Genomic DNA, 53717 nt, shown 5'->3' with positions numbered 1-53717 from the left:
GGGACCGGGACGGCATCGGCCCGGCCTACGAGGCCCTGCGCCGGCCCCGGGTCGGCCATATCCAGGCCATGACCGATCGCCTGTCGCGCACGGCGACGATGCCGGACTGGGCGCGAAACCTGCTGCTGCCGCTGATCGGTCCGCGCAGCTACCGCGCCACCTACGCAAAGCTTCGCGTGCCGGTCTCGGCCTGAGCGAACGCCGCAGGGCGACGCGCGCTCCGACGCGGAGCGGTCTCGATCGAAATGTCGGGGACGTTCGGGAGGCCTGGTAGCGGCCTCGTCAGTTCAGAGGGAAACACCAACTCCGTTGAGTTGGTGCGGCCAAGAGGACTCGAACCTCCACCCCTTGCAGGACTAGCACCTCAAGCTAGCGCGTCTACCAATTCCGCCATGGCCGCATCGTCAACACACCGTTCGCGTCGGTCACCGGGCCCGGAGATGCTGTCTCACTCGGCTGCGGCGGCCGATCTCTCGGGGCGCGGCGCAGCCAATAACAGACGGATTTCCGTCCGACAAGCGTCGCGAGGGCGGGATCAGAGGAAATCGACGCCGCCTTCGAGGACCGGCACCGCGCCCTCGCCGATGGTCACGCCCGCGAGGCGCACCACCTCGGCCTTACGGATCAGCTCCGTGATCTCCACGGAGATGCGGTTGCCGGTCACCACGATCTGGCCGCGGGCGATCGGGTGGTCGTTGGCGAGAATCTCGACCATATCGGACTCGGTGGATTCGAGTTCGATCACGGCACCGCGGCCCATGCGGAGCAGCATGTGCAGCGGCATGTGACTGCGTCCGAGCACCACCTTAAGATCGACCTTCAGGTCTTCGAAAACCGCCACGCGACCTGCCCCTCGTTCCGGGGCAACGCGCGACGCGGCGCCCGCCCTTCCGTCCACCTTCCACGCGCGATGGTGAAGTCTTGGTAAACGAAACCATAACCGCGGCCCGGCTGGCGCTCCCGTCGGGGGACTTTCGCGCCGGGGCCGGCTCGGCGCCGGTCGCGTGGCGGATCAGCGACGCGCCCGTTCCCTACGCGGAGGCCGTGGCCGCCATGGAGGCGCGGGCCGAGGCCATCGCGGCGGGCCGGGCGCCGGAACTCGTCTGGCTCCTGGAGCATCCGCCGCTCTACACGGCCGGAACCTCGGCGCGGGCGGCCGACCTCGTCGAGCCGGAGCGCTTTCCCGTGCATCCGACGGGGCGCGGCGGGCAGTACACCTATCACGGGCCGGGACAGCGCGTGGCCTACGTGATGCTCGACCTCGACCGGCGGCGCCGGGACCTGCGCGCCTACGTGGCCGCTCTGGAAGCCTGGATCATCGCGACCCTGGAAGCCTTCAACGTCCGCGGCGAGCGGCGGGAGGACCGGGTCGGGGTCTGGGTCCGGCGGCCGGAGCGGGGCGCCGGCGTCGAGGACAAGATCGCCGCCATCGGCATCCGCGTCCGGCGCTGGGTCAGCTTCCACGGCATCAGCCTCAACGTGGAGCCCGACCTGACGCACTTCTCCGGCATCGTGCCCTGCGGCATCGCCGGCCATGGCGTCACGAGCCTCGTCGACCTCGGCCACCTCGTCTCGATGGCCGAGGTCGACATGCAACTGCGCTCCGCCTTCGAGGAGATCTTCGGCGCGACGGTGTCGGTCGACTGACCCGCCCGGCCGCGCCGCTCCGACCTCGTCGCCGCTGGCCCTTTTCCCGGGTGCGTCAGGCGCTGACGAGCATCGCGAGCAGGCGCTCGGCCGCAGGGCCGGAGGACGCCGGATTCTGCCCGGTGATCAGCAGGCCGTCCGCGACCACGTACGGCGCCCAGTCGCCCGCCTTGGAGAAGGTGCCGCCGTTCCGCTTGAGCTCGTCCTCGACCAGGAAGGGAACGACCGCGGTCAGGCCGACCGCCTCTTCCTCGGTGTTGGTGAAGCCGGTGACGGCCTTGCCCGCGACGAGCGGCGCGCCGTCGGGCGTCTTCGCGTGGCGCAGCACGCCGGGGGCGTGGCAGACGAGGGTCACGGGCTTGCCGGCCTGGAGCGTGCTCTCGATCAGCCGCACCGAGGTCGGATCCTCGGCCAAGTCCCAGAGCGGACCATGGCCGCCGGGATAGAACACGGCATCGAAGCCATCATGGGTCACGCCATCGAGCCGGACCGTGTCCGACAGGACGGCGTTGGCTTGGCCGTCGGCCTCGAAGCGGCGGGTCAGGTCCGTCTGGAAGCCGGGTTCATTGCTCTTGGGGTCGAGGGGCGGCCGGCCGCCCTTGGGCGAGGCCAGCACGAGTTCGGCGCCCGCATCCTTGAACACGTAATAGGGCGCGGCGAGTTCCTCGAGCCAGAAACCGGTCTTCCGGCCGGTGTCTCCGAGGGTGTCGTGCGAGGTCAGGACCATCAGGATCTTCATGAGTCTTCTCCGTCCGTGAAACGTTCGGGTGTCGTGAAGGGTCGTGTCGATCGGCGGCCGCAGGACCTGCCCGATCGGTCGCGTGTCGGTTCGTCCGCGCGTCAGTGCCGGACGGACCACACGGGGGCATCGGTGCGCTCCGCGATCGTCTCGCGCATCGGCCGGGCTTCGGATCGCTGCGACGAGGCGGCGGACCGGCGGCTCGTGTCCGGCCCGGCCATGCGGACGGCGCCGATCACCTCCAGGGTGATGCGCTCCTCGGCCGAGGCGGCAGCCCCCCCGAACAGGGCGGCTCCGAGTTCGGCGAGCAGAAGGTAGGGCGCGACGGCGTGGGTGGGTTGGATACGCATTAGATTCTCTTGATTGGTAGCAATTGAGTAGACCGGTCGTCTTAGAAGCCGGCGGGCCGAAATCCCCGTATACGTCCCGGCCCAAGCGATCAGGCCGGATGCGGATCGAGGATCCGCCGGGTCGTGGCCAACGCGGCCTCGAACGGCGCGTCGGAGCGCTCGATCTTCGCCATGAGGCTCGCGCCGAGCCAGAGGTGATAGAGCGTCTCGGCGACGTCCCGGGCGCGGCCCTCGACCCGCAGAGACCCGTCCGCCACCCCAGCCTCAATGGCTCGGGTCACCCGCTCGAGAATTCCCGCCGTCCCGGCCTTGAGGGCCAGGCGCATCGGCTCGGACAGGTCCGAGACCTCGGCGGCCAGCTTCACGGCCAGGCACTTGCGCTGATGATCGATACTGCCCTGGGTCGCCTGCCACTTGCGCCAGTAGGTCATCAGGCGCTCGGCATGGCTGAGGCCTGGCTCCGCCAGGGTGGCGTCGATATCGGCGAGATAATCCGCGAAGTAATCCGCCAGCAACGCTTCGCCGAAGGCCTCCTTGGAGCCGAAATAGTGGTAGAACGACCCCTTCGGGACCCGTGCGGCGGCCAGGATCTCGTTGAGACCGACGCCCGAAAACCCCTTCGCACCCACGATGCGGTGGGCCGTATCGAGGATGCCCTGCCGGACATCGATGTTGCCGCTCGCCTGTGCCATGACGCTGATCTAGCTCACATTAGACCGGTCGTCTAGTAGCAGGACGACATTTTTGCGCGGACGGCCTCTGCAGGCGAGACGGCCCGGCGGACGGACGCCCGTCGGATCGGCCACGATGGAACCGACGCTTCGTCCGCTAGATCACCGGGACGCCCCGACCCTTGGCATGCTCGCCCGGCTCGACATGGATGACCACCACCGAACCTTCGATCGCGGTTTCGATCGCCTGTTCGAGCCGATCGCAGATCGCGTGCGAATCCTGCACCGTCATCGTGCCCGGCACCACGAGGTGGAAATCGATGAAGGTGGCCTGCCCCGCATGGCGGGTGCGGACGTCGTGGGCCTCCAGGGCGCCGGTGCTGTGGGTCGAGATGAGGTCGCGGATCTGCGCCACCATCTCGCTCGGCGCCGCCTTGTCCATCAGGCCGCTCACCGAATCGCGGACCATGCCCCAGCCGGACCACAGGATGTTGAGGGCGACCAGCCCGGCGATGAGCGGATCGAGGATCGCGTAGCCGGTGACCGCCACCAGGGCGACGCCGACGAGGACGCCGCCGGAGGTGACGACATCGGCCATCACGTGGCGCGCATCGGCCACCAGGGCGGGGGAGCGCCAGGCCCGGCCCCGGCGCAGCAGGATTACGGCCCAGGCGCCGTTGACCGCCGTGGCCACGAGGTTGACGAGGAGGCCGGTCACGGGCGCGTCGAGGGCCCTGGGATCGAGGAGGCCGTGGAAGGATTCGCGCAGGATCAGGATCGCCGCCACGATGATGAGCGCGCCCTCGATCACGGCGGAGAAGTACTCGGCCTTGTGGTGACCGTAGGGGTGGTCGGCATCGGCCGGGCGGGCGGCGACCCGCAGGGCGACGAGGGCGAACACCGCCGCCACCACGTTGATGATGCTCTCCAGGGCGTCGGAGTACAGCGCGAGGCTGCCGGTGACCCAGTAGGCGGCGAACTTGAGCCCCATCACCAGGGTGCCGAGGCCGGCGCTCAGGAGGGCGGCTTTCTGAGTGCGGTCCATCACGACGTCCGGTCTCGACCCGGACGGGGCGGTGCCGCCCGGTGGCGGGGCCATAGCGCCCGTGCCCACGCCAAGGCCACGGCAAAGGTTGAACCCGTCGCTGAACGATTGAGCCGGGGCTATGCCGTCTCCGGCCCATCCGCCGGATCGGAGGCATCCGCCGCCGGGGATCGGCGCCCCGCCTCGCGGGCGGCGAAGCGCGCGCCCTCCGCCCGGGCGCGCTCGGCCTTGCGCCGGAGGCTCCGTGCGCTCCAGTTCCAGCGCGCAGCGCCGGCCAGGGCCTCGAGGCGCTGCGCCTCGCGCTCCCAGTACGACACCAGCTGTCCGTCCAGGGTGACGCGGCCCGGCCGCACCGGCCGGGTGATCCCGTCGCTCATGCCTCGCTCTCCTGCCTCGAACGCTCGCTGTACCGGTCGGACTATCGCAACCTGAGGTCGCCGCGGCTAGTGGTTACGCACGATCGCCCGGCCGGAAGTCCGAACCGCCCGCTGGCCCGCGGGTTCCGAACCATTGATCCGCGCGGGCAAACCATGCAGTTGGCGCGGCATGCGCGTCGATCTCTTCGATTTCGAACTGCCTGAGGCCAGCATCGCCCTGCGGCCCCCGGTGCCCCGCGATGCCGGGCGCCTCCTCGTGGTCCGGCCCGGAAAGGGCCTGGAGGACCGGCGGGTGCGCGACCTCGCGCAGCTCCTGCGCCGGGGCGACGCCCTGGTTTTCAACGACACCCGGGTGATCCCGGCCCGCCTCGCCGGCCTGCGCCACCGCGCGGGCGCGCCGGGCCTGCGCATGGAGGCGATGCTGCACCTGCGGGAGGCGGCCGATACCTGGCGCGCCTTCGCCCGGCCGGGCAAGCGCCTCGCGCCCGGCGACCGGGTGCGCTTCGGCCGTCACGGCACCAGCGAACCCTGCGCGCTCGGCGGCCTCGACGCCACCATCGCGGCGAAGGGGGAGGGGGGCGAGATCACCCTGCGCTTCGATCTGACCGGGCCGGCGCTCGACGAGGCCATCGCCGCCATCGGAGACCTGCCGCTGCCGCCCTACATCGCCGGCAAGCGACCCACCGACGCGCAGGACGCCACCGATTATCAGACCGTCTATGCCCGCGAGCCCGGCGCGGTGGCGGCGCCCACCGCCGGCCTGCACTTCTCCGAGGCGATGCTGGCCGAGCTCGATGCCGCCGGCATCGCCCGCCACACCGTGACCCTGCACGTGGGCGCCGGCACCTTCCTGCCGGTGAAGGCCGACGACACCGCGGACCACCGCATGCATGCCGAGATCGGCCGCCTCGACGCGGAGACCGCCGAGGCCCTCAATGCCGTGCGGGCGCGGGGCGGGCGCGTCGTCGCCGTCGGCACCACGGCCCTGCGTCTCTTGGAGAGCGCGGCCGATGCCGATGGGCGGCTCCGCCCCTTCGCCGGGCAGACCGAGATCTTCATCACCCCGGGCACCCGCATCCGCGCGGTCGACGCCCTGATGACCAACTTCCACCTGCCGCGCTCGACCCTGTTCATGCTGGTCTCGGCCTTCTCGGGCCTGGAGACCATGCGGACGGCCTACGCGCACGCCGTCGCGGCGGGCTACCGCTTCTACTCCTACGGCGATTCCAGCCTGCTGTTCCCGGCGCGGGGTTGAGGCCCACGCCACCTCCGGGTTTGCCTCGAAACGGCCGCAGGCCCTAAGACGGCGCCCATGTCCGAGCACACCGTCATGTCCGAGCCCGCTCCGCCGCCCGCCGAATTCGGCTTTCGCGTCGACGCCACCGACGGGGCGGCGCGCACCGGGGCGATCACGATGCCCCGCGGCACCATCCGGACGCCGGCCTTCATGCCGGTGGGCACCGCGGCCACCGTCAAGGCGATGTATCCGGGGCAGGTCCGCGAACTCGGGGCCGACGTGGTCCTGGGCAACACCTACCACCTGATGCTGCGGCCCGGCCCCGAGCGCATGGCCCGCCTCGGCGGCCTGCACCACTTCATGAACTGGCCGCACCCGATCCTCACGGATTCCGGCGGGTTCCAGGTCATGTCGCTCTCCGCGTTGCGCAAGCTCGACGAGCAGGGCGTCACCTTCCGCTCCCACGTGGACGGCTCGACCCATCACATGAGCCCGGAGCGCTCCATCGAGATCCAGGGGCTGCTCGCCTCCGACATCCAGATGCAGCTCGACGAGTGCGTCCGCCTGCCGGCCGACCACGCCACCATCGAGAAGGCGATGCACCTGTCCCTGCGCTGGGCCGAGCGCTGCCGGGTGGCCTTCGGCACCCAGCCCGGCAAGGCGATGTTCGGCATCGTCCAGGGCGGCGACGTGCCGGCCCTGCGGGTGGAGAGCGCCCGCGCCCTCGTCGATCTCGACCTCAAGGGCTACGCCATCGGCGGCCTGGCAGTGGGCGAGCCCCAGGAGGTGATGCTGGCGATGATCGAGACGGTGGAGCCGCACCTGCCGGCGGACAAGCCGCGCTACCTCATGGGCGTCGGCACGCCGGACGACCTGATGCGCTCGGTGGCCCGCGGCATCGACATGTTCGACTGCGTGATGCCGACCCGCGCCGGCCGCCACGGCCTCGCCTACACCCGGCACGGCCGGATCAACCTGCGCAATGCCCGCCACGCCGAGGACACGCGCCCCCTCGACGAGGCCTCCGCCTGCCCGGCGGCCCGCGACTATTCCCGGGCCTACCTGCACCATCTCGTGCGCAGCGACGAGATCCTGGGCATGATGCTGCTGACCCGGAACAACCTGTCCTACTACCAGGACCTCATGGCGGCCCTGCGCGCCGCCATCGCGCAGGGCCGCCTCGCCGATTTCTGCGACGAGACCCGCGCGGCCTGGGTCCGGGCCGAGGCCGCGCGTGCCGCGCCCTGAGGCGCCGTCCCCCGGGGACGACCGGGAAGCCGGTTGACCCCATACCGCCGACCCCCTATTGCGAGCCACGCCGTACGACGCAGGCCGGCCCTCAGAGCCGTGAGGCCCCGTCGCACGCGAGCGCGTAGCTCAGTTGGTAGAGCAACGGACTTTTAATCTGTAGGTCCTGGGTTCGAGTCCCAGCGCGCTCACCACTTGCCTTCGGCAGTCCCGACGATCCGGCACCACACGGCTCCGCGACACGACGCAGGTCTCGCCGGAAACCCCGGGCCTCGCCCGTCCGCACCCGCAGCCGGGAAGCGGTCGCGCGGCGCCGCTCAGTCGCCGAATTCCAGGGCGGCTCGCTCCGCGGGGCGGACCGGCATCGCGGCTGGGCCGCTCGGGGTCGATCCGCCGGCCGCCGGGGCCGCGGACGGGGGCCGGTGGTTCACCGCGATCTCGGCGAGGAGCAGGAGGACGACGGCGGCGAAGATCCAGGCGAGTCCGAACAGGACGAGGTCCGCCCAGCGCTGAAGGGCCCGGATCGCCACGCAACCGACCACGAAGGCACCGGCGAGGGCGACGGGAGTCAGGTTCGCGGTCATGGGCGCTCGGCGGTTCCGGAAGGTCCAGGACGGCAACCGCCCGGGGCGCGGCCCGTTTCATCGCGCGGCATCACACGTCCGGTAGCGGACAGACTCCCTTGCGGCCGACGCGGAGCGGGTCGGGGCTTCGGTCGGATGCCATCGATCTGGCGGGTCGCGCCGGATGCGGTCCGGATCGCGCGACCATGCAGGTTGGCCGACCTGGACGCGGTCGGGAGGGGCTCGAGGATCCCGAGATCAGTGGCCGCGCTCGCGCCGAAGCTTAGCCGAGATGATCCGAAGATGGCTGCGCTTGGAGGCCGAACGACATCTTCGGGGGATGAATGTTGCGTCGGCGATGACCTTCAGGTGATCGTGATGCGCTGTTGGATGACGCCGTCCTCGTCTCTCACCTGCATGGTCCAGCTTGCGCCCGCGCCGATCAGATTGCCCTCTCGACGCATCTCATTGACCACGACCTTCGCCTGCTCGACAGCTTGATCAAGACTATCAGCTTCAACACCCTCGTTGTCATGCAGTAAAGTCTTTTCATCTGTCAGATCGAAGAAGAAACGCGGCGACAATGTAGTCTCCTATGACATCTTCCCTGAAATCCGATCGAACACCGGAGACTAAGTAATTACAAGCCCACAAAGACGCAAAATCCCTCTTGATTGCAGCGTCAAAATGCACTTACTTGAAGCGTTCGGAAGCAGAAAGTCCTTTCTGGACTATCGTCCTAACTCTACCCTTCGTGAAACAGTCCGCTGGCTGATGAGCAATCGGGGGTCATGGCCATGATGTACAAGCAGGACCGCAGCAGTTTATCGACCGTACGCGGCGGCGATGGACACATGGCAGCGGTCCGCGCCCACATGCGAAGCATCCTGGCAAAGATTATTATCCGCGAGGCGATGCCGGTAGCTACCCAAAGGGACAGCGAAACACGTCCTTAGCAGTATATTTCCTTGGCTCGCCACTCAGGGTGGCGACGCGGGGACAGTCTGCGCATGGCCAGACGGCTCTCGCGTGGGCGCGCCAGGAGCCAGATTCGGCCGGCAGACCCGTTTCGATGGTGCCCGCGGCCTGACGCGGCGAACGGCGTTCCGCGTGCTCTCCGCCATCGAACCCGCGCTTCGGCGAAAGTCCCATCCGGGGCAGGACGCCGCGAAATGAGCCCGCGCCCATACGCAGATCGCTTCCTCTTCACCCGACCTCGAAGCTGCGAAGGCCATGCGGGACCGGCTCGGTGTGGCTGTCCGCCTCGATGTTTCGCCGGTGGCGGTCGACGGTCCGCCGGAACTGGAGAACGAAGACCCGTCCGGCCGTGGCCGAACGGGTCTTCGCATACGGCCGATGCCGTTCGCCTCAGCGGCTGCTGCCGCCCGCGCTGCTGTTGGGCACGGCCTGTTCCGGCTTGCTGGCATTGCCGCCGGCGGCCGAATCCGTGGTCGCCGTCTCGGCGCCGGTGGCGCCCCGCGAAACGGACACGCTCGGATCGTTGCCCGTGGTGTTCGGCTGGCCTTGGACCACGGCTCCGCCCGGCTGCCCGGGCGCGGCCCCGGGGGCCGTCGCGGGCTGCGCCCATGCGGAGAGGCTGATGAGCGAGGCGCCGAGGGCGAGGGCGGTGGTTCTGATCATGGCGGTTCCCAGTTGAAAGGCTGTCGGGGCAACAGCCTGATCCGCCTGGTCGTTCCCACGAAAAATCCCGCCAGGATCGCTCCCAGCGGGCAAAGGTGTTCCTCGGTGTTCCTGGGTGGAACGCCTTACCCTGACAGGTGGTATTCCAGAGCGGAAGGGTTCGTCCGGGCCTTCAGCGACAACGGTGCCGGATCGAAACACGCATCGGGGCTGACGTTCCGACCGATCCTTCCCCGGCGGCCGGCGGAGGTCCGGTCTCGGCGCCGACCGGGCGGAGGGCGCAGCGCGGCCAGGGCGCGATGACTGCACAAGAAATCGGCATGGTCGAAGCAGCGATGCTCGATCCGAAATCTGGATCTTGGAACGGTCTTCGCATAATCTGTCGGCAATACGAAGCTCCTGAGACATCAATTGATAGAAATAACTGAAGTTATATCTGTATGGAGCGCCAGATGTCGAAGATCGATGTCGTGAGTTCGGAGTATCAGGACTGGCAGGAGGCGATGGATGGACTCGCCGAGCTGGAAAACAGCCTGGAACTGTCCGACAGGGAAAAGACCATACAACTCCTCGCCCTCATCGCCCGCAGCCTCATCGATCTCAACTACAGCACCCTTTCGATGAAGGAGATGTTGGCGAAGATCTCGCTGAGGAACACGGTCCAGGACCGCGAGCACCTGCCCGACGTGTAGCGGAGCCGCGTCCGGGGCGCGGTGACGCCTGCGCCCACGCGCGAGCGAACCATGCGCGGACCAACGATGTCGGGGGTATTCCGTGGCGCGCCCTACGGGAATCGAACCCGTGTTTTCGCCGTGAAAGGGCGACGTCCTGGACCGCTAGACGAAGGGCGCCGCTGCGGTGAGCGGTTCTATATGCGGCTTCGGGCGCGGGGGCAACGGGGGAAACGCCGCGGGTTTGCCGCTTGACGAACGAGCCCCCGGCCGGTTTGTCGGGCGTGAGATGCGGCCCGCACCCTGGATCGGCGGCCCGAGAGCGGACCTGACTGCATGACGACGCGACGCGACGGCCCGCCAGGGCCGAGGACGAACAAGCCCGGCTTCTCCCGCGGTCCCTTCCGGCGCGGCCCGCCGCAGAACCAGCGCGGCGCCTCGAGCGTCGCGGCGGCCTCGGGCGATCATGTCGTGCTCTACGGCTGGCATCCGGTGGCGCAGGCGCTCGCCAACGAGGGCCGCAAGCTGCACCGCCTGCTCGCCACCGAGAACGCCATGATCCGGCTCACCGAGGAGATCGGGACGCTGCGGATCGATCCCGAACTGGTGCGGCCGAGCGCCATCAACGCGCTGCTGGGGCCGGATGCCGTGCACCAGGGCCTCTACCTCGAAGCCGACCCGCTGCCGGGGCCGGACCTCGACGACCTGGGCGACGACGTGCTGCTCCTCGCCCTGGATCAGATCACCGACCCGCACAATGTCGGCGCGATCGTGCGCACCGCCGCCGCCTTCGGGGTGGCGGGCATCATCACCACGGCGCGGCACTCGCCCAACGCCACCGGCGTGCTCGCCAAGTCCGCCTCCGGCGGCCTGGAGCACGTGCCGCTCATCGTGGTGCGCAACCTGTCCGACGCCCTGGTCGATCTGGGCAAGCGCGGCTTCACCCGGATCGGCCTCGATTCCGACGCCGAGACCGCACTGGACAGCATCGGCCCGAAGCGGCCGGCGGTGATCGTGCTCGGCGCCGAGGGCAAGGGCCTGCGCCAGCGCACCCGCGAGAATTGCGACGTGCTGGCCCGCATCCCGTTCAGCGGCGAGATCCGCAGCATCAACGTCTCGAACGCCGCCGCGATCACCCTCTACGCCCTCAGCCCCCGCGGCTGAGGCGGGCGCCGCCGGGCATCAGCGCCAGAACGGCTTGACGTCGACGAGCTCGGCATGGGCCTCGGCGGCCGCCTTCAGCAGCTTCCGGCCATCGGCCTCGTTGTCGCCGGCGGCGAGGCCGGCCGCGAAGGCGGTCTCGCCCGGCATCTCCTGCGGGTCGGGCACCGCCACGAGGCCGGCCAGGACCGTGTGGGCGGTCGCCTGGTCGTTGAGGGCGCCGAGGTGGTCCTGAAGGTCCGACAGGGCCGACACGAACGCCTTGTGGCGCTTGCGCAGCTTCTTCTCGGCGTAGAGGCTGGCGAAGAACTCGGCGCCGTAGCGCAGCTTCTTCGCCTCGATCCGGACGCGGTGGCGCGCCTCGACCTCCAGGCGGTCGAGGTGGCGGCCGCGCTTGCGGATGCGGCGCAGGGCCTTGTCGAGCACCTGAGCGGCGAAGGCGCTCGCCGGCCCGTCGCGGTCGGGCGTGGCCGGCCCGGTCCGCCAGGCGCCGGTCTCGAGCCAGGCGGCGATGTCGAGGATCAGGGCACGCCATTCCTGCGATTCGAGGGTGGCGAGCACGCCGTCATGGGCGCGCTCCCGCTCCGCTTCGAGGCGCTGGCGCAGGTCGTCGAGGCCGGCCTCGTCGGGGCGCCTGGCCATCTCGGCCGGCAGGGTCTCGGCCAGGAACACGTCGAGGTTCCGGGCATGGCCGAAAGGCTCGGTGATGCGCTTGATCTCGTCGCGCAGGGTCGCGGCCGCCGGGTCCTGGGCCAGCACCGGCTTGAACAGGGTGAAGGCCGAGCGCAGCCGGCGCAGGGCGACCCGCAGCTGGTGAAGCGCCTCGACGTCGCGATTGTGCAGGAAGACGTCCTCGTTCAGGCGCAGGTGGGCGAGGCACGCGAAGGCGATGGCGCGGAAGGCCTCTCCGGCGCTGGCCTCCGGCGCGAGGCGCACGGGCCGCGCCTTGCTCGGGCGGCGCAGGGTGCCGTCGAGGAGGCCGAAGCCGCGCGCCGACTTGCTGAGCGCGCCGAGGCGCAGGGGCACGGTTTCGGCCAGGGCCTGGGCTAGGGTGAACAGGTCCTCGGGCCGGCCCTCCTTGAGCTCGAGCTCGAGCTCCCACAGGGGCGCGTCGCCGTTGCGGGTCTCGATCCGGCCCTCGTCGAAGGCCACCTCGATCTGCGAGGCGCCGTAGCGCACCTGGCGGCTGCGTCGTTGCACCAGGGTCGCGAAGGCGGGGGCGAGGTCGGGCTCCTCGGCCGCCGCCAGCACGCCCGGCACCGGGGTCTCGGCCAGCGTCGCGAGGTCGGGCGCGTCGCCGGCGATGGGGCCTTCCCATTCGGCCCGGTCGAAGAGCCCCGGCGCGGTGGCGGCGGCCTTCACGGTCTGGAGCGCGCTGTCGCCGTCGCGGCGGACCCGCAGGGTCAGCCCCGCCGCGCGCAGGTCGCCGGCCGCGGTGTCGTAGTAGGTCGAGCTGAGGAAGTGGGACGTCTCGGGGGCTTGCGCCTGCAGGAAGGGGTGGCGGCCGAGCTCGGCGAGGTCGCCGCCCTCGCATGCCAGCTTCAACTCGATCTCACGCGGCGCGACCATGATGTGTCCCAAGTTTCGGCCCCGGTCCGTCATCCGCGACGGACCACCCGGCCCCCTTCACGATCGGGACAAGCCCCGCCCGGCGCAACCGTTCCGCGAGGAATCAGGCATCGCCGCCGATGTTTATGGAGCAGGGCGGCCCGGCGGCGCGACTGAAATCGTCACGATTTCGGTTCGCCCCCCGCGTCGAGTGGTGTAGCGGGAGGGAGCCGGCCCCGGGGCCGGCCGATCGGGAACATGTCGGGCGTCGTGATGAATCGGGAGCGGCTGAGGGCCGACCGCCTGCTGGTGGAGCGGGGTCTCTTCGAGAGCCGCGCCCGCGCCCAGGCCGCCATCGCGGCGGGGCTCGTCCGGGCCGACGACCAGCCGGTGGCGCGCGCCTCCGACCTCGTCGCCCGCGATGCGCGCCTCGAGGCCACCGCGCCGCACCCCTTCGTCTCGCGCGGCGGGCTGAAGCTCGCCGCCGCTCTCGACGCCTTCGGTTTCGATCCGTGCGGCCGCGTCTGCCTCGACGTCGGCGCCTCGACCGGCGGCTTCACCGATGCGCTGCTGGGCCGGGGCGCCGCCCATGTCTACGCCGTCGATGTCGGGCGCGACCAGCTCCACGCCTCGCTCCGGGACGATCCCCGGGTGACCAGCCTGGAGGGCACGGATGCCCGCACCCTCGATTCCATGGCGATCCCGCGGGCGCCGGAGCTCTGTGCCGTCGACGTCAGCTTCATCTCCCTCCGCCTGATCCTTCCGGCGATCCTGCCGCTGCTGGCGCCCGGCGCGGCCCTCGCCGCGCTGATCAAGCCGCAATTCGAGGCCGGGCGCGCCCGGGTCGGGCGCGGCGGGATCGTGCGCGATCCGGCGATCCACGACGCCGTCTGCGCCGAGATCCGCGCCGCCTGCGAGGCCGCGGGCCTTCGGATCCTCGGGCTGATCCCGTCACCCGTCGCCGGCGGCGACGGCAACCGCGAGTTCTTGATCGGAGCTCGCCTGGACCCATCGTCATGACCCAATCCCAGCCGCAGACCGAGACCCTGGAGATCCGCCGCCTCGGTGCGCGCGGCGACGGGTTGGCCGAGGACGGCACCGCCGTGGCCCTGGCGCTGCCGGGGGAGAGCGTCACGATTCAGCGAGCGGGCTCGCGCGGAACGCTCGTCGCGGTGGAGCGGGCCTCGCCGGACCGGATCGCGGCGTTCTGCCCGTATTTCGGTGCCTGCGGCGGCTGCGCGGTCCAGCACCTCGCGCCCGAGCCCTACGCCGCATGGAAGCGCGACCACCTCGTCCAGGCCCTCTCCCATGCCGGGCTCGGCGTGGTGCCGGAGCCGTTGGTCGATGCCCGCGGGGAGGGGCGGCGGCGGCTCACGCTGCACGTGCGCGCGGTGGAGGGAAGGGCGCAGGCCGGCCTGATGGCGGCGCGCAGCCACGACCTCGTCGCCATCGACCATTGTCCGATCACGGTGCCGGCCCTGCACCGGGCGCCCCAGGCCGCGGTCGCCCTGAGCGCCCCCCTGGGGCACGGGCGCAAGCCCCTCGACGTCGCCGTCACCGCCACGGAGGCGGGCCTCGACGTGGATGTCCGCGGGCACGGCCCCGCGGCCGAAGGCGTGCGCGCCGCCCTGGTGCGTCTGGCCGGGGAGCTCGACCTCGCGCGCCTGTCGCTGCACGGAGAGGTGCTGGTGGAGCGACGGGCGCCGGCGGTGACGACCTCGGGCCTGCGGCTGGTGCCGCCGGCCGGCGGCTTCCTGCAGGCCACCGAGGCCGGCGAGGCCGTGCTCACGGAGGTAGTGGTCGCCGCCCTCGACAAGAAGACGAAGCGGGTCGTCGACCTGTTCTCCGGCAGCGGCCCGTTCAGCCTCGCCATGGCGCGCAGCCGCGACGTCCATGCGGTCGAGGGCGAGGCGGCCGCCCTGCAGAGCCTCGACCGGGCGGTGCGCGCGGTTCCGGGCCTGCGCCGGGTCACCACCGAGCGTCGCGACCTGTTCCGCCGCCCGTTGCTGCCCCTCGAGCTCGACGCCTACGATGCCGTGGTGTTCGATCCGCCGCGGGCCGGCGCCGGCGCACAGGCGGCCCGGATCGCCGAATCGAAGGTGCCGCTGGTGATCGGGGTCGCCTGCGACGTCGGCACCTTCTCGCGGGACGCCGCCACCCTCGTGGCGGGCGGCTACACGCTGGAACGGGTGATTCCGGTCGACCAATTCGCCTATTCGGGCCATCTCGAGATGGTCGGCGTGTTCCGTCGCCCGAGGCCGCCGCGCAAGCGCCTGTAAGGCCCGGCGCTCGACAACCCCCCGCACGCCCTTAGGTGAGGGGCATGCGTGCATTCCTTCCTGCCCTGACCGCGACCCTCGGCCTTCTCGCCCTCGCCGGACCCGCCTCGGCGGATGTCTGCGGCGAACTCATCGACCGGGTGACCTCGGAGACCGGCGCCGATCTGGTGAAGCGGAGTGCGGATTTCGCGGAGTTCCGCGGCGCCGACGGGATCGGCATGACGCTGGCCTGCGGCGAACTCTCGGCCACCGGCGCCCAGTTCCGGGGGGCGCCGTTGCCCGCCGGCTACTTCGACCTGCTGGGACGCGCCGGCCACGCCGTCACGGGAATCGCCGCGGACGTGCTGGCGCAGGCCGGCCGGACGGCGCTCACCGCCGCCGCGACGACGCGGCACAGCAACGTCGACGCCGGGAAGGTCCTCGTGACCTGCTCGCTCTCGGGATCCCGCGAGGCGCCCGTCACCGCCTGCGCGGTGATCGAACGCGACGAGCGCCGCTAGGCCGCCCTCGCGGCCGCATGGCCGAGACGCCCTCGCGGCCGCATGGCCGAGACGCCCTCGCGGCTGCATGGCCGAGACGCCCTCGCGACCGCATGGCCGAAATGCGCTCAAGAGCGCATGGCGATGACCATGTAGCCGGAATACAGGAGGGCTGCCGCCATCAAGAGGTAGACGTTCGGTTCCATGGCCTCCTGTTAGGCTGCCCGACCACCGAGGGTCGAGCGGACGCGCTGCCGCTGCGGCATCCGGTTCGCTTCAGACCATGTTAACCCTGTCGGGTCGTACGATGGGATCTGACCGATCCCGTCGCGGGCGCCCGACCGAGGAGCCGATGCCCCGTCTCATTCCCGCATTCCTGTGCCGCGCCTGCGCGATCGCCGGTAGCCTCATCGCCCTCGCACCTGCTATCGGAGTCCCGGCGGCAGGCGTCGCCGCGGCGCAGGAACCGCTGTTCATCCGCATCCGTCCCGGTGGCGAGCCGGCCCTCGGACTCGGCGGGGGCGGCGCGTTCGACGAGGCCGCCGCCCAGGCCGCGCGCGCCCGGAGCGAGGCGGTCTGGCAGCGGGCGGAAGCGCGGTCCCGCATCGCCATCGCCTCGGTCTGCACCGGCTGCCTCACGGCCCTCCCGCCGGCGGTGCCACCGGTGCCCGCGCCGGCCCCTTCCGTCCGCACCGATGCGGGCGGCCCCACGCCCATCGCGGCCGATCCCGCGGCCGCTCCCCTTCCGCCCCTCGCACAGGCAGACGCTCCATGACGCAGTCCCATCCGACCAGCGGCGCCGTTCCCGATCCGGACTGCCCGGTCTCCCTCGAACTCCTCGGCCAGGTCTACCGGGCGGACGAGGACGACCTGCCGGAGATCCTCGACGCCATGTCGACGACGACGCGGGCGCGGCTCGCCGTGTACCTCTACGGCAAGAGCCACATGCACCAGCTCGGCCTGCGGGTGGCGCGGGCCTGCGAGCGCGAGGACCTCGTGCGCGTCGCCGACGAGATCGGCTCGGTCGTCTACGGCCAGTCCCGCCTGAAGCCGGCGCGCCCGGCGACGCCGAGCCCGGCCGCCGCGCCGCCGAAGAAGATCAGCCTCGGCGGATCGGGCACGAAGAAGATCAGCCTCGGCGGATCCGGCGCGAAGAACCGCCTGTTCGACTGAGCCGGCCCGCTCCCGCATCCCTGCCCTCGGGTGCAAAACCCCGTCCCTGATGCCGGGCCGCCACGATGGTCCGGCGAAACCGCTTCGAAGAGTGATGGCTGATGTTCGGTTCCTGGTGGAAGCTCGGCATGGACGCGACCCTGCTCGCCATGGAATCGCAGCAGGTCATCGGCCTACGACTCGCCAAGCTGTCGACCGGCGGCGCCGCCGCGCAGGCCGAGGCCCAGCGCATGATCACCGAGAAGATCATGGCCGCGAACGAGGCGGCCCTGCTGATCGCCACCGGCGGCTCCACCGCCCGCGTCGTGGCCGGCTATCGCCGGAAGGTCCGGGCCAATGCCCGCCGCCTCTCGAAGGGCTGAGCCGGGGCGGTTAACCCCCGCTTAACCATCCGGTTTCATCCTCGCCCGGGACGACGGACCGCAGGGACGAGGAGAGACCATGAACCCCTTCGAGCAGCAGGTGCGCGAGCGCGCCTATTACATCTGGGAAGACGAGGGCCGCGTGATCGGCCAGGCCGAGGCGCACTGGCTGCGTGCGGAGAACGAGATCCTGACCCCGTCGCGGACGGGCGTCGAGGTGCTCCAGGCCGCCACCGCGGACGTCACCCTCTCGGCCAGCCCGGCCGTGGTGCTCGCCGAGACCCTGAAGGCCAAGCCGAGCCGCAGCCGCAGCGCCAGCGCCAAGGTCGAGACCAAGGTGAAGGCGGAGACCGGCACGAAGGCCGCCGAGGCGGGCGCCGCGAAGGCGCCCGTCGCCAAAGTCGCGGTGGCCAAGGCCGCGGCGACCAAGGCCCCCGTTGCCAAGACCGCCGTCGCGAAGGCCGCCGTGACGAAGGCTCCGCGCGCCCCGGCCCGCAGCCGCGCCGCCGAGAGCGTCGCCACCGTTCATTGAGGGAGCGGGCCGGAGCGTTCCGGCCCCGGCCCCGCACGATCTTCGAAGCCCGCTTCGCCGGACCGGCGGGGCGGGCTTTCTGCTGTTTGCGGCGGCGGGTCCCGCCCGGGGAGGCAGGTCCCGTCCGGGGAAGGCCAGGAACGAAGGAAAACCTTGACCGTTGTCAGGCCAGACCCAGACACGCGCCCGTGGTCCCCGGGACCGCGCGCTTTCCCAGCCGAGGCCCCATGAAGACGACGCTCTCCACCCTCCTGGCCCTCAGCCTCGCCGGCCTGCCGATCGGCGCCGTGGCGGCGCCGGTCGGCTATCGCGACGGCCCGGCCTTCATCGACGTCGACACCACCGGCGGGGTGGGCGGGCGTGCCCCGTGGAGCCGCTCCTACGAGTACGATTCGGGCGGCGACAACGATCGCCGACCGGAACTGCCCTATTATCAGCAGGGCCGCGGCCAGCAGACCGGCGGGCCGGCCCGCAACCTGCTGCCCGATGACGGACTGCACATCTTCCCGCGCTGATCCCGCGAACGTTTCGCTCGTCCGGCGCGGAACAGGCCGGTTCGCCATCCGTTCGCCCACGGAGCGCCGGTGTTTCGTCCGGCGCGCGACGGGTTCGGAACGACGCGATGACCAAGACCGTGCGGGCGGTGATCTTCGATATCGACGGCACCCTGCTCGACAGCGTCGACCTCCATGCCCAGGCCTGGGTCGACGCCTTCGCGCATTTCGGGGTCACCGTCAGCCACGACCAGGCCCGGAGCCAGATCGGCAAGGGCGGCGATCAACTCCTGCCCGTCTTCCTCGACGAGGCCCGGATCGCGCGCGAGGGCGAGACCATCGAGGCCTACCGCTCGGACCTATTCAAGCGCGACTACCTGTCGAAGGTGAAGCCCTTCCCGGGCGTCTCCGCCCTGTTCGAGCACCTGAAGGGCCAGGGCCTGACCGTCGCGCTGGCCTCGTCCGGCAAGGCCGCGGAGGTCGAGCACTACCAGTCGCTGATGCAGGTCGAGGACCTCACCGACGTCGTGGTCACCTCCGACGACGTCGCGCGTTCGAAGCCCTTCCCCGACATCTTCCAGGCAGCCCTGGAGAAGCTCGCGCCGCTCACCGCGGCGCAGGCCGTGGTCATCGGCGACACCCCCTACGACGCCGAGGCGGCCGAGAAGGCCGGTCTCCGGACCATCGGCGTCCTCTGCGGCGGCTTCCCGGAAGCCGATCTCGGCGCAGCCGGCTGCATCGCGATCTACCGCGACCCGCAGGATCTCCTCGACGGCTACGTGTCCTCGCCGCTGGCGACGTGAGCCGTCGCCCCGATCTTGATTCGGACTGGGTCGGTGGCGAATCGGCCACGTCCGGAGCGGAATCAGGGTCGATCCACACATTTCCCGTTTTAATCCGGCTTTGTTCCGCCGCGCAGGGCAGGATTGCGTGCCGGCTATGGATAGATGGCAAAAAACCCTGGCGCGGGGTCCGGCGATGGCGTAGCAGGCCGCCCGTGATCGCGCCCGATCACGCCACGGATCCGCGGACCATGCCCCAGCCGGCCCAGACGTACCCGACTTCGCTTCCGGTCAGCGAGCCGACCCCCCTCCGGGCGCTCATCGATGCGGCGGTCCAGGACCGGACCACGCCGATCAGCCGGCTGCTCCGCCTGATGGCCGCCCTCGACGCGGACACCAACGACAACGAGAATCTCCGGCACGTCCTGCGCGCCCGGATCGGCGCCCCCCTCAGCGTCTGAGAGTTGCTCAGGACGCCCGCGGCCGCCGGCGCGGACCGGGCTGCGCGCGCTTCATGCAGGCGAAATAGAGCTGCCGGCCGATCGCGTAGAGGCCGAGCCCCTTCGGATCGGGTGTCGAGAACACCCGGTTCCGCGCCTCGGTCCGGCAGGCGGCATCCTGCGGACTCTGGATCGGCGTCGATTCCCCCTGTGCCAGCGCCGCCGACGCCGTCGCGACCAGGAGCGCCGCGAAGGCCGGCCCGGTCCATCTCATCGCTCGTTCCATCGATCCACACTCGTCATCGACCGTGACCGCGTCAGGGCAGTACCCAGGCGCAGGCGCCTTCGTCCGCCACGCCGAGGCATTCGAAGGGCGCCCCGCCCACCATGGCGCGGTGCTCGGCGGCGCCGATGCGCGCGCGCGCGATCCGGCGGCAGCCCGGATGCCGCGGCAGGGCCGCCTCGGCCGCGGCCCGGTCGCCGCTCGCCATCAGCACCCGCAGCTCCACCAGGGTCCGGCAGGCGACGACGTCGGTGGGCTCGACAGCCTGCGCCCGGACGGCGGAGCCGGCGGCGAGCGCCAGCAGGGCGGCCGCGCGGCCGAGGCGGAGGGTTCGGGTCATCGGCGGGCCTTCTCCGGCTGCGGGGCTTTGTCGGATGGAGCGGCCTTGTCGGAGGCCCGCGCCTTGTCGCCCCCGCGAGGCCGCGGCCCGGCCTCGACGGGCTTCGCCGTGCCGGCGACGACCCAGTGGCAGACGCTCGTGGTCCGCAGGGTCAGGCAATCGTAGGCGTTGCCGTTCAGCGTCAGATGCTCGGCGATCCCCGCCACCGCGTCGCGCGGGATGGTCGCGCAGCCGAGGTGGTCGGCCTTGTCGTCGGCGAGCAGACCCGCGGCGGCGGCCGCATCGTCCTTGCTCTCGCGCAGCAGCAGCCTGAGATTCGCCAGCGAGGGGCATCCGATCGCCGGAGCGACCGCGGGCGCCGCCTCGGCGGGCAGGGGCGCGGCGGCCAAGGGCGCGGCGAGCGCCAGGGCGAGCAGGACGGGACGGAGCGGGGGCATCAGCGCGAATCTCGGCGGGGCGGCTGTCCGGACGGGAAGCCAAGCATAACGCGCCTGCGCCGAAAGCGTCCCCCGACGATCGCGTGTTCAGCCACCGGGGCGCCGCAGCTTGGCGAAGCGCTTGATCGCGCGGTCGCGGCGCAGGCGGGACAGGCGCTCGATCCAGAAGATGCCGTCGAGCTGGTCGATCTCGTGCTGGAGGCAGGCGGCCCGGAATCCCTCCGCCTCCTCCTCGCGCGCGGCGCCGTCGAGGTCACGATACGCCACCCGGACGCGAACGGCGCGATCGACCACGTCCATGACGCCCGGCATCGACACGCTGCCCTCCTGCTGCGGGCCGCGCTCGGGCGAGGCCCAGGCGATCTCCGGGTTGACGTAGGCGGTCACCGGCTCGCCGGGCTCCATCCGCAGCAGCACCAGGCGCTGCGCCCGGCCGATATGCGGCAGGGTGAGGCCGAGGGCGGAGACCGCCAGCATCACCGCCTCGAGCTCGCGGGCCGAGGCGCGCAGGGCCTCGTCGAACCGCGCCACGGGCTCGGCGACCAGGCGCAGGCGGGGATCGGGATAGATCAGCAGGGGCGAGGCGGACAAGGCGGCGGGTTCCGGTGCGGGAGGGGCGTCACGGTTGCGCGAGGCGGCGTCGGGGCCGGCCTCCTGGCCCGTGGCTTGCGGCGTCCGGGCCGAATGACACAGCCGACCCGGAGACGGAATGGCCGAACCCCGCAGCGAGACCCGATCCCCCGCGCCGGCGGGCCGGTTCCCGCGGCTGCGCGATTCCGGCGAGGTCATCCTCGTCGCGCTGAGCACGCTCCTCGGCATGCTCTGGGCGATCGTCCTCGTCACGCATTTCAACGGGACGCTGAGCAGCGTCGGCCAGTGGCTCTGGCTGACGCGCTGAGGCTCAATATTCCCACTCGGCGCCGACGCCGACCGCGGTGCGGCCGTCGCTGCCGGCCTCGCCCTGAATCTTGACCCGCCGGGTCACGTCGTAATCCACCGTCGCCGCGGTGTCGGCGGGCTTGGCGCCCGCCTTCACGCCGACGCTGAGGCGGTCGCTGAGATAGCGCGAGGCCCCGAGGGCCGGCCCGCCGCTGGCGCCGGTCGAAACGTCGAGGCTGTCGAGCCCCAGTCCCTTGCGCGCCTGCTCGAACACGTCGACGCCGCCGGCCCCGCCGGAGAACTGCGCCACGGCCTGGGCGAGCTGCAGGGCCTGGAACGGCGACAGGCCCCCCGACGCCTTCTTGAACAGCAGGCGCGACAGCACCTCGTCCTGGGGCAGGCTCGGGTCGGAGGTGAGGAGGAAGCTCGGCTGGTTGGCCGGGCCCGTCACGGCGATCCGGGCCGTCACCTCGGCCGCCTTGGTCTCGGCGACGAAGTCGAGATCGGGCGTGGCGATCTCGCCGCCGAAAGTGAGGCGCCCGCGGGTGAAGTCGAGGCGCTGGCCGACGACGCTGAGGCGGCCGCGGCGCATCTCGAAATCGCCGGTGGCCACGGGATCGCGCGAGGAGCCCGTGAGGCGCAGCGCGCCGCCGAGCTCGGCGTCGATGCCGCGCCCGCGCACGAAGATGCGGTTCGGGGCGTTCACCGCGATGTCGAGGGTGGCGTCGAAGGGCGGGGCGACCTTGCCGCGCTTGCCGAGGGCCGCGACCTTGGCCCGGCGGTCGGCCCGCGCGGCGAGGCGGGCGCGCACCTCCGGCGGCGTGTTCACCCGGCGGATCTCGGGGAGGGGCTGCACGGTGGCGGGCAGGCGGTCCGGCACCGAGACGTCGACCGAGACGAGGTCTATCCGGCCGGCGATCTTCGGGGTTCGGGCGAGGGGCCCGGTGAGGGCGATGTTGAGGCTCGCCACCGCGGTCATGAGCGGGCTGGAGACGAGCTCCGCCCGCTCGGCCGAGACCCGGAGCGAGCCCGGAAAGCCGGCGGCGGGCTCCAGGGCCACCCGGCCGTCGCCGCGCAGGGTTCCGCCATTGCGGGTCTGGGCCGTGAGGCGTTCCACCACCAGGGTGTCGCCGCGCCCCGTCACCCGGCCCTCGATGTTGGTGAGGCGGATGCCCTGGAGCGGATCGGTGAATGCGCCGCCCGTCAGCGTGGCGGCGCCCTCGGCGCGGGGCGCGGCCAGCGTGCCGGTCACGCCGGCATCGAGGGCGATCCGCCCGGCGACGCGCTGGCCGCCGACGCTGAGCAGGCTGTTGGCGAGCGCCGCGTCGAGGGTGCCGCGCAGCTTCACGGCGAGCGCCTCGCCGGGGGCCACGGGCAGCGAGCCGGTCACCGTCATCTCGGCCCCGCGCCCGGCCGAGACCCGCCCGTCGATGCCGGCGCGCCCGTCGCTCACGGTTCCGCTGGCCCGGGCGTCAATGGCCGGCAGGCCGGCCTTGCGGGTCTCGGGCGTGACGAGGCGGGCGACGGCGAGCGCGTAGCGCCCCTCGGGGCGGTTGGCGGAGCCGCGCAGGTCCGCTTCGCCGTCGAGGGTGCCGGTCAGCGCGAGACCGGGCGAGGCGATCCGGGCCAGCGCCAGGGGCAGGCTGCGGATGCCGAGCTTGAGGTCGAGGGCCTGGCCGACCCGGCCGGACAGGCTGAGCCGGCCGCTGCCCGCGGCCACCACGAGGTTGTCGATCACGGCCGAGCCGCCGTCGAGGGTGACGCTCGCGGGGCCGGCCAGCGCCAGGCGGTCGCCGCCCCGGGCGGCGGAGAACCGGGCCAGGTCGATGCGGGTGCGTTCGCCGGGCACCAGGCGGGCGGCGCCGTCGAGGTCGAAGCCGCGTGCCTTCGCCGTCAAGGTGATGTCGCTCGCGCTCGGCGCCCCCACCGCCACGAGGCGGATGGTGTCGAGGCTCTGTCCCGCGGCGACGATCCGGTCGGCATTCACCCGGCCGTCGACCACCGGCCGGGCCAGCAGGTCGCGCCCGGTGAGGTCGGCCTCGAGGCGCGACAGGCCGATCTCGCCGAAGCGCAGCGAGGCCCCGCTCCCCTTGATGGCGGCATCCTGGCGCCCGCCGGCCCGCGACAGGGTGACGGCGGCGTCGAGGTTGCCCGCCATCGGCGTCAGGGCGAGGGGCGCGAGGTCGTCGAGATTGCCGGCCGCGAGGGTGAGGGCGCCGTCCGTGAGGAGGGTGCGGGCGTCCACCGAGGCGCGGCCGTTCAGGGCGACGGAGCCGAGCCGGAAGGCGAGGCGGTCGAGATTCCAGTCGTCGGGCGTGCGGCGGGCCAGGTGCGCGTCGCCCTGGAGCGCCTTGCCGGCGACGTCGCCGGACAGGCGCAGGGTGCCGTCCAGCGCTCCGGTGAGATCCTTCAGCGCCGCTTCGACCCGCAGGTCCCGCAGCGGCCGGCCGAGGGCGCGCGCCTCCCCCGCCGTCAGGGTGGCGGTGAGGTCGGGCTTCTCCAGGGTGCCGCTGAGCCGCCCGTCGAGGAGCGCGCGCCCGGCGAGCTTGGGGTCGAGGGCGGACAGGTCCTTCAGGTCGACCACGAGCTTGGCGTCGGCGAGGCGCGCGGTGGCGCGGCCGTCCAGGCGTCCGACGATCTCGGCCCCCTCGAAGCGGGCGCCCTCGAAGGCGTAGCCGTCATAGACCTGCGAGAGCCGGCCACTGAAGCGCGGCGCGGCGCCGAGGGTGCGGTCGAGGGCCGGGAGCGAGAGGGCGAGGCCGCTGGTGCGCAGGTCGACATCGGCGCTGACCGCCTTGCGGGCCGGGTCGCCGGTCAGGGCCGCGCGCGCCGTCAGGGTGCCGGCGAGGGGCCGTCCGGCGACGTCCGAGAAGGCCGCGAGGTCGGAGAGTGCCGCATCGACCGTGCCCGTGAGGGTGTTCTGGCCGATGCGCCCGGCATAGGCGGCCTTCGCGGTGGGTCCGTCGAGGGTCAGCTGGGCGACGTCGAGGATGCCGTCGGGCTGCAGGGTGCCGCGGAAGGTGAGCGCGGCCCGCGATCCGATCGCTCGGCGCAGGGCCGGATCGGCGAGGCGCAGGCCGTCGACCTTCGCGTCGGCGGACAGCGCGAAGCGGGCGACGGAGGGGTCGGAGCCGGCCGGCAGCATCGACAGGGTCGCGTCGACCCGCTCCAGGGCGGAACCGCCGGCGCGCAGGCCCGCGGCCTTGAGCACGCCGTTCACGGTGGGCCGCGCGATCGCGCCCTTCAAGCTGCCGTCGAAGACCAGGGTGTCGAGCTCGGCATCCGCCGCCCTGGTGACACCGCCCTCGGTGGGCACGGCGCGGGCGGAGACGAGGAAGTCGGCCACCCGGTCGGCGGTGAGCGTCCCCTTGGCATCCAGGCGGGCGGTGCGGGAGGTCAGCTCCAGGCGGTCGATGCCAAAGGCGCCGCTGTCGGCGAAGCGCAGCCCGCCGTCGAGCTTGGTCGTGCCGGAGAAGATCGCCGCGGCCGGGCCGGGCAGCAGCCCCTCGATCCGCGAGGCGAGGTCGAGGGCGAGCCGCCGCTCGGCGCCGATGCGGGAGATGCGCGCGGTGCCGCGGGCGCCGAGGTCCGGGCCGGCATCGAAGTCGAGGCGGGCATTCCAGGCGTCGAGCGTTCCGCGCCCGTCGAGGTCGAGGTTGATCGGCGGCGTGCCGGGCAGGTTGGCGGCCTTCGAGAGAAGCCCGCCGGCGGGTTCCACCAGGGTGGTCTTCAGTTCCAGGGTCTCGCCCTTGGGCACGAAGAGCAGTCGGGCGCCGAAGCGCCCTTCGGCGTCGAGGCGGCGCACCGCGACATCGAGGTCGAGGCCTTCGGAGGGCGCACCGAGCTTCGCCCGGCCTTCGGCGCCGAGGCGGGCCGGCTGTCCGGCCAGCGCCTCGCCGAGCACGAGTTCGGCGAGTTTGAAGGCCTTCACCTCCACCTTCACCGGGAGATCGGGCAGCAGCGATCCGTCCGGCTCCGGCGTCGCCGAGACCGGGGCGGGGAGGGGGCGGCGCAGAACTTCGAGGCGGCCGACCTCCAGGCTCTCCACCTCCAGCCGGCCCGAGAGCAGGGCGAGGCGGCGCCAGACCAGGCGCGCCCGGTCGAGCTTCAGCCAGACGCCGTTGGCATCGCTGATCGCGACATCGCGGATCGTGGCATCCGAGGACAGGGCGCCGTCGACGGCGCCGATGGCAACCCGCGAACCCGGCGTCGACAGCGCCTTCGACAAGAGCCCGCCCAGCACCGTCTTCTCGCCGTCGTCGGCGCGGGTGAGCGTGGCCGGGGTCGCGGCCAACATGGACAGGCACAGGACGGCGGCGAGGCGCAATCTCCCTCTCCCGGTCGCGGGGTAGGGTGCCTGCGGAGCGGGCGGGAGAGCCGCGATCCGAGTGGTCCGTGCGGTCCGGATGCCCATCAGAAGGACTGCCCCAGGCTGATGTACAGGGCCACCGGGCGCTCGTGATTGCCCTTGATGCGGTCCATCGGGAAGGCGACGTCGACGCGGATCGGGCCGATGCCGGTGTAGTAGCGCAGGCCGAGGCCGACCGCGTAGCGGATGCGCTCGTCGAAATCCGGCAGGCTGCCGGCGAAGGCGGTGCCGGCGTCGATGAACGGCACCACGCCGATGGTGTCCGTGACCTTGATGCGCGCCTCCACCGAGGCCTCGAGCAGGCTGCGGCCGCCGATGGGCAGGTTGAAGGGTCCGCGCGGCCCCAGCGTGCGGTAGGGGAAGCCCCGCACCGAGCCGCCGCCGCCGGCGAAGAACCGGATGTTGGCGGGGATGTCCTCGAGGTTGGCGCCCGAGATCGAGCCGAAGCCGATGCGGCCGGCCAGGATGTAGCGAGCCTCGTCGTCGAAGGCGTAGTAGGTCGAGCCCTGCGCCTTGGCGACGAAGATCGACGGGTCGGAACCGAGGAAGCCCGCATAGGGCGTCGCCGAGGCGGTGAGGCGCACGCCCTCGGTCGGATCGAGCAGGTTGTCGGTGGAATCGTAGCTCACCGAGAGCGGCACGCCGACGAGGCGGTAATCGACCTTGCCGAGGGCGTCCTGCGAGCGGCCCGCCTGCCCGTCGACGCCGATCTGCGCGAAGAAGCTGTCGGAGAAGCGGTGACGCAGGGCGACGGTGCCGCCGGCCGCGTCGCTGACGTAGGATTGCTGCGCCTCCCGGCCCGCGAAGACGTTGGCGATGAAGTCGTTGCGGGTGCCCCAGAGGGCCGGCTTGACGAAGGTGGCCGAGAGCCGGCCGCCGAGGCCGTTCGAATCGATGCCGGCGGCCTTGCGCTGCTTGGCGTAGAGGTCGTTGCCCAGGTAGTAGATGTCGGCATCGACCCGGAAGGTCTCGCCGCCGCCGAACAGGTTGCGGTTGGCGTAATAGGCCCGGATGCCCGGGCCATCGACGGTGGAGTAGCGGGCCGCGACGCCGATCAGGTTCTTCTCGCGCTCGGTGACGTCGACGAAGATCGGCAGGTTGCCGGAGGGGTCGAGCGTCTCGCCCTCGCGCACCCGGATCGAGCCCAGCCCCTCGACCTTGGCGACCGAGCGGCGGATGTCCGACACGGCCTTGGGCGAATACGGGTCGCCCGGCTCGGCGTAGATGAACGAGCGCACCACCGCCGGGTCGATGTCCCTGGTGCCGCGCACCGCGACCGCGCCGAGGCCGGCGATCGGCCCGGGATCGATCGTGAAGGTCACGTCCATGACGTGGGCCGCGTCGTCCACCACGGGGTCGCGGGAGACCGCCTTGGCGAAGGGATGGCCCAGCGCCCGGAAGCGGTCGACGATCTTGGCCTCGCGGGCCAGCACCGTGGCCGAGCGGGCCGGCACGTCGTCGCCGGTGCGGGTGAAGCGCTCGGGCAGGACCTCCGCGGGGAAGGGGTCTCCCCGCGGGTCCCGGGCCGCGACCGAGCGCAGGGTGTAGAGCGGGCCGGGATCGACCACGACCTTGACCGGCACCAGGGCGCGGGACCGCGACCCCTCGGCCGCGCGGGCGGCCGGGACCACGGTGGATTCCCCCGCCAGCACGACGCCGTCGACGCGGATCGTCACGGTGCCCTGGTAGTAGCCGTAGCCCGAGAGCACGTCGGCGAGGCGGCGCTGGTCGGCCTCCGCCCGGCGGACCAAGCCCTCGCCGTCCGGCGGGGCCTCCTGGCGCAGGCGATACAGGGTCGAGGTGTCCTGGAGCGCGCGCAGGACGTCGTCGTCGTCGATGCCGGAGAACTTGACCGTGTAGGGCAGGGCGCCCGCGCTCGGGGCCGGCGGCTCCTCCTCGGAACCGAACAGGCCGAACAGGTCGAAGGCCGAGGCCGGGTCGGTCGCCGGCCCACCCGCGGCCAGGCCGAGCGCGAGCGCCCACGCGGCACCCGCGCGCCTCCAGGCCGACGCTCGCCGAATCCGCCCCCGAATTCGCGTCACGAATGGCCGTTCCCGCGAGCCCGGCGCGGCTGCGCCTCCGGCCCTGGTCGCTGCGTCGCAGGCCCCGCCATCCCATCCCCTCTCGGGCCGCGGCCTCGCCGCCGGTCCCGCATCCCCATCGTGCTTCCGGGTCCTTCGGACCCCCGTCCCTTGCCCGACAGCGTACCGTTCCGGCCCCGGTGCAGCAACCATTGCGGGCTCGGTCACCCCCAGGCGCAGCGCCGGTTGCGCGCTTCGCCGCAGGCGCGGGGTCCTGCGCGCACGCTTTCGTCGGCCGGCTAGGGAACCCAGCTTTGCCTGGCGCCTTGTCCCTGCGTCGCAGGCTTCCTACGTTTGTAACCATCGCTCCATGGCCGGATTTCACCGGGTCGCACACCCGCCATTGCGTCAGGACTGCCCGACAGGCCTGTCCGCGGGTGCCGCTTCGATCTCATCCCATTCGACGACCCTGCGCTTCGGGCGCCCGCGCGACCATTCGCGGGCGCCGGGCAGCCGATGGCAGGCAAATCAACGCTTCAGGAGAACAGCACCATGAGCACGGGCACCGTGAAATGGTTCAACGAGACCAAGGGTTACGGCTTCATCCAGCCGGATGACGGCGGCAAGGACGTGTTCGTCCACATCTCCGCCGTCGAGCGCGCCGGCATGCGCAACCTGATCGAGGGCCAGAAGGTCTCCTACGAGATCGAGAGCGACCGGCGCACGGGCAAGCAGTCGGCCGGCAACCTCCAGGCCGCCTGATCCGGGGATCTGGATCCCGACGGTGCCGGAAGACCGAGGCATCGTTTCAACAACCTGTCGGAAGCCGCTCGCCGAGGAGCGGCTTCTGTTGATTCTCGGCAGGCAGTCAGGCATTTGGCTGTTGCGACGCAAGACAATCCGAAAACCTGATTCCTCCCACGGCCCCATGCCGCGCGTGCTCCACGCCGGATGCGGGCGACACACCACACGAGAAAGGTCAGATGGGCGCCTTCGACTACAGGAATTTCGACGACCGCCGTAAGAACTCCCTCAGCGCCAAGCAGATGCTGCTGGAAAAATTCAAGGCCCGTCCTCCGGCCGACGATCCGGAGATGGTCGCCAAGGCGCAGGCCCGCGCCGAGATCGCCCGCGCCCGCGACGAGCGCGCCCGCGAGCGTGAGGCCGCCCGGATCGCCGCCGAGAAGGCCGCGGCCGAGGCGAAGCGCGCCCGCGAGGAGGCGGAGCTCGCCGCGCAGATCGCGCGCGAGGAGGCCGAGGCCCTGGCTGCGGCCGAGGCGAAGGCCGCCGAGCTCGCCGCCAAGAAGGAGGCCCGCGACGCCCGCTACGCGGCGCGCAAGGCCAAGGCCCGCCGCTAGGTTTCGCACGGGGCCGCCGACCTTCGGCGGCGCCGGGACCGGAGACGAAAAAGGGCCGACGCAGCGCGTCGGCCCTTTCTCTTTGGACGATCGCAGGCGGCGGGACGAACCCTCAGGCCTCGGTGCGGCCCTCGGACTCGTGGTTCTCCGTCTCGCCGTCCTCGGTCTCGGCGGTCTCGTGCGCCTCGGTCTGGGCCTCGGCCGGCTCGGCGGTCTCGCCCTCGGGGCGCGGTCCGGCCTTGAAGGTGCGGCGCGGCGCGTTCGCGCGCTTCATCTGCACCGGCTTCTCGATGGCACCGAGGCGCTCGGACAGCAGCTTCGCGCGCTCGTTGAAGTCATTGGTCGAGCGCGACTGGGACGCACCGCTCTTGAACGCATTTGCCACTTGGGCCTCATGGAGTTGCCCAGGGCACGGGGTCGTGCGGGGTTGCGATCTTCTAGCATGCCCGGCGCTCCGCGTCGGCTTTTATCTTCGGGGCCGGCCTCGACAGGCGAAGACGACCCCCCGTCATGCTAAAATCGCGCCGTGAGGAACAGCCGCACGTTGCGGCCGGGCAGCAGGATCTCGTCCTTCTTGAACGAGGCCGAGTTGCGGATGCGGTCGTCGAGCAGGTTGCGGCCCTGGAGGCCGAGGGTGACCTCGCTCATGCCGTAGACGGTCGGATCGAGGGGCTTGGTGTAGCTCACCTCCGCGCGCAGGTCGTCGAAGCCCGGCGTCACCGTCTCGATCGGCGCCACCTCGGTATGCGCGAAGGCGTGGAGCAGGTTGACCCGGGCGTACCAGCCGTCGGCGCGCACGAAGACGCCGCCGCCCAGGCGGTGGGGCGGGATGCGGGGCACGAAGGTGCCGTCGTCGAACTGGGCACGCACGAAATCATACTGCGCATCGAGCCCGGCGAAGCCGTTGCCCACCGGGATCAGGTCGAGTTGCGCGCCGATCTCGGCCCCGTAGAAGGTCGCGTTGCGCTGGGAATAGACGATCTGCTGCAACTCGTCGTCGCTGCCGCAGGACGCGAAGTCGTCGCCGCAGCGGATGCCGGTGTCGCGCTTGTAGATGAACCCCGTGTAGCGGGTGTAGTAGCCCGTCGCGTCGAGGCGCAGCGGTCCCTCCGCGCGCCGGATACTCGCCTCGACGGTGCGGGCGCGCTCCTTCTTCAGCCGGGCATCGCCGATCTCGAAGGTCTCCGTGGCATCGTGCGCGCCGCGCGAGTAGAGTTCGAAGGCGGTGGGCGCCCGCTCGACGAACGAGCCGTTCAGGCTCGCGACGAAGCCGTAGGGCAGGTCCTGCAGGGCGCCGAAGCTCACGCTCTTCGGGGCGAACCGGCGCCGGCGGCCGAAGGCCAGGGGCTCCTCGCCCGCCACGGGCAGGAAGTCGCCCGGGAAGGCCGTGGCGGTGCCGGTGGAGCGGTCGCCCTCGATCCGTCCGGCCGCCTGCAGGCGCAGGCCGCCGGCGAGGGCCAGTTCCTCGAACAGGTAGACGGCGTTGCTGCGCGAATCCGTCGGTGCCAGCAGGCCGCCGGCTTCGCCGGCGGTGCCGAGCGTGCGCCGCCCGGCCTGGAGGCCGAGGGCGCCGGTGAGCGTGCCGAAGGGGAGGGCGACGGGCACGTGCTGGAGTTCGATGCGCCCTTCCGCCTCGCGGTTCTTGAAGGTGGCGCGGATGCCGTCGACCCCGTCCTCGCCGAGGCCGGTCTCGTCGTGGCGGTAGACGGAGCCGCCGAGCCAGAAGCGCACGGCCGCGATCGGCCCGTCGAGGGGGCGGTACTCGCCCCGGGCGAGCAGCCGGTCCTGGCGAGGATCGAGGCGGGTCCGGCTCTCGGCGGCCGCGCCGCCGGGAATCTGGTAGAGGGCGTCGTAGTGGCTGTAGGACAGGCCGACGAAGCCGCGGTCGCCGATGAACGACATCCCGACCGCGCCGCCCTGGCTCTCGTTGGCGGAGTTGCGCTGGATGCCGCCCGGAATGGCATAGCTGTCGGCCGCGGTCCGGAAGCCGTCCGCGTGGACCGCGACGTTGCCCGAGCCGCCATCCACCGTCACGGCCGCGAGGCGGCCGTTGTCGACCGAGGAAAATCCGGTGGTCGCCGAGCCGGAGACGCCGCCCGCCGGGATGTAAGTCGGCACCCGGTTGTTCTCGGCGCTGACCACTCCGCCGATCGCCTGCGAGCCGAAGCGCAGCGAGGCCGGGCCCCGGATCACCTCGATGCGGTTGGCCACCAGCGGGTTGATCGGCACGCCGTGGTCCTCGCCGAGCTCCGAGACGTCCTGGATGCCGACGCCGTTCTCCTGGATGCGGACCCGGTTGTTGTCGAGGCCGCGGATGATCGGCCGGCTCGCCGCCCCCGGCGCGTAGGTCGACGCCGAGATGCCGGGCCGGTCGGAAAGGGCGTCGCCGAGGGTGCGCGGCTGGTCGCGGGCGATCTGCTCGGCCGTCACCACCGTCACGGGCGAGAAGGTGTTGGTCACCACGGGCAGGATGCCGATGGGCGGCCCGGAGGCCGGCCCGGAGCCCGCCCGCGAAACGATCGGGCTCGGCGAGGTGACGCTGAGCTCCTCCAGGGTCGCCTGCGCCTGCTGGGCTCCGGCCGGGCTCGCGCCGACGCCCGTTCCCGCCAGGACCGCCCCGGCCCATACCATCCGCGATCGCCGCACCCGCCCACCTCGTCCAAACACGTTATAATGTTTCATGTGGCAGATGTTATAGTGTGACAAGGGCGAAGCCGCCGACTGATGAGCTTCGCAGTGTGGTGTGGCCGGCGCACATCACCCCGAGCCACCGGCATGTCCCTCTCGCACCCATGGACCGAAACGAGGGATCGCCCCTGGCCGCGTCCCGACACCGCGCCGCTCCCGGCGGAACCGGCGACCGCCCGGGCTCATTGCGCAAGCATGTCCGATCTTCCCCATCACGACCGGCCGAGCGCCGATGCCCGGCGCGCCGCCGGCGGCCTGCGGGTCACCGTCGACCTGAACCTGTGCCAGGCCTACGCGCAGTGCTGCTACGCGGCCCCCGACCACTTCGTCCTGAAGGGGCGCGAGGCGCTGCACTACGACCCGGCGCCCTCGGCCGCCGCCCGCGACGACGTCGAGCGCGCCCGCATCGCCTGCCCGGTCCAGGCCATCCGCGTCGAGGATGCCGGGGCCGCGCCCCGATGAGCGATGCCGAGACGCGCGTCGTGGTGGTCGGGGCCTCGCTCGCCGGCCTGCGCGGCGCCGAGAGCCTGCGGCAGGCGGGCTTCGGAGGTTCCCTGACGATCATCGGGGCCGAGCCGCACAGGCCCTACGACCGGCCGCCGCTCTCGAAGGCGGTGCTCACCGGCGCGGTGCCGGCCGATGCCACGGCCCTGCCGAACCTCGTGACCCTCGAGGCCGACTGGCGCTTCGGCGATCCGGCGACGGCCCTGGACCGGAGCCGGCGGATCGTGACCCTCGCCAGCGGCGAGGCAGTGCCCTACGACCGGCTCCTGATCGCCACCGGGGCCTCGGCCCGCACCTGGCCGGAGGCTTCGCAGGCTGGCCTGTCGGGGGTGCACACCCTGCGCGGGCGCGACGATGCCGAGGCGCTGCGGCGCGCCCTCGCGGCGCGCCCGGACCGGGTCGTCATCATCGGCGGCGGCTTCATCGGCTGCGAGGTCGCCGCCGCCTGCCGGGCGCTCGACCTCTCCGTCACCCTGGTCGAGACCGGCCCGACCCTGCTGGCGAAGGTGCTCGGGCAGCATCTCGGCTCCGTGGTCGAGGCCCTGCACGCGAGCCTCGGCAGCACCATCCGCAGCGGCGTGAAGGTCGCGGCCCTGGAGGATGACGGCACCGGCCGCGTCGTGCGGGTGCGGCTCGTCGACGGCACCACGCTGCCCGCCGACGTCGTGGTGGTGGCCCTCGGCGCCGTGCGCAACACCGGCTGGCTCGCCGGCTCCGGCCTCGCCTTCGACGCGGGTGGCGTCGATTGCGACGCGCAGGGCCACGTCCTCGACGAGTCGGAACGGCCCGACACCCGGATCGCGGCGGCCGGCGACGTCGCGCGGTTTCCGCACCCGCTCTATCCCGGCCACCGCATCGCCCTCGAGCATTGGGGCCACGCCGTCGCGCAGGGGCAGCATGCCGGGCGGCTGCTCGCCGGCCTCGCGCCCGAGCCCTACGCCGCGGTGCCCGCCTTCTGGTCGAGCCAGGGGGGCATCACCATCAAGTCGGTGGGCCTGACCGACGGCGCCGACGGCGTCGTCATCGCCCGCGGCCGCCTCGAGGAGGGCCGATTCCTGGCGGTCTACGGCCGGGAAGGGCGCTGCATCGCCGCCGTGGCCTTCGACTGCGGCCGCTGGCTTCCGACCTATGCCGAGCACGTCGCGGCGGGGGCGCCGTTCCCCCCGGAGCCCGGCGGCGTCGATGCCGGCCCCTTCGCCGTGCTGCCGCCGGCCTTTCCCGAACCGGCCGACAAGGACAAGGCATGACCGATCCCACCCTGTTCGCGCAGATCAAGGACGAGGCCGCCCGGCCGGACCCGTACCCGCTCTTCGCCCGCCTGCGGGAATGCCCGGTCTCGCGCCAGGAGGACGGCACCTACGTGGCCGCCTCCCACGCGGCGATCGCGAGCCTGCTGCACGATCCGCGGGTGAGCTCGGAGACCCTGCCCCCCGCCGACCGGCCCCGGACGGGCAACCCCCTCAAGGACTGGCTGGTGAAGCCGGTGCGAGACCACATCACTGACACCCACCGGCCCTTCATCTTCCGCGATCCGCCCGACCACGATTGCCTGCGCGCGGCGGTGATGCAGCAATTCACCCCGGAGCGGGTCCAGGCCCTGCGGGCGCGCTCGCACATTCTCGTCGACGAGATCCTCGACAAGCTCGGCGACGCGAAGACCATCGATATCGTCGACGACCTCGCCTACCCGCTCCCCGTGACGGTGATCTGCGAACTCCTGGGGATCCCGCCGGCGGACGAGGCGCAATTCCATGGCTGGGCGACGCAACTCGCCACCGCCCTGGAACCCGACACCCTGCAGGACGACGACCTGCGCGCCGAGAACAGCCGCACCTTCGATGCCATCTCCGCCTACATGCAGGGCCTGATCGCGGAGAAGCGGAAGGACCCCCAGGACGACATGCTCTCCGGCCTGGCGACGCAGGGCGTCGACGGCCGCTCGCGGATGAGCGACTTCGACCTCATCGCCACCGCCATCCTGCTGCTGGTCGCCGGGCACGAGACCACCGTGAACCTGATCACCAACGGCATGCTGACCCTGCTGCGCCACCCGGAGGAACTGCGCCGCCTGCGCGATGACCCGAGCCGGGCGCCCCGCGTCGTGGAGGAGCTGCTGCGCTACGAGCCCCCCGTCCAGTTCCGCACGCGCAAGACCCTGTGCCCGATCACCCAGAACGGGGTGACCATTCCGGAGGGCGCGCCCCTGGTGCTGCTGCTGGCCTCCGGCAACCGCGACCCCGAGGTCTACGCCGAACCCGACCGCTTCGACCCCGACCGCACCGACAACCGCCACCTCGGCTTCGGCGGCAGCCTGCATTACTGCGTCGGCGCCCCCCTGGCGCGCTTCGAGGTCGAGGCCGCCCTGGTGGCCCTCGCCCGCCGCCTGAAGAACCCGCGGCTGGCCGCCGACCCGCCGCCCTATCGCCCGGGCTCGGCCCTGCGCGGGCCGAAGCACCTGCGGCTGGCCATCGACGGGATCGCACCGTAGGGGCGGCGCGGATCGGCGGGCCGAAAAGGCCGGGCCGCGCGGGATCGTCGTGCGGCTCCTGCCGGCTTCCCCTCGGCCGTTTCGGCCGCGGCCCGGCGCCGTGAGACCCGAACGCCACACCGGCTGGCAAATCTCCGGCCATCCCGACAAATCCCGCACAGGCTGCAGTCGGTGCCTTGCCGCCAGCGCAATTGCCGGTGACGCAGGCCCGAACCGGGGCCGCAGGCCCCGATCCCGCTCCTGCTTCGGAACCTGTCATCGATGCCGCGTTCGCTCCTGTCGACAGCCGCAATCCTCGCGCTCGCCGCCGGCCTCGGTGCCTGCGCCTCCCAGCGCCTCGAGGGACCGACGCGCGGCCGACTCCCCCCGGGTCCCCAGGCGGCCCTGGAGCCCGTCGTGCCGGCGATGCCGTCCGGCCCGGTCACCTCGGAGCCGCTGGCCCCGCCGCCGGGCGCCAGCGCCGTCCCGGCCGACCTGCCTCCGGTCGGCGCCAACGTCGCCGTCGCCCCCTCGACCCCGGTGATCGCGCCGGATCCGGCGCCCGTCGCACCGCCCCCGCCGCCGGTGGTGGCCAGCGGCCGGTCCTCGGTGGTCGGCACCTGGAATGCCAAGGACGCCACCGGCGCGAGCTGCAAGGTCTCCCTGTCGAGCGCCCCCGCCCTCGACCTCTACAAGGCCAGCGCCTCGGGCTGCCCCAACAAGGACCTCTCCAAGGTCACCGCCTGGGATTACCGCGACGGCGAGGTCTACCTCTACCAGCCCGGCGGCACCGTCGCGGCCCGCCTGCGCCAGGGTGGCGGGGCGCTCGACGGCGCGCTGTCGAAATCCGGCGCGTCGCTGGCGATGGTGCGCTGAAACCCGCGCGACCTCGACGCGACCTGCCTGGTATACGGCGACCGCCCCGCGGGCCTGCGCGTCACGGATTGATGCGCAGCCCGAGCAGGAACGTGTTCGCGTGGAAGCTCGAAGCGGCCGAGGTACTGTCGAGGCGCTGGTAGATGTAGCTCCCGCGCATCGCCAGCCAGCGATTGAAGCGATAGTCGATCCGCGCAGTCGCCGAGAAACCGCGCTCGGTGATGTTCACCCGGTCGTAGTCGTTCGACAGGTAGCTGATCCCACCGGTCAGCGAGAGATTGCGCAGGAGGTCGTGCTGGACTTCCAGCGTCGCGGTCTGTGTCAGGACACCGCTCGAACCCGGGACCGACGTCTCGACGACACCGGTCGCGGCATTGAGCCGAACGGTGGTCAGCGGGCTCGCGGTCCAGATCAGCGCCGCGTTGATCACCGGGGCCGTCAGGTCGCGCAGCGCCGGGTCGACGTAGCTGCGATGCTGAAGACCGGCGGAGATTTCGCCGCTGATGAAGCGGGTCAGCGCAAAGGTCGCGCCGCCCGAGAACGTAATGCCGTCCGAGTCACGCCGTATTCCCGTCGAATCCACCCGTAGATCGTAGACGCGCGTATCGGCGAGGACGTCGATGAAGGGCGTGATGACGGGCGAAATCTCGTAACCGGCCCGCAGTTGCAGGCCGTACTGGTTCAGGTTGCGGTCGCTCTGGCGCAGGATGGTGCCGTCGGAGAGCTGCGCATCCTCGAACTCCGAGCGGTCGAGCAGGCCCCGCAGCGACACCTGGACCCGGTTGAACCGCTCGGTCACGCCGACCGTCGTCCCGTAACTCGCGATCAGCGGCCGGGTCGCCGTCGCGGCCGCGAGGTCCGGCGTCCCAGTGCGTTGTGTTTCCAGGAGAAATCGACCCTCGACCTCGATCCGGGTGTCGCGGTTGGCGTCGATCCGCAGCCGCGTCACACCGGCTCCGTTCGGGCGGCTGGCCCCCTGATTGTCCGGGTAGTCGCTGTAGCCGCCGCGCAGGTCGCCGGTGAGTTCGCTCGACGACCAGTCGCTGCGGAAGCTCAATTCGCCGTCGGTCCGCAGCGCCAACGAGGGCTTGGCGAGCCGGCTGGTGATCTGGTCGGGGTTCGTGTCGTAGCCGATGCTCTGCTGGATCGCGGGCAGGATCGTGAAGGTCCCCACCTTGATGCCCAGCGGCGCGTAAGCTTCGTCGATGGTAATCGGCCGGCGCAGCGCCGTCGACAGGAAGAATCCCGGCGTCTGCACACCGGCGAGCGGCAGGATCGTCGGCAACGGCACGCCGCTCACCGCGCTGCGCACCACCGGCGTCAGGCGCAGATCGTAGGGCGGTACTTGCGTGATCGATCGCACTGGCCGCACCGTTGCATTGCCGAAGCGGCGCGGCGGCATCGCCCGAAGGCGCAGGATATTGGTCGGGCCGCGGTTGTTGGCGCCACTGGTCCCACCGGAAACGAGGGCGCTGCCCGAGCGGCTGCCAGCCAGGGCGCGCGTCGCCAGCCCCCCGCCTCCCGTGGTCTCACCGCCCGTCGTGCTGCCGTTGCTGTTGAGGACGCCGCTGCCCGAAACGGCGCTGCCGCGCAGGCTCGGACCCAGAGGCAGAACATCGCCGACGCCAGAGGTTCCGGAAGCAGCATCCGGTGCGCCCGACGGCAGGGCCTGGGCCGTCGCCGCCGAAGGCGCGAGCGTGAGGGCAGCGATCAAGGCGAAGCCACCAAGGCCTCGGATGCTTCCTCCTGCGATCGGCCCTGCGCGCGTCACGGATGGTTGTCTTTCCGCTGACCTTCGCGCCGGATCCGGCGCATCGAGACCTGAACCGTCGGCGGAGACGCATGACGGACGACGCCCAGACGTCCTTCGTGAAGGACCTCCCGGCGTCATGGTTAACAGGCGTACAACCGACACGGTTAATGGGGCGTCAACGGGCTGAGGGAGGCCATCCGCGGCAGCACGGAGTCGCCATCCGACCACAATCGCTGTCCATAGGCAGTCGGCAGTGGCGGCCCACGGGCGCGCGGATTCACGAGAAGGACACGGGCCGGTATGGCTCCCACAGATAGTGCCCAGGCCTTGCGCCCCGCCCCGACGCTCAACGAGACGACGCTCTCGCCCGCGGTCGCCTCCGCGCTGCGGACCATCGAGACCGAACGCGATGGGCTCGCCTGCCTCATGGAGGCCATCGGCAACGGTCTCGGGGCGCCGTTCACGGAGGCGGTCTCACGCATTGCCCACGCCAAGGGGCGCGCCATCCTCACCGGTATGGGAAAGTCCGGTCATATCGGGCGCAAGATCGCGGCGACGCTCGCCTCGACCGGCACGCCGGCCCTCTATGTTCATCCCGCCGAGGCCAGCCACGGCGACCTCGGCATGATCCAGCCCGAGGACGTTGTCGTGGCGTTGTCATGGTCCGGCGAAACGACCGAACTTGCCGACATCATCGGCTACGCCAGGCGCTACCGGGTCGGGCTCGTCGCGATCACCTCTAACAAGTCCTCGACGCTCGGGCGCGAGGCCGACATCTGCCTGACCTTGCCGAAGGCACGCGAAGCCTGCCCGAACGGCCTGGCCCCGACAACCTCCACGGCCATGCAGCTTGCCCTCGGAGACGCCCTGGCGATCGCACTTCTCGAGGCCCGCGGCTTCTCGGCCCGAGAATTCAGCATCTACCATCCAGGTGGCCGGCTCGGCGCGTCGCTGCGCCAGGTCCGTGAGGTCATGCATACCGGAGTGCAGCTGCCGGTCGTTTCGCGCGGCACGCCCATGCGCGCGGCGATCGCCGAGATCGATGCCAAGGGGTTCGGCTCAGTGGTTGTCGTGGAATCCGATGGGCGCCTCGCCGGAATCGTCACCGACGGCGATCTGCGTCGCAACGTTTTCCGCAGCGATCTCGACGGCCTCGCCGTGGAGGCGCTGATGAGCGGCAAGCCTCGGACGGTGGCTCCCGAGACATTGCTAGCCAAAGCCCTGGAGATCCAGGAATCGATGAAAATCACCGCGTTGATCGTCGTCGAGAACGACCGGCCCGTCGGTCTCGTGCACTACCACGATCTGCTTCGCTCGGGCGTCGCCTGAGCGATCAGGTTCGGCGATCGAGCCAGCGCTGGACAGGCTTCCAGCCCGGAATCCACTTGGCACGCCACCGGGCCGCATCCTCCGCCGCATCACGGGCATCAAGGGTGTCGAAGGCCCGAACGCGCTCCAGCATCTCGGCGGCGACCGCTTCAGGGTCGGGAATCGACCAGCCGAAGTGGAAGCCTGGCTCGTCCCCGATCGTGCTTCCAGGAACGAAGTAGTAGCGCGCCCGTGTGCCGTTCAACGCATCCAGCAGCAGGAAGTTGGCGTTCACGGGCGGCGTCCAGTTCAGCGCCAGGATGCGCCGGTTCGGGGCCGCGAAGACGGCCGTGTGAAAGGCCGAGCCCGCCGTTCCGAGTACCATCCGCCGCTCGGAGAGAAGCCGAACCAGTTCGGGAAAGCGCAGAGCTTCCGGAAAGACGATGTCGACGCCTTGCCGGCTCAGGGTCTCACACAGCGCATCTTCGTTACGCAGCCGCGAAATGCCCGATCCCAGCCGTGCCTTCGACAAGTAGACCGGCGTGGCCTCGCGATCGACAGCGGCCGGATCGTAGAATGCTTCGCCAGTGAAGCGCGTGAGTTTGCGGTAGATCGCGTAGGTGAAGTCCTGCTCCTTCACGGATGGCTCCGGCAGCAGCAGCTCGGGAATCCGCGTCACGTTCTGAAAGGTGACGAGGTCTTCGACATTCAGATCGAAGCGAGCCAAGATGTCGGCCAGGAATGGAAGAGCGGCCCATTGCGCGTGCAGCACATCCAAGGGGCCTTCCGCATAGCACAGGAGGCGCGGCCTCGGTCCCGTCCAGCTGAGCAGCGGCCAGAGGCGCGCGAAGGTGCCGAGCAGGAAGTGGCCGTAATGCGTGATCAGCGGACCAATGAAGAGGGTCGGGCGATCATCGGCCTGATCCACAACATCCGTCAGCATCGGGTTGGCGCCGAACTCGATGATCGTCCCGGCGGCATCGCACAAAGCCCAGCTCCCGTCCGGGCTCGCCGGTTGATAGATGGCGTTCGTCACCGTGCGCAGGCCTGGGAGGGCGTCGCGGTGCTCGGTGCGTCCCCAGACCGTTCGGCACCGCTGTAGCTTGGGTCTCACGCGCGGGTTGAATCCTTGGACGATGATGCTCGAAGTCGCCATGCGACAGTCCACGTCGCGTAAGCGATCCGACGGCGTGGGAGCGGCCAGCAACGCGAACGGACCGCGGTATACATGATAGGCCTTCGCGTTGCCTTTCGGCCGGATCTAGGCGCAGCTATAGTTTCCTCCGCATGTCCACGCCACCTCGCCCCGTCCGACGCCTCGATCCGATCCTCGTCGACCGCATCGCAGCGGGCGAGGTCGTGGAGCGGCCAGCCTCGGCGGTCAAGGAACTCGTTGAGAACGCAATCGATGCGGGCGCGAGAAGCGTCGAGGTCTCGATCGAAGGCGGTGGACGACGTCTGATCTGTGTCGTCGATGACGGTGCCGGCATGAGCGCGGCCGACCTAGCGCTTGCCGTCGAACGACACGCAACCTCGAAGTTGCCGGGTGGTGATCTGACCTGCATCGAGACGCTGGGTTTTCGCGGTGAGGCGCTGCCTTCGATCGGTGCCGTTGCGCGCCTGATGCTGACCAGTCGCACGGTGGACGCGGACATGGGTGTCACACTCACGGTGGACGCCGGCGTCAAAGGCGAGGTACGGCCGGCACCGAGCGCAAAGGGCACCCGCATCGAAGTCTGTGATCTTTTCGCTGCGACCCCGGCACGATTGAAGTTTTTGAAGTCCGATCGGGCCGAGACGGCTGCGATCAGCGACATCCTGCGTCGCCTTGCGGTGGCGCAGCCGCAGATCCGCTTCGCGCTTCGCACCGAGAACGGAACGCCGCTGGTCTTCCCAGCCGAAGCCGACACCGGACCCGCTGCTACCTTGCGGCGCCTGACTGGAATATTCGGTCCCGATTTCGGAGCGAATGCGCTTGCCCTCGATATGGCCCGTGAGGGCTTCGCCCTATGCGGACATATTGGCCTGCCGAGCTATCACCGCGGCACCGCCAATCAGATCCACTTCACCGTGAATGGTCGCCCCGTGCGCGATCGCCTTCTGCTCGGGGCGGTGCGCGGCGCCTATGCCGACACGATGAGCTCCGACCGCCACCCCGTCCTCGCGCTGGCGATCCAGTGCAACCCGTCCCTGGTGGATGTGAACGTGCACCCTGCCAAGACGGAGGTGCGCTTCCGTGATCCTGGTCTGGTCCGGAGCCTGGTCGTCAGCGCGATTCACGAAACCCTGCACCAAGCCGGCCTGCGCGGTTCCACCACCGGCGCTGCCCGGACCCTTGATGTGCTGCGGACAACCGATCTCGCAATACACTCTGGTGCGAGCGCCTACCGAAGTCCGATGCCGAGCCTGCCGCGGTCGTTCGCGTCTGTCGCCGCGCCGGGTCAATACCGGCAGGCGATCCCGCGCCCTCCGGTATGGAGTGGGATGGCAGAGCCTTCTCAGGCGCGATTCGACGATGAACTCGTGGTGCCATCGGCGGATTCTCGCCCGAACCTCGACCCGCTGGAAGCCGACGGATATCGACTCGGTGCGGCCCGGGCGCAGTTGCACGAGACTTACATCGTCGCCCAGACCGCCGACGGCCTCGTGCTCGTTGATCAGCATGCGGCTCACGAGCGGCTGGTCTACGAACGTCTGAAGCGGGAACGGTCGCGGGGGGGCGTCGCTCGCCAAGGCCTGCTGATCCCCGACGTCGTCGAGATGGCGCCGGGCGATGCCGAGCGGCTCGTGGCCGCCGCGCCCGATCTCGATCGGCTCGGGCTTACGCTGGAGGCGTTCGGCACCGGCGCGGTCCTCGTGCGTGAGGTTCCCGCGGCCCTCGCCACGGCCTCGATCCGAAGCCTCGTGATCGACATTCTCGATGCGCTGAACGAGAGCGGGCTGGAGGACGAAAGTCCGGACGGTACGGACGAGGGCGGAGGACCCCTCGGCCGGCGTCTGGACGCGATCTTGTCACGGATGAGCTGCCATGGCTCGATCCGGGCGGGACGGCGTCTGCGCCCGGAAGAGATGAACGCACTGCTGCGTGAGATGGAGACGACACCGCTCGCCGGCACCTGCAACCATGGTCGTCCGACCTTCGTGGAGCTGAAGCTCCACGACATCGAGCGGCTGTTCGGGCGGCGCTAGTTTTTCGACGGAGCGTCACCGAGATCGGACAGCGGTGATGCTTCAGGTCCAATAGAGAATCCGCGCAGCCGGGAACACGTCGGCAAGCTCTTTCGTGATCGAAAGGCGCATTGCCTGCATGAGATCGCGCGGAAAGACGTATTTGACCGAGCCGAACTTCGTCAGTTTTCGGCTGCGGTCGCTCTCCTGCATCGGCAGATCCGATCCCGGATACCATCCCTCGAGCACTTCCTTCGAGCCCGGTGTGAACCGGTGGGTGATGAGTTCGACCGTGAGATCGAGGTCCCTCAGACCGGACAGCGCCGTGGCAGCATCCCGGATCAAGGCGGCGTAGGCGTCCTGCCAGTCGGGGAGCGGCAGGATTGGCGCGATGGTGAGCCCCACGGGATAGCCGGCCTCTGCGACGGAACGGAGAGCCCCCAAACGGGCATCTAGGCTCGCCGTACCGCCCTCGTAGCGGGCGGCGGCGCGCGCGTTCACCGAGAACCGGATGCGGGTCCGCCCACGATGGGCGAGGCCGAGCAGGGGCTGGACGGCGGCGAACTTCGTGGTGAAGCGCAGTTGCACCGGCGCGTCCCAGGCACCGAAATGGGTGATGGCGGCCGAGAGCGAGCCGGTGAGATGTTCGATGCCGAGGGGGTCGGTGTAGCAGGAGGCCTCGAAGGTGGTGCCTTCGTGGGCGCGATCGGCCTGGGCGGAGGTGATGGCACCCTGGCCGAGATAGGTTGTGAGGTTGCCCAGAATCGCGTCGAGGTTAGCGTAGGCCCGGGTGACCGGAGGTCCCGAGAGCGAGCCGGCGAGGTAGCAGTACTGGCAATGCGCGGGACAGCCCTCGGCGAGATCGAAGCGCCAATCGGCGCTCGGAGGGATCGGCTGGAGCCTCAGCTTCGTCGGGGGCGCGACGACGATGGCGAGGGTCGCCTTGGCCTCGCGATAGGCCGCGCGCGGATCCAGATTCCGCAGCCCTGTCAGGCGGTTGGCTCGCAGGCACTCGACCGGCAGGCCGAGCGCCTCGGCGCGGGCCACCATGGTCCGGCCGTGGGCGTATTCCAGGGCGGCGGGTGTGACGAGGACGCGGCGCGGGCGCCAGAGTCGGGCGGGGCGCGGATCGAGCTCGATTGCGGCGGCGTCGGTTCGGAGTTCGGCGAGGGCCATCCTGGGTGAACGCGACCGCCGCCTCAGGGGTCCGCGGCGCGCTCGCGGGTCGCGCCCGTATACCAAGAGGGTCGTGTCGAGGTCGTGCCTCAGGCGGCGTAGCGCGCGTAGGCGAGAGCCGTATCGCCGTAGACCCGGCGCTCCAGCTCGGTGAAACCGGGCGGCAGGGCGACGTGCACGCCGGCGGATTCCTCGACGACCGCGAGGGCGCCGGGGGTGAGCCAGCCGCCGGCCGCCGCGCTGGCCAGGGCCGCCGGCGCGAGGTCGCGATTGTAGGGAGGATCGCAGAACACCAGGGTGAACGTGCCGCTGGTCCCGGCCGGACCGAGCCGGGTGGCGTCGCGCCGGAACAGGCGGGTCGATCCTTCGGCGCCGAAGGACTCGATGTTCTCGCGAATCAGTGCCCGGGCCTCGGCACCCTCGTCGACCAGGAGCGCATAGGCCGCCCCGCGGGACAGGGCCTCGAAGCTGAGAGCGCCGGTGCCGGCGAACAGGTCGAGGACCCGAGCCCCGGCGACGGCGTCGTCATAGGCGTGGGCGAGGACATTGAAGATCGCCTCGCGCAAGCGGTCCGAGGTCGGCCGGATCGCGTCCGTCTTCGGGGTGGCGAGGCGGCGACCGCGCTGATCGCCGCCGACGATCCTCACCGGCTGCCGCCGCGGGGCGGACGGCCACCGCCGCCGCCGGGCTTGCTGCCACCGGGCTTGCCGCCCCCGGCCCCACCGCGGCTGAAACCGCCGGGCTTGCCGCCGAAGCCACCGGGTTTGCCGCCGGCCTTGAAGCCGCCACCCGGCTTGCCGCCGCCGGACCGGGCCGCACCGCCCTTGAAGCCACCGCGCTCGCCGTCCTGGCGGGCAGCGCCCCCCTTGAAGCCGCCGCGTTCAGCGCCGGGGCGGTCGTTGCCGCGGAAGCCACTGGGCTTGTCGCCGCGGAAGCCGTCGCGGGCGGGAGCACCGCGCGAGCCCGGACGGCCACCGCGCTCGTCGCCGCCCTCCGAACGGTTGGCGTTGCCGCGGAAGGGACCGCGCGGACGGTCCTCGCCGCCGCGCGGCGGACCGCGGTGCTCGGCGCCGTCCTGGGACCTGAAGTTTCCGCGCGGGCGGTCGTCGTCCCGGCGCGGCGGCCGGCCCTCACCGCCGAAGCCACGGGCCGGACGCTCGCCGGTGGAGCGGGCTCCGGGGGCGCGGTCGTCGGATTGCCGGAAGGGCCGGGCCTGGGCCTCGGCGCGGGGGAAGCGGCCCTCCCGGGGCGCGGCCTCGTCCCCGCGGCGGCGCACGGCGCTGTCGCGGCGATGCGGCTCGGCGGAGGGCTCCTGCGGGCTCGACTTCAGGCGTTCCACCAGCACCCGGCGCTCGCCGGTGCTGATGGCGCCGACGCGCTCGCGGCCGCGGGCGGCGGCGGCCTCGCGCTCGGCCTTCGGGTCGGCGCCCCGGCGCGGGATCTTCACCCGGCGCGGCGCGTCCTCGGCGGCGGCCTCGTCCTCGGCGCGCCAGACGGAGCGGCGCGGCCCGGCGCTGTTGCCGCCGGTGGGAACCCGGGCGGGCTTGGCCGGGGCCATCGGACGGCCACCGCCGCGCGCCGCCTCGTCGTCATAGGCGCGCGGCTCGCGGCGCTGGGCGGCGGAGGCGCTGCGGGCGGGCTGCTTGGCCTGCTGCTTCGGCGAGCCGAAGGGCGCGATCGGCTCGCGCACCGGGCTCTCGAAATCGACGCCGGCCTGCTCCGAGAGGGCCGGGCCGAGCTGTTCCTTGAGCACCTTGGTGCGGATCTCCTCGGTGAGACCCGCCTCGAGGTCGCCGAGCTGGAACGGCCCGAACGACAGCCGGATCAGCCGGTTCACCGCCAGCCCGAGATGCTCGAGGATGCGCTTGACCTCACGGTTCTTGCCCTCGCGGAGGCCGAGCGTCAGCCAGAGGTTGTCGCCGGACGCCCGGTCGAGGGTCGCATCCACCGGGCCGTAATCCATGCCGTCGATGGTGACGCCCCGGCGCAGCTTGTCGAGTTCGGCCTGCGTGGTGTCGCCGTGGGCGCGCACCCGGTAGCGGCGCAGCCAGCCGGTGTCGGGGTGGGCGATGACCTTGGCGAGGCCACCGTCGTTGGTGAGGAGCAGCAACCCCTCGGTGTTGATGTCGAGGCGACCGATGGCGACGACCCGGGGCAGATCCTCCGGCAGATTGTCGAAGACGGTCTGGCGGCCTTCCGGGTCGCGCGCCGTGGTCACCAGGCCGCGGGGCTTGTGGTAGATCCACAGGCGGGTGCGCTCGCGGGCCGGCAGCGGCTCACCGTCCACGGTGATCCGGTCGTCCGGGGTGACGTTCATCGCCGGCGAGGCCAGGACCTTGCCGTTGAGGGTGACGCGGCCCTGCTCGATCATCGCCTCGGCGTCGCGGCGCGAGGCGATGCCCGCGCGGGCGATGGCCTTGGCGATGCGGTCGCCGTCGGGCGTGGCGTCGTCGCGGGCCGGGCCGCCGGAGGAGGCCGCCTCGGGCCGCGGCGCCGGAGCGGGCTTGGCCAGGGCCGTCTTGCGGCGCAGGGGCGCATCGCCGCCGCGGGGCATGGCCGCGTGGCGGACCTTGGGCTTCTCCTCCGCCGAGGGGCCGGGGATGCCGGCATCGGTCGCCGGAGCCCAGGGCTCGGCCGGGGCCGCCGGTTTCGGCTCGGGAGATTTCGGCTCGGAGGATTGCGGCTCGGGCGCCTGGGTCTTCTCGACCGCCTTGGCGCGCTTGGCCGCCGGCTTGGCTGCCGGCTCGGCAACGGACGGTTCCGCCGCGGGACCGGGCGCCTCGGGTGCCTTGGCTCTGCTCGCCTTGACGTCGCTGGCCTCGGCTTCGAGTGCAGCCTCCGACGGCGTCCCGACCGTCGCCTTCGTGGCCTTCGCCGTCTTGGACTTGGGCTCGGACGCCTCCGTCACCGCAGGCGCGGTCTCGGCCGCCGTCTTCGGGCCCACGGCCTTGGCAGACTTGGGCTTGGCAGGCTTGGGATCGGCAGGCTTGGGATCGGCGGGTGCGACCGTCTCGACCTTCGCTTCCGCGGACTTGCTCGCGGCGGACTTGGTCACGGTGGACTTGCCCGCCGCAGCCTTCGGCGTGGCCGCTTTCGGGGCCGTCGCCGTCACGGCTTCCGCCTTGGCCGCGTCCTCGGTGGCGGCCGGCTTCGCCGCTCTCGCGTTCGGCGCCTTCGCATCGGACGACTTGCCGGCCGAAGCTTTCGCTTCCGCCGCCGGCGCGCGCGAAGACTTGGCCTTGCCGGTCCCGGTCTTTTCGACCTCCGCCGTCACGGGCTCGGCCTTGGCAGCCTTGGCCGTCTTAGCGGGCTTGCCGGCCGGCGCCTCCCCGGCCGATGCGGCCGGCGCGACGGCCTTGGTCTTCGCCGCTGAGGTCTTCGTCGAGGCCTTGGCCTTCGAACGGGAGGTCTTGGCAGGCGCGTCCTCAGACCCGCCCATCGTATCGTCAGTCTTGTCGGTCATGCCTGCCCCATAACAGAGCGGACGCGCCGTTGCGAGTGATCCCGCGCTCATGGGCCGCGGGTTCGCCGAATGCTGGGCGCAAACAGGCGAAAAGGCGGCTCGCGCCGCCTTTCCCATTCCGTGTCGCCCGGAGCCGAGCCCCGGGCTGGAAGACTCAGAGCTTGCTCTTGACCGTGTCGGCGGCGTTCTTGACGCCGTCCTTGGCATCGCCGACGGTCTTCTGGGTCTCGCCCTTCAACTCCTGGGCCTTGCCCTCGGCCTTGAGCTTGTCGTTGTCGGTCACGTTGCCGATGCCCTGCTTGACGTTGCCGACGGCCTCGTTGGCGAGACCCTTGATCTTGTCGGTGGTGCTGCTCATCGTGCGCTCCTCGTCTTCGGGTTGGCAGCCTGGCGACGTGTCAGCCGAGCCGCATTGCCCAGTCCAACGGCCACGCCCGGGCGATGTTCCGCGGTTTAACATTCTCGTGAACCGGTTCGGCCTCACGCCTCCGCCCGTGGCGGATCGAGCGGCGCCCACGGCGTTCGGTTCTCTCCGTCGGACGTCCCGGGGCTCCGGCCTCGATCGCGACGACTGTCCAAGCGACTTGGGGCGGGTCCCCAGCGGACCGGTTCCGCGGGTGCCGGGTGCAGCGGGCGTGCCCCATTGCGGATTGTCGGCCTGACGGCCAAGGATCGGACGCCGATCGCAGGACAGCGCCGATGCCCGATGCCGACCCTTCCGCCAGCGACCCGATGAGCCGTGCCTTCGCGGCGGCGCGCCTGGCAGCGGGGGAGGGAGAGGTTCCGGTGGGCGCGGTGGTGGTCAAGGACGGGGTCGTCGTCGCGGTCGCGCATAACCGCCCGCGCGCCCTGCGCGATCCGACCGCCCACGCGGAGATCCTGGCGATCCGGGCCGCCTGCCAGGCCCTGGACGACGAGCGGCTGAGCGGATGCGACCTCTACGTCACCCTGGAGCCCTGCGCGATGTGCGCGGCCGCGATCGCGTTCGCGCGCATCCGGCGCCTCTACTTCGCGGCCTCGGATCCGAAGGGCGGGGCCGTGGAGAGCGGTCCGCGTTTCTTCAACCAGCCGACCTGCCACCACAGCCCGGAGGTCTATGGCGGCCTTCGCGAGCGCGAGGCCGCCGATCTGCTGCGGGCCTTCTTCGCCGAGCGGCGGGTGACCTGAAGGCTCAGCTCCCGCCGCCGCCACCGCCGCCGGTATTGCCGATCGGCTTCTGGTTCTGCTCGGCATTGCCGGAGGCGCCGGAATTGTTCGAGACGCTGGAGGCGCCCGTCGCCCCGGGGGCGATGGTGCCGACCGATCCGGGGCCGCCATTGTCGACGCCGCCGGGCTTGACCACCGGCGCGCCGGCGACGCCCGGCGCCGTCATCCGCGGCGGACCGGGCTGCTTGATCTCGGCCGGGCTGTTGCCCTCGGCGAAGGCCGCGGAGGTGCTGGCGAGGACGCCGCCCGACAGGACGAGCGCGAGCGTGGTGGGGTTGATCCGCATGAGGTCCTTCCGGGGATGGGCTTGACACGATCGATCGGTGACCAACCCCGGCCATCCCCGGTGGTTTCAAGCTTTGCCGGCGCCGAACCTCATGTTTTCAGGCCGCCGCGAGAGGTTTCGAGACGTCCTCCAGGGATTTGCCTTCGGCGGCGGTGCCGAAGAGCCCGCCGACCACCGCCGCCACCGCCATCAGGGTGGCGCCGATCAGGTAGCCGATCAGCACGTTGTCGCGCGAGCCGGTCTCCACCAGGGCGCCGAACAGGAGCGGGCCGGAGACGCCGCCGATGCCGGTGCCCAGCGCGTAGAACACCGCGATGGCCAGCGCCCGGATTTCGAGGGGGAAGGTCTCCGCCACGGTGAGGTAGGCCGCGCTCGCGGCGGCGGAGGCGAAGAAGAACACCACCATCCAGGCCGCGGTCTGGCCCACCGGCCCGAACACGTCGATCTTGAACAGGTAGCCGGTCACGGCCAGCAGGATCGCCGAGATGCCGTAGGTGAAGGCGATCATCGGGCGGCGGCCGACCGTGTCGAACAGGCGCCCCAGCAGCAGCGGGCCGAGGAAGGAGCCCAGCGCGAAGGGCAGCAGGTACCAGCCGACATGGTCGCCCGGCACGTCGTAGAACCGCTGCAGCACCAGGGCGTAGGTGAAGAACAGGGCGTTGTAGAAGAACGCCTGCGCCACCATCAGGGCGAGGCCCACCATCGTCTGCTTGCGGTGGCCGACCAGCATGGTGCCGAACACCTCCTTGAGGGGCGTGTGGCTGCGGGTCCTGAGCTTCATGCGCTTGCTCTCGTCGATGGGCGGCAGCGTGTGGCCCTCGTCGATGAAGCGCTTCTCGATGCCGGTGACGACGCGGTCGGCTTCCGCCACGTAGCCGTGGGTGGCGAGCCAGCGCGGGCTCTCCGGAATCCAGGTCCGCAGGAGCAGGATGACGAGGCCGATGCCGCCGCCGACGAAGAAGGCGATGCGCCAGCCCCAGGCCGGGTCGATCATGCCCGGGCGCAGCACGACGATGGACAGGAACGAGCCCATCGCGGCGCCGATCCAGAACGAGCCGTTGATGACGAGGTCGGTCCAGCCGCGCACGCGGGCGGGCACGAGTTCCTGGATCGTCGAGTTGATGGCGGTGTACTCGCCGCCGATGCCGGCGCCGGTGAGGAAGCGGAACAGGCAGAAGCTGTAGATGTTCCAGGACAGGCCGGTGGCGGCGGTGGCGGCGAGGTAGAGCGCAAGGGTGATGAAGAAGAGCTTCTTGCGGCCGATGCGGTCGGTGAGCCAGCCGAAGCCCAGTGCGCCCGTGACGGCGCCGACGAGGTAGGAGCTCGCCGCGAGCCCGATGTCGAACTCGGTGAAGCTCATGGGCTCGGCCCGCAGCGCTCCGACGAGCGAGCCGGCGAGGGTCACCTCCAGGCCATCCAGCACCCAGGTGATGCCGAGCGCCACGATGACGAGGACGTGGAAGCGCCCCCAGGGCAGGCGGTCGAGCCGGGCGGAGATGTCCGTGTCGATCACGGTGCCCATCGGAACGCGCTCCGGCGTCGCCCCCGCGCTCGCGCTGCCTCGTTCCGCCACGGCCTTGGTTGCCATCGAATCCTCGTTAACCGTGCTCCAGGACAGTTGTTGGCAATCCGGCGCGATGCCCGGCGGTTCCGCCAAGCTTGGCGCAAAGGTAAGTGATCTCGGCTGAACTCGGCGGGCTCGACCGGACGCCTCAGCGATGCCACGCCTTCACTTGCCCGTTCCCTCCGCCCTTCTGCTCGCCCTCACCGCCCTCGGAGTCCTGCCCGCCGCGGCGTCCGAGGCCGGGCGCGGCGCGGTTTCGCACAGCCTCGATCCGTGGCGCCTGCGCCCGAGCGACGTGGGAGCGCCGGAGGCGATGCCCGAGCGCGACGCGAAGGGCCGGCCGGTCTCGGAGATCCCGCAGGAGCGGCGGATGGTCCGCGTGGTCTATCCCGGCCTCACCGGTCCGCGCTGAGGCGCGGGTCGAGGGCGTCGGCGAGGCCGTCGCCCAGCACGTTCAGCGCCACCAGGGTGGCGACGAGGAACCCGGCCGGCGCGGCCAGCATCCAGGGCGCGGATTCGATGGCGCGCGAGCCCTCGGCGATGAGGGCGCCCCAGCTCGTGGAGGGCTCCTGCACGCCGAGGCCCAGGAAGGAGAGGAAGCTCTCCAGCAGGATCACTCGCGGCACCAGCAAGGTCGCCGCCACCGTGACCGGCCCGAGGGTGTTCGGCACGATGTGACGGCGCAGGATCGCGGCGGCGGACAGGCCGAGCGCCTCGGCGGCCCGCACGAAGTCGCGGTGGCGCAGGGACAGGGTCTGCGCCCGGGTGATCCGGGCCATGTCGAGCCATTCGACCGCGCCGATGGCGAGGAGGATCAGCCCGAGCCCGGCCCGGAAGAACACCAGCAGCATGATCACGAAGAACACGAAGGGCAGGGCGTAGAGCACGTCGACGACGCGCATCATCAGCGCGTCGACCCGGCCGCCGGCATAGCCCGCCACCGCGCCGTAGGTGACGCCGATGAGGAGCGCGACGCCGGTGGCGACGAGGCCGATGAGCAGGGAGACCCGGCCGGCGACGAGGCTGCGGCTGAGGAGGTCGCGCCCGAGCACGTCGGTGCCGAGGGGAAAGTACAGCCGCCGCACCGGAGCCTCCACGGCGAGGCGGCGCCCGTCCTCGGTCTGCGAGACGATCGTGGCGGGGCCGAACAGGTCCGAGCGGGGCAGGTAGCTCAGCGCCCGTTCGTTGATCGGGTCTCGCGCCGACAGGGTGACGTGCAGCCGCCCGTCCGCGACCCGGATGTCCGCGGCCGTCACCCGCATCCGGAAGGCGAGGCGCTCCACCGCCGGCGCGATCGCCTCGGGCCGCGGATGGGCCCGGAGCGAGGGCGCGGTGCGCACGAGGTCGGGATAGATCCGCCCCGGATCGTGCCCGGTGAGCGGGGGGCCGGCGAGGCAGGCGAGGGCGACCAGGGCCAGGACGGCCAGGGCCGCCACGGCCCCCCGGTTGCGGGCGAGCCGCGAGAGGGCGCGCCTCACCGGGCCGCCCGCAGGCGCGGATCGAGGAGGCCGTAGAGGAGGTCGGCCACCAGGTTGAGGGCGATCACGAAGAGCGCCACCAGCACGACGGTGCCCATCACCAGGGTGTAGTCGCGGTTGAGCGCCCCATCGACGAAGTAGCGGCCGATGCCGGGCAGGCCGAAGATGGTCTCGACCACCACAGAGCCGGTGAGCAGGGAGGCCGCCGTCGGCCCGAGGATCGCCACCACGGGCAGCAGGGCGCCGCGCAGGGCGTGGCGGGCGATGCGGCGGGGCGGCAGGCCCATGGCGCGCTGGGTGCGGATGGGTTGGGCGGCCAGCACGTCGCCCAGGGAGGCACGGGTGAGCCGGGCCAGCGCCCCGACCTGGGGCAGGGCCAGGGTGACGACCGGGAGCACGAGGTTGGCCGGCGCGCCGTTCTCCCAGCTGCCCACCGGCAGCCAGCGCAGGGTCAGGCCGAAGACGATCTGCAGCAGGGGCGCGACCACGAAGGTCGGCACCGCCAGCGTCAGCCCAGCGGTGAGGCTGACGAGGCGGTCGACGGCGCTCCCACGGCGGAAGGCCGCCAGCGCGCCGAGGCCGATGCCGAGCCCGAGGGCCAGCGCCAGGGCGAGGGCGCCGAGCGTCATCGAGACCGGCAGGCCGCGGGCGAACAGGTCGCCGACGGTGAGGTCGCGGAAGGAGAACGAGGGTCCGAAGTCGCCGGTGAGAAGGGCGCCGAGGTAGCGCCCGTACTGGACGATCAGCGGCTGGTCGAGGCCGTAGACCCGGGCGAGGTTCGCCATGGCGGCCGGCGGGAGGGGCCGCTCCAGGTCGAAGGGGCCGCCGGGCGCGAGCCGGATCAGGAAGAAGCTCAGGGTCACCACCGCGAACAGGGTCGGGATCGCCTGGAGCAGGCGGCGCAGGACGAAGCCGATCACACGCTCAGCCTCAGGAAGCGCGTCGGCGCGGCGTTGCGCAGGTTCGGGTGGTAGCCGGAGAGGCGCGGCGCGATCAGGGCCTTCGAGCGGGTGTGCATCACCGGAATCCAGGGCAGCTCGGTGACCACGATGGTCTCGGCCTCGTAGAGGAGGTCGGCCCGCCGGGCCATGTCGCGCTCGGCCGCCGCCCGGCGCATCAGGGCGTCGTAGGCGGGGTTGGCGTAGCGACCGGGATTCATACCCTCGTTGCTGCTCTCCAGCAGGAACAGGAAGTTCTGCGGGTCCGAGTAGTCGGCGATCCAGGACATGCGCGCCACGTCGAAGTCGCCGCCGTCGCGCAGGTAGGCGACGTGGGTCTTCGCATCGGTGTAGACGAAGCGGGTCTCGATCCCGATCCCGCGCCACATGTCGGCGATGGCGAGCGCGGTGTTGCGGTTGTTGTCGCTGGTGTTGAAGCGATATTCGAGCCGCAGGGGCCGCCCCTCGCCGAAGCCGGCCGCGGCCAGCAGCGCCCGGGCCTCGTCCTCGCGGTCGATCGGCAGGGCCTCGCGCCCGGCGGTCTCGGGCGGCGTTCGGGAATGGTCGAGGCCGGGCGGGCACAGCGAGTAGGCCGGCTCCATGGTCTCGCCCCAGAGTTTCTGGGCCAGGAACTCGCGGTCGATGACGAGGGAGAGCGCGCGCCGCACCCGGACGTCGTCGAAGGGCGCCTTGCGGGTGTTCACCGCGAGCGCGTAGAGGCCGAGGGCGGGACCGAGCACAACCTGACGCCCGAAGCGCGCCTTGAGCGAGGCGATCTGGTCGCCGGGCAGGTCGGCGAGCGAATCGATCTCGCCGGCCGCGTAGCGCCGGACCGCGCTCGACAGGTCCGGCGTCGGCAGGAAGGCGACCTGCGGGATCGCCACCCCGGCGGCCGCATGGAAATGCGGGTTGCGCTCCAGGGTGATGCGGTCGTTCGGCACCACCTCCGCCAAGCGGTAGGGGCCGTTGGTCACGCTGTTGCCGGCCCTGGCGAAGGCGTCGCCGTAGCGGGCCAGGGAGGGCGGATGCACGGGCAGGGAGGTCTGGTGCGTCAGGAGTTCGAGCAGGTACGGCGTCGGCTGCTCCAGGCTCAGCACCAGGCGCCGCTCGTCCGGGGCCGAGACACCCAGCGCCTCGGGCGGCAGCGCGCCCTGGTTCACGGCGCGGGCGTTCTTCAGGGGAAACAGGACTTCGGCGTACTTCGCCGCCGTGACGGGCGCCAGGATGCGCCGGAGGGCGAAGACGAAGTCGGAGGCCACGACCGGGTCGCCGTTCGACCAGCGCCCGTCCGCGCGGAGGGTGAAATCGTAGGTCAGGCCGTCCTCGGACAGGGTCCAGGCGATGGCCGCCCCCGGGATGATCGCGCCGTGATTGTCGTAGGTGAGCAGGCCCTCGTAGAGGTCGCGCAGGATATGCGCCTCGGCCACCGTCGAGGATTTGTGCGGGTCGAGGGTCTCGGGGTCCGCATCGTTGCCGCGCCGGTAGAGATCGCCCGGCGCCGCCGCGGCCCGGCCGCCGCCGGCGGCCAGGAGCGCCGCACCGCCGACGAGCCAGTGCCGCCGATGCGGGCGCAGCATCGCCTCAGGCGCCGGTCTGCGCGGTGAGCCCCGCCGCCTCGATGCCCGCCACCGCGCAGAGCTCGTCGTTGTCGGAGGTGTCGCCCGAGATGCCGACCGCGCCGATCACGGCCTCCCCCTGGCGGATGAGCACCCCGCC

The 53717-nt window shown here is 71.6% G+C and carries 57 protein-coding genes and 3 tRNA genes (2 of these 60 cut by a window edge); 28 read left to right on the top strand and 32 right to left on the bottom strand.

The window, feature by feature from the left end; all coding sequences use genetic code 11:
- Positions 1 to 194: the 3' portion of an FAD-dependent monooxygenase gene (locus ASF49_RS16315; RefSeq protein WP_056475089.1), read on the top strand. The gene continues 925 nt to the left of window position 1, outside the view; 194 of the gene's 1119 nt are visible here — the last part of the coding sequence; its start codon lies beyond the left edge, outside the window; its stop codon occupies positions 192 to 194.
- Positions 195 to 315: 121 nt separating this feature from the next.
- Here the strand turns inward: ASF49_RS16315 and ASF49_RS16310 are convergent.
- Together ASF49_RS16310 and ASF49_RS16305 are read right to left on the bottom strand one after the other, a co-directional pair.
- Positions 316 to 400, bottom strand: a tRNA-Leu gene (locus ASF49_RS16310).
- Between the two features lie 135 nt (positions 401 to 535).
- The gene (locus ASF49_RS16305) at positions 536 to 841 is read right to left on the bottom strand and encodes a FliM/FliN family flagellar motor switch protein (RefSeq protein ID WP_056475087.1); all 306 of its coding nucleotides are present in this window, start codon (positions 839 to 841) and stop codon (positions 536 to 538) included.
- An 80-nt stretch (positions 842 to 921) separates the two neighbouring features.
- On the opposite strand from ASF49_RS16305, the gene lipB reads away from it, so the two are divergent.
- On the top strand, positions 922 to 1647 hold the full coding sequence (lipB, locus tag ASF49_RS16300; RefSeq protein ID WP_056475084.1) for a lipoyl(octanoyl) transferase LipB: 726 nt from the start codon (positions 922 to 924) through the stop codon (positions 1645 to 1647).
- Positions 1648 to 1702: 55 nt separating this feature from the next.
- Here the strand turns inward: lipB and ASF49_RS16295 are convergent, their stop codons facing one another.
- The 5 genes from ASF49_RS16295 to ASF49_RS16275 all read right to left on the bottom strand — a co-directional run bounded on the left by ASF49_RS16295 (position 1703) and on the right by ASF49_RS16275 (position 4829).
- Positions 1703 to 2386, bottom strand: coding sequence for a type 1 glutamine amidotransferase domain-containing protein (locus ASF49_RS16295; protein ID WP_056475080.1), 684 nt, complete (start codon positions 2384 to 2386; stop codon positions 1703 to 1705).
- Between the two features lie 101 nt (positions 2387 to 2487).
- Positions 2488 to 2736 carry a hypothetical protein gene (locus ASF49_RS16290; protein ID WP_056475078.1) on the bottom strand — a complete coding sequence of 83 codons (249 nt, stop codon included), beginning with the start codon at positions 2734 to 2736 and terminating at the stop codon, positions 2488 to 2490.
- Between the two features lie 89 nt (positions 2737 to 2825).
- A complete protein-coding gene (locus tag ASF49_RS16285; protein ID WP_056475073.1) occupies positions 2826 to 3428 on the bottom strand; it encodes a TetR/AcrR family transcriptional regulator in 603 nt (200 codons plus the stop codon).
- Positions 3429 to 3564: 136 nt separating this feature from the next.
- A complete protein-coding gene (locus ASF49_RS16280; protein WP_056475070.1) occupies positions 3565 to 4452 on the bottom strand; it encodes a cation diffusion facilitator family transporter in 888 nt (295 codons plus the stop codon).
- Positions 4453 to 4571: 119 nt separating this feature from the next.
- Complete coding sequence (locus tag ASF49_RS16275) at positions 4572 to 4829, bottom strand: hypothetical protein (protein ID WP_056475067.1); 258 nt, start codon at positions 4827 to 4829, stop codon at positions 4572 to 4574.
- A gap of 169 nt (positions 4830 to 4998) precedes the next feature.
- Here ASF49_RS16275 and queA point away from each other — a divergent pair, with 169 nt between their 5' ends.
- The 3 genes from queA (at position 4999) to ASF49_RS16260 (ending at position 7508) form a co-directional block, all read left to right on the top strand.
- Positions 4999 to 6084 carry a tRNA preQ1(34) S-adenosylmethionine ribosyltransferase-isomerase QueA gene (queA, locus tag ASF49_RS16270; protein WP_056475064.1) on the top strand — a complete coding sequence of 362 codons (1086 nt, stop codon included), beginning with the start codon at positions 4999 to 5001 and terminating at the stop codon, positions 6082 to 6084.
- Positions 6085 to 6159: 75 nt separating this feature from the next.
- Positions 6160 to 7314, top strand: coding sequence for a tRNA guanosine(34) transglycosylase Tgt (tgt, locus tag ASF49_RS16265; RefSeq protein WP_056475566.1), 1155 nt, complete (start codon positions 6160 to 6162; stop codon positions 7312 to 7314).
- A 118-nt stretch (positions 7315 to 7432) separates the two neighbouring features.
- Positions 7433 to 7508 (top strand) — tRNA-Lys (locus ASF49_RS16260).
- 123 nt (positions 7509 to 7631) lie between these two features.
- On the opposite strand, the gene ASF49_RS16255 is transcribed toward ASF49_RS16260, so the two are convergent.
- The 3 genes from ASF49_RS16255 to ASF49_RS16250 form a co-directional block, all read right to left on the bottom strand.
- Positions 7632 to 7898 (bottom strand): hypothetical protein, encoded by a 267-nt coding sequence (locus ASF49_RS16255; protein WP_056475061.1) that lies wholly within the window; start codon positions 7896 to 7898, stop codon positions 7632 to 7634.
- A gap of 344 nt (positions 7899 to 8242) precedes the next feature.
- Complete coding sequence (locus tag ASF49_RS23250; RefSeq protein WP_082511357.1) at positions 8243 to 8461, bottom strand: DUF6894 family protein; 219 nt, start codon at positions 8459 to 8461, stop codon at positions 8243 to 8245.
- Positions 8462 to 9245: 784 nt separating this feature from the next.
- Positions 9246 to 9518: a hypothetical protein gene (locus ASF49_RS16250; RefSeq protein WP_056475056.1), complete on the bottom strand. Its 273-nt coding sequence runs from the start codon at positions 9516 to 9518 to the stop codon at positions 9246 to 9248.
- A 452-nt stretch (positions 9519 to 9970) separates the two neighbouring features.
- On the opposite strand from ASF49_RS16250, the gene ASF49_RS16245 reads away from it, so the two are divergent.
- Positions 9971 to 10210: a hypothetical protein gene (locus ASF49_RS16245; RefSeq protein WP_156653056.1), complete on the top strand. Its 240-nt coding sequence runs from the start codon at positions 9971 to 9973 to the stop codon at positions 10208 to 10210.
- A gap of 83 nt (positions 10211 to 10293) precedes the next feature.
- On the opposite strand, the gene ASF49_RS16240 is transcribed toward ASF49_RS16245, so the two are convergent.
- A tRNA-Glu gene (locus ASF49_RS16240) sits at positions 10294 to 10369 on the bottom strand.
- A 156-nt stretch (positions 10370 to 10525) separates the two neighbouring features.
- On the opposite strand from ASF49_RS16240, the gene rlmB reads away from it, so the two are divergent.
- Positions 10526 to 11353, top strand: coding sequence for a 23S rRNA (guanosine(2251)-2'-O)-methyltransferase RlmB (rlmB, locus tag ASF49_RS16235; RefSeq protein WP_243214578.1), 828 nt, complete (start codon positions 10526 to 10528; stop codon positions 11351 to 11353).
- Positions 11354 to 11371: 18 nt separating this feature from the next.
- Here the strand turns inward: rlmB and ASF49_RS16230 are convergent, their stop codons facing one another.
- A complete protein-coding gene (locus ASF49_RS16230) occupies positions 11372 to 12919 on the bottom strand; it encodes a CYTH and CHAD domain-containing protein (RefSeq protein WP_056475049.1) in 1548 nt (515 codons plus the stop codon).
- Between the two features lie 252 nt (positions 12920 to 13171).
- Between ASF49_RS16230 and ASF49_RS16225 the strand changes: the two genes are divergently transcribed.
- The 10 genes from ASF49_RS16225 to ASF49_RS16180 all read left to right on the top strand — a co-directional run bounded on the left by ASF49_RS16225 (position 13172) and on the right by ASF49_RS16180 (position 19460).
- A complete protein-coding gene (locus tag ASF49_RS16225) occupies positions 13172 to 13918 on the top strand; it encodes a TlyA family RNA methyltransferase (protein ID WP_056475560.1) in 747 nt (248 codons plus the stop codon).
- A complete protein-coding gene (locus ASF49_RS16220) occupies positions 13915 to 15177 on the top strand; it encodes a class I SAM-dependent RNA methyltransferase (protein ID WP_056475046.1) in 1263 nt (420 codons plus the stop codon). The genes ASF49_RS16225 and ASF49_RS16220 overlap by 4 nt, the downstream gene beginning before the upstream one ends.
- A gap of 44 nt (positions 15178 to 15221) precedes the next feature.
- Complete coding sequence (locus ASF49_RS16215; protein ID WP_056475042.1) at positions 15222 to 15677, top strand: hypothetical protein; 456 nt, start codon at positions 15222 to 15224, stop codon at positions 15675 to 15677.
- Between the two features lie 331 nt (positions 15678 to 16008).
- Positions 16009 to 16431 carry a hypothetical protein gene (locus tag ASF49_RS16210; protein ID WP_056475039.1) on the top strand — a complete coding sequence of 141 codons (423 nt, stop codon included), beginning with the start codon at positions 16009 to 16011 and terminating at the stop codon, positions 16429 to 16431.
- Positions 16428 to 16829, top strand: a complete 402-nt coding sequence (locus tag ASF49_RS16205) for a hypothetical protein (protein WP_056475038.1) — start codon at positions 16428 to 16430, stop codon at positions 16827 to 16829. Before ASF49_RS16210 ends, ASF49_RS16205 begins: the two co-directional genes overlap by 4 nt.
- Before the next feature lie 101 nt (positions 16830 to 16930).
- Positions 16931 to 17191: a hypothetical protein gene (locus ASF49_RS16200; protein WP_056475034.1), complete on the top strand. Its 261-nt coding sequence runs from the start codon at positions 16931 to 16933 to the stop codon at positions 17189 to 17191.
- A 79-nt stretch (positions 17192 to 17270) separates the two neighbouring features.
- Positions 17271 to 17723: a DUF2934 domain-containing protein gene (locus tag ASF49_RS16195; RefSeq protein WP_056475031.1), complete on the top strand. Its 453-nt coding sequence runs from the start codon at positions 17271 to 17273 to the stop codon at positions 17721 to 17723.
- Positions 17724 to 17950: 227 nt separating this feature from the next.
- A complete protein-coding gene (locus ASF49_RS16190; RefSeq protein WP_056475028.1) occupies positions 17951 to 18238 on the top strand; it encodes a hypothetical protein in 288 nt (95 codons plus the stop codon).
- Between the two features lie 107 nt (positions 18239 to 18345).
- On the top strand, positions 18346 to 19020 hold the full coding sequence (locus ASF49_RS16185) for an HAD family hydrolase (RefSeq protein WP_056475025.1): 675 nt from the start codon (positions 18346 to 18348) through the stop codon (positions 19018 to 19020).
- Positions 19021 to 19250: 230 nt separating this feature from the next.
- Positions 19251 to 19460 carry a hypothetical protein gene (locus ASF49_RS16180; RefSeq protein ID WP_056475557.1) on the top strand — a complete coding sequence of 70 codons (210 nt, stop codon included), beginning with the start codon at positions 19251 to 19253 and terminating at the stop codon, positions 19458 to 19460.
- A 7-nt stretch (positions 19461 to 19467) separates the two neighbouring features.
- On the opposite strand, the gene ASF49_RS16175 is transcribed toward ASF49_RS16180, so the two are convergent.
- From ASF49_RS16175 to ASF49_RS16160, 4 genes are all read right to left on the bottom strand, one after another.
- Positions 19468 to 19713 carry a hypothetical protein gene (locus ASF49_RS16175; protein ID WP_056475022.1) on the bottom strand — a complete coding sequence of 82 codons (246 nt, stop codon included), beginning with the start codon at positions 19711 to 19713 and terminating at the stop codon, positions 19468 to 19470.
- Between the two features lie 43 nt (positions 19714 to 19756).
- Complete coding sequence (locus tag ASF49_RS23825; RefSeq protein ID WP_056475019.1) at positions 19757 to 20062, bottom strand: hypothetical protein; 306 nt, start codon at positions 20060 to 20062, stop codon at positions 19757 to 19759.
- Positions 20059 to 20499, bottom strand: coding sequence for a hypothetical protein (locus tag ASF49_RS23820; protein ID WP_056475016.1), 441 nt, complete (start codon positions 20497 to 20499; stop codon positions 20059 to 20061). Before ASF49_RS23820 ends, ASF49_RS23825 begins: the two co-directional genes overlap by 4 nt.
- An 87-nt stretch (positions 20500 to 20586) precedes the next feature.
- Positions 20587 to 21090, bottom strand: a complete 504-nt coding sequence (locus ASF49_RS16160) for a peptide deformylase (RefSeq protein ID WP_056475014.1) — start codon at positions 21088 to 21090, stop codon at positions 20587 to 20589.
- A gap of 118 nt (positions 21091 to 21208) precedes the next feature.
- Between ASF49_RS16160 and ASF49_RS23815 the strand changes: the two genes are divergently transcribed.
- Complete coding sequence (locus tag ASF49_RS23815; protein WP_056475011.1) at positions 21209 to 21397, top strand: hypothetical protein; 189 nt, start codon at positions 21209 to 21211, stop codon at positions 21395 to 21397.
- Between the two features lie 3 nt (positions 21398 to 21400).
- Here ASF49_RS23815 and ASF49_RS16150 read toward each other — a convergent pair whose 3' ends face one another.
- Together ASF49_RS16150 and ASF49_RS16145 are read right to left on the bottom strand one after the other, a co-directional pair.
- A complete protein-coding gene (locus tag ASF49_RS16150) occupies positions 21401 to 25675 on the bottom strand; it encodes a translocation/assembly module TamB domain-containing protein (RefSeq protein WP_243214595.1) in 4275 nt (1424 codons plus the stop codon).
- Positions 25676 to 25791: 116 nt separating this feature from the next.
- Positions 25792 to 27711 (bottom strand): autotransporter assembly complex protein TamA, encoded by a 1920-nt coding sequence (locus ASF49_RS16145; RefSeq protein ID WP_056475553.1) that lies wholly within the window; start codon positions 27709 to 27711, stop codon positions 25792 to 25794.
- A gap of 609 nt (positions 27712 to 28320) precedes the next feature.
- Between ASF49_RS16145 and ASF49_RS16140 the strand changes: the two genes are divergently transcribed.
- Together ASF49_RS16140 and ASF49_RS16135 are read left to right on the top strand one after the other, a co-directional pair.
- The gene (locus tag ASF49_RS16140; protein ID WP_056180426.1) at positions 28321 to 28530 is read left to right on the top strand and encodes a cold-shock protein; all 210 of its coding nucleotides are present in this window, start codon (positions 28321 to 28323) and stop codon (positions 28528 to 28530) included.
- A gap of 221 nt (positions 28531 to 28751) precedes the next feature.
- A complete protein-coding gene (locus ASF49_RS16135; protein ID WP_056475002.1) occupies positions 28752 to 29126 on the top strand; it encodes a DUF6481 family protein in 375 nt (124 codons plus the stop codon).
- Between the two features lie 112 nt (positions 29127 to 29238).
- Here ASF49_RS16135 and ASF49_RS16130 read toward each other — a convergent pair whose 3' ends face one another.
- Together ASF49_RS16130 and ASF49_RS16125 are read right to left on the bottom strand one after the other, a co-directional pair.
- Entirely contained in the window at positions 29239 to 29511 is a 273-nt protein-coding gene (locus tag ASF49_RS16130) for a hypothetical protein (RefSeq protein ID WP_056474999.1), read from the bottom strand.
- A 128-nt stretch (positions 29512 to 29639) separates the two neighbouring features.
- Positions 29640 to 31757: a TonB-dependent receptor gene (locus ASF49_RS16125; RefSeq protein ID WP_056474995.1), complete on the bottom strand. Its 2118-nt coding sequence runs from the start codon at positions 31755 to 31757 to the stop codon at positions 29640 to 29642.
- Positions 31758 to 32009: 252 nt separating this feature from the next.
- On the opposite strand from ASF49_RS16125, the gene ASF49_RS16120 reads away from it, so the two are divergent.
- From ASF49_RS16120 to ASF49_RS16105, 4 genes are all read left to right on the top strand, one after another.
- Positions 32010 to 32276, top strand: coding sequence for a ferredoxin (locus ASF49_RS16120; RefSeq protein WP_056474992.1), 267 nt, complete (start codon positions 32010 to 32012; stop codon positions 32274 to 32276).
- Positions 32273 to 33565, top strand: coding sequence for an NAD(P)/FAD-dependent oxidoreductase (locus ASF49_RS16115; protein ID WP_056474988.1), 1293 nt, complete (start codon positions 32273 to 32275; stop codon positions 33563 to 33565). The genes ASF49_RS16120 and ASF49_RS16115 overlap by 4 nt, the downstream gene beginning before the upstream one ends.
- Positions 33562 to 34806: a cytochrome P450 gene (locus tag ASF49_RS16110; protein ID WP_056474985.1), complete on the top strand. Its 1245-nt coding sequence runs from the start codon at positions 33562 to 33564 to the stop codon at positions 34804 to 34806. The genes ASF49_RS16115 and ASF49_RS16110 overlap by 4 nt, the downstream gene beginning before the upstream one ends.
- 261 nt (positions 34807 to 35067) lie before the next feature.
- The gene (locus tag ASF49_RS16105) at positions 35068 to 35661 is read left to right on the top strand and encodes an AprI/Inh family metalloprotease inhibitor (RefSeq protein WP_056474981.1); all 594 of its coding nucleotides are present in this window, start codon (positions 35068 to 35070) and stop codon (positions 35659 to 35661) included.
- A 61-nt stretch (positions 35662 to 35722) separates the two neighbouring features.
- Here the strand turns inward: ASF49_RS16105 and ASF49_RS16100 are convergent, their stop codons facing one another.
- On the bottom strand, positions 35723 to 37552 hold the full coding sequence (locus tag ASF49_RS16100) for an outer membrane beta-barrel protein (protein WP_082511353.1): 1830 nt from the start codon (positions 37550 to 37552) through the stop codon (positions 35723 to 35725).
- A gap of 288 nt (positions 37553 to 37840) precedes the next feature.
- Between ASF49_RS16100 and ASF49_RS16095 the strand changes: the two genes are divergently transcribed.
- Positions 37841 to 38743 carry a KpsF/GutQ family sugar-phosphate isomerase gene (locus tag ASF49_RS16095; protein ID WP_272481511.1) on the top strand — a complete coding sequence of 301 codons (903 nt, stop codon included), beginning with the start codon at positions 37841 to 37843 and terminating at the stop codon, positions 38741 to 38743.
- Positions 38744 to 38747: 4 nt separating this feature from the next.
- Here the strand turns inward: ASF49_RS16095 and ASF49_RS16090 are convergent, their stop codons facing one another.
- The gene (locus ASF49_RS16090) at positions 38748 to 39878 is read right to left on the bottom strand and encodes a glycosyltransferase family 61 protein (RefSeq protein ID WP_082511351.1); all 1131 of its coding nucleotides are present in this window, start codon (positions 39876 to 39878) and stop codon (positions 38748 to 38750) included.
- Positions 39879 to 40009: 131 nt separating this feature from the next.
- Between ASF49_RS16090 and mutL the strand changes: the two genes are divergently transcribed.
- On the top strand, positions 40010 to 41911 hold the full coding sequence (gene mutL, locus ASF49_RS16085; protein WP_056474970.1) for a DNA mismatch repair endonuclease MutL: 1902 nt from the start codon (positions 40010 to 40012) through the stop codon (positions 41909 to 41911).
- A gap of 42 nt (positions 41912 to 41953) precedes the next feature.
- Here mutL and ASF49_RS16080 read toward each other — a convergent pair whose 3' ends face one another.
- From ASF49_RS16080 to ASF49_RS16065, 4 genes are all read right to left on the bottom strand, one after another.
- Positions 41954 to 43066, bottom strand: coding sequence for an SPL family radical SAM protein (locus ASF49_RS16080; RefSeq protein ID WP_056474965.1), 1113 nt, complete (start codon positions 43064 to 43066; stop codon positions 41954 to 41956).
- Between the two features lie 89 nt (positions 43067 to 43155).
- Entirely contained in the window at positions 43156 to 43713 is a 558-nt protein-coding gene (gene rsmD / locus ASF49_RS16075) for a 16S rRNA (guanine(966)-N(2))-methyltransferase RsmD (RefSeq protein WP_056474963.1), read from the bottom strand.
- The gene (locus ASF49_RS16070) at positions 43710 to 45620 is read right to left on the bottom strand and encodes a pseudouridine synthase (RefSeq protein ID WP_082511371.1); all 1911 of its coding nucleotides are present in this window, start codon (positions 45618 to 45620) and stop codon (positions 43710 to 43712) included. Before ASF49_RS16070 ends, rsmD begins: the two co-directional genes overlap by 4 nt.
- Before the next feature lie 1063 nt (positions 45621 to 46683).
- Positions 46684 to 46887 (bottom strand): CsbD family protein, encoded by a 204-nt coding sequence (locus tag ASF49_RS16065; protein ID WP_056474959.1) that lies wholly within the window; start codon positions 46885 to 46887, stop codon positions 46684 to 46686.
- Between the two features lie 341 nt (positions 46888 to 47228).
- Here ASF49_RS16065 and ASF49_RS16060 point away from each other — a divergent pair, with 341 nt between their 5' ends.
- The gene (locus ASF49_RS16060) at positions 47229 to 47696 is read left to right on the top strand and encodes a nucleoside deaminase (protein WP_056474952.1); all 468 of its coding nucleotides are present in this window, start codon (positions 47229 to 47231) and stop codon (positions 47694 to 47696) included.
- Between the two features lie 4 nt (positions 47697 to 47700).
- On the opposite strand, the gene ASF49_RS16055 is transcribed toward ASF49_RS16060, so the two are convergent.
- Together ASF49_RS16055 and ASF49_RS16050 are read right to left on the bottom strand one after the other, a co-directional pair.
- On the bottom strand, positions 47701 to 48021 hold the full coding sequence (locus tag ASF49_RS16055) for a hypothetical protein (protein ID WP_056474950.1): 321 nt from the start codon (positions 48019 to 48021) through the stop codon (positions 47701 to 47703).
- Between the two features lie 97 nt (positions 48022 to 48118).
- Complete coding sequence (locus ASF49_RS16050; protein ID WP_056474943.1) at positions 48119 to 49609, bottom strand: MFS transporter; 1491 nt, start codon at positions 49607 to 49609, stop codon at positions 48119 to 48121.
- A 130-nt stretch (positions 49610 to 49739) separates the two neighbouring features.
- Between ASF49_RS16050 and ASF49_RS16045 the strand changes: the two genes are divergently transcribed.
- On the top strand, positions 49740 to 49997 hold the full coding sequence (locus ASF49_RS16045) for a hypothetical protein (RefSeq protein WP_156653055.1): 258 nt from the start codon (positions 49740 to 49742) through the stop codon (positions 49995 to 49997).
- On the opposite strand, the gene ASF49_RS16040 is transcribed toward ASF49_RS16045, so the two are convergent.
- The 4 genes in view from ASF49_RS16040 to ASF49_RS16025 are tightly spaced (at most 4 nt apart) and all read right to left on the bottom strand, a layout consistent with a single transcriptional unit that may run on beyond the window.
- Positions 49981 to 51063, bottom strand: coding sequence for an ABC transporter permease (locus tag ASF49_RS16040; RefSeq protein ID WP_056474930.1), 1083 nt, complete (start codon positions 51061 to 51063; stop codon positions 49981 to 49983). The two genes, ASF49_RS16045 and ASF49_RS16040, sit on opposite strands and share 17 nt — an antisense overlap.
- Positions 51060 to 51983: an ABC transporter permease gene (locus ASF49_RS16035; protein ID WP_056474927.1), complete on the bottom strand. Its 924-nt coding sequence runs from the start codon at positions 51981 to 51983 to the stop codon at positions 51060 to 51062. The genes ASF49_RS16040 and ASF49_RS16035 overlap by 4 nt, the downstream gene beginning before the upstream one ends.
- Positions 51980 to 53578 carry a peptide ABC transporter substrate-binding protein gene (locus ASF49_RS16030; protein ID WP_056474924.1) on the bottom strand — a complete coding sequence of 533 codons (1599 nt, stop codon included), beginning with the start codon at positions 53576 to 53578 and terminating at the stop codon, positions 51980 to 51982. Before ASF49_RS16030 ends, ASF49_RS16035 begins: the two co-directional genes overlap by 4 nt.
- A 4-nt stretch (positions 53579 to 53582) precedes the next feature.
- Positions 53583 to 53717, bottom strand: the 3' portion of a protein-coding gene (locus ASF49_RS16025) for a GlcG/HbpS family heme-binding protein (RefSeq protein ID WP_056474923.1). 300 nt of this gene lie beyond the right edge of the window; only the last 135 of its 435 coding nucleotides appear in the window; the start codon falls outside the window, past its right edge; its stop codon occupies positions 53583 to 53585.

This window comes from Methylobacterium sp. Leaf104 (genome assembly GCF_001422885.1).
GTDB lineage: Bacteria > Pseudomonadota > Alphaproteobacteria > Rhizobiales > Beijerinckiaceae > Methylobacterium.
Note: the sequence above shows the minus strand (reverse complement) of the source record. Positions and strands in the feature narration are given on the sequence as shown.

Coding starts and splice junctions, on each gene's coding strand:
- ASF49_RS16205 (WP_056475038.1), top strand. CDS start 16,428: ATGACGCAGTCCCATCCGACCAGCGGCGCCGTTCCCGATCCGGACTGC.
- ASF49_RS16045 (WP_156653055.1), top strand. CDS start 49,740: ATGCCACGCCTTCACTTGCCCGTTCCCTCCGCCCTTCTGCTCGCCCTC.
- ASF49_RS16285 (WP_056475073.1), bottom strand. CDS start 3,428: ATGGCACAGGCGAGCGGCAACATCGATGTCCGGCAGGGCATCCTCGAT.
- ASF49_RS16135 (WP_056475002.1), top strand. CDS start 28,752: ATGGGCGCCTTCGACTACAGGAATTTCGACGACCGCCGTAAGAACTCC.
- mutL (WP_056474970.1), top strand. CDS start 40,010: ATGTCCACGCCACCTCGCCCCGTCCGACGCCTCGATCCGATCCTCGTC.
- ASF49_RS16190 (WP_056475028.1), top strand. CDS start 17,951: ATGAAGACGACGCTCTCCACCCTCCTGGCCCTCAGCCTCGCCGGCCTG.
- ASF49_RS16090 (WP_082511351.1), bottom strand. CDS start 39,878: ATGGCGACTTCGAGCATCATCGTCCAAGGATTCAACCCGCGCGTGAGA.
- ASF49_RS16180 (WP_056475557.1), top strand. CDS start 19,251: ATGCCCCAGCCGGCCCAGACGTACCCGACTTCGCTTCCGGTCAGCGAG.
- ASF49_RS16280 (WP_056475070.1), bottom strand. CDS start 4,452: ATGGACCGCACTCAGAAAGCCGCCCTCCTGAGCGCCGGCCTCGGCACC.
- ASF49_RS16105 (WP_056474981.1), top strand. CDS start 35,068: ATGCCGCGTTCGCTCCTGTCGACAGCCGCAATCCTCGCGCTCGCCGCC.
- ASF49_RS16150 (WP_243214595.1), bottom strand. CDS start 25,675: ATGTTGGCCGCGACCCCGGCCACGCTCACCCGCGCCGACGACGGCGAG.
- ASF49_RS16230 (WP_056475049.1), bottom strand. CDS start 12,919: ATGGTCGCGCCGCGTGAGATCGAGTTGAAGCTGGCATGCGAGGGCGGC.
- ASF49_RS16120 (WP_056474992.1), top strand. CDS start 32,010: ATGTCCGATCTTCCCCATCACGACCGGCCGAGCGCCGATGCCCGGCGC.
- ASF49_RS16065 (WP_056474959.1), bottom strand. CDS start 46,887: ATGAGCAGCACCACCGACAAGATCAAGGGTCTCGCCAACGAGGCCGTC.
- ASF49_RS23825 (WP_056475019.1), bottom strand. CDS start 20,062: ATGACCCGAACCCTCCGCCTCGGCCGCGCGGCCGCCCTGCTGGCGCTC.
- ASF49_RS16100 (WP_082511353.1), bottom strand. CDS start 37,552: ATGACGCCGGGAGGTCCTTCACGAAGGACGTCTGGGCGTCGTCCGTCA.
- ASF49_RS16245 (WP_156653056.1), top strand. CDS start 9,971: ATGTCGAAGATCGATGTCGTGAGTTCGGAGTATCAGGACTGGCAGGAG.
- ASF49_RS16250 (WP_056475056.1), bottom strand. CDS start 9,518: ATGATCAGAACCACCGCCCTCGCCCTCGGCGCCTCGCTCATCAGCCTC.
- ASF49_RS23820 (WP_056475016.1), bottom strand. CDS start 20,499: ATGCCCCCGCTCCGTCCCGTCCTGCTCGCCCTGGCGCTCGCCGCGCCC.
- ASF49_RS16275 (WP_056475067.1), bottom strand. CDS start 4,829: ATGAGCGACGGGATCACCCGGCCGGTGCGGCCGGGCCGCGTCACCCTG.
- rlmB (WP_243214578.1), top strand. CDS start 10,526: ATGACGACGCGACGCGACGGCCCGCCAGGGCCGAGGACGAACAAGCCC.
- ASF49_RS16295 (WP_056475080.1), bottom strand. CDS start 2,386: ATGAAGATCCTGATGGTCCTGACCTCGCACGACACCCTCGGAGACACC.
- ASF49_RS16080 (WP_056474965.1), bottom strand. CDS start 43,066: ATGGCCCTCGCCGAACTCCGAACCGACGCCGCCGCAATCGAGCTCGAT.
- ASF49_RS16225 (WP_056475560.1), top strand. CDS start 13,172: ATGAATCGGGAGCGGCTGAGGGCCGACCGCCTGCTGGTGGAGCGGGGT.
- ASF49_RS16060 (WP_056474952.1), top strand. CDS start 47,229: ATGCCCGATGCCGACCCTTCCGCCAGCGACCCGATGAGCCGTGCCTTC.
- ASF49_RS16195 (WP_056475031.1), top strand. CDS start 17,271: ATGAACCCCTTCGAGCAGCAGGTGCGCGAGCGCGCCTATTACATCTGG.
- ASF49_RS23815 (WP_056475011.1), top strand. CDS start 21,209: ATGGCCGAACCCCGCAGCGAGACCCGATCCCCCGCGCCGGCGGGCCGG.
- tgt (WP_056475566.1), top strand. CDS start 6,160: ATGTCCGAGCCCGCTCCGCCGCCCGCCGAATTCGGCTTTCGCGTCGAC.
- ASF49_RS16255 (WP_056475061.1), bottom strand. CDS start 7,898: ATGACCGCGAACCTGACTCCCGTCGCCCTCGCCGGTGCCTTCGTGGTC.
- ASF49_RS16055 (WP_056474950.1), bottom strand. CDS start 48,021: ATGCGGATCAACCCCACCACGCTCGCGCTCGTCCTGTCGGGCGGCGTC.
- ASF49_RS16175 (WP_056475022.1), bottom strand. CDS start 19,713: ATGAGATGGACCGGGCCGGCCTTCGCGGCGCTCCTGGTCGCGACGGCG.
- ASF49_RS16290 (WP_056475078.1), bottom strand. CDS start 2,736: ATGCGTATCCAACCCACCCACGCCGTCGCGCCCTACCTTCTGCTCGCC.
- ASF49_RS16125 (WP_056474995.1), bottom strand. CDS start 31,757: ATGGTATGGGCCGGGGCGGTCCTGGCGGGAACGGGCGTCGGCGCGAGC.
- ASF49_RS16050 (WP_056474943.1), bottom strand. CDS start 49,609: ATGGCAACCAAGGCCGTGGCGGAACGAGGCAGCGCGAGCGCGGGGGCG.
- queA (WP_056475064.1), top strand. CDS start 4,999: ATGCGCGTCGATCTCTTCGATTTCGAACTGCCTGAGGCCAGCATCGCC.
- ASF49_RS16140 (WP_056180426.1), top strand. CDS start 28,321: ATGAGCACGGGCACCGTGAAATGGTTCAACGAGACCAAGGGTTACGGC.
- ASF49_RS16185 (WP_056475025.1), top strand. CDS start 18,346: ATGACCAAGACCGTGCGGGCGGTGATCTTCGATATCGACGGCACCCTG.
- ASF49_RS16200 (WP_056475034.1), top strand. CDS start 16,931: ATGTTCGGTTCCTGGTGGAAGCTCGGCATGGACGCGACCCTGCTCGCC.
- ASF49_RS16095 (WP_272481511.1), top strand. CDS start 37,841: ATGGAGGCCATCGGCAACGGTCTCGGGGCGCCGTTCACGGAGGCGGTC.
- ASF49_RS16220 (WP_056475046.1), top strand. CDS start 13,915: ATGACCCAATCCCAGCCGCAGACCGAGACCCTGGAGATCCGCCGCCTC.
- ASF49_RS16070 (WP_082511371.1), bottom strand. CDS start 45,620: ATGCCCCGCGGCGGCGATGCGCCCCTGCGCCGCAAGACGGCCCTGGCC.
- ASF49_RS16110 (WP_056474985.1), top strand. CDS start 33,562: ATGACCGATCCCACCCTGTTCGCGCAGATCAAGGACGAGGCCGCCCGG.
- ASF49_RS16115 (WP_056474988.1), top strand. CDS start 32,273: ATGAGCGATGCCGAGACGCGCGTCGTGGTGGTCGGGGCCTCGCTCGCC.
- ASF49_RS16030 (WP_056474924.1), bottom strand. CDS start 53,578: ATGCTGCGCCCGCATCGGCGGCACTGGCTCGTCGGCGGTGCGGCGCTC.
- ASF49_RS16215 (WP_056475042.1), top strand. CDS start 15,222: ATGCGTGCATTCCTTCCTGCCCTGACCGCGACCCTCGGCCTTCTCGCC.
- ASF49_RS16210 (WP_056475039.1), top strand. CDS start 16,009: ATGCCCCGTCTCATTCCCGCATTCCTGTGCCGCGCCTGCGCGATCGCC.